This window comes from Empedobacter sp. GD03739 (assembly GCF_029843245.1).
In the GTDB taxonomy this organism is placed as follows: Bacteria; Bacteroidota; Bacteroidia; order Flavobacteriales; family Weeksellaceae; genus Empedobacter; species Empedobacter falsenii_B.
The window spans coordinates 1-57,671 of sequence record NZ_JAOCHX010000002.1 but is presented as its reverse complement, the minus strand read 5'-3'; the positions used below and the strand labels follow the sequence as shown (position 1 = coordinate 57,671).

The window sequence follows — 57,671 nt, the reverse complement described above, 5'->3', positions numbered from 1 at the left end:
TGCGATTGATCAGGAACCAATAAAACTTGTAATCCATTTGGTAGTTTGTATTCCTTAATTCCTTCTACTTGCGTCACAAAAGTTGCGCTTCCAGATTTCGTTTGAGCCATTAAGTAAGGTGAATTTGCAAAGGCAAAAACCAGACAAATACTCAGTAAAGTTTTTTTCATGTATTTATTTTTATAGTTATTAATTGGATGATACAATTCTATAATCTATTCGTTAGACGCAAATTGTATGGTGTAAGTTACAAATCTTTTGTTAAATTTGTGATGCAACAAACAAAAGAAATGGAAACAAAAGAGGTAAATAAAATTACTTTCGAAGAGTTTAAAAGTCAAATCATTAATGATTACAAGACGGCTTTTATGTCTCGCGAAGTAAGTCTTTTAGGGAGAAGAGAAGTACTTACTGGGAAAGCAAAATTTGGAATTTTTGGTGATGGAAAAGAATTACCACAAATTGCAATGGCAAAAGTATTCAAAAATGGAGATTTCCGTTCTGGATACTACCGCGATCAAACATTTATGTTCGCAATTGGTCAATTAACTGTTGAACAATTTTTTGCACAATTATATGCTTTAACAGATTTAGAGAAAGAACCTTCATCTGGAGGTCGTCAAATGACATCTCACTTCGGAACACGTTCTTTAAATGAAGACGGTTCTTGGAAAAAATTAACAGAACAAAAAAATTCGAGTGCAGATATTTCGCCAACAGCTGGTCAAATGCCACGTTTGTTAGGTTTAGCACAAGCTTCAAAATATTTTAGAAATGTTCCTCAATCAGACGAAGATCAACAATTTTCTGTAAACGGAAATGAAATTGCTTTCGGAACAATTGGAGATGCAAGTACTTCTGAAGGACATTTTTGGGAAACGATAAATGCAGGAGGAGTTTTGCAAGTGCCAATGGTGGTTTCTATTTGGGACGATGGTTACGGAATTTCTGTACCAGCTAAATTTCAACGTACAAAATCGAATCTTTCTGAATTGTTATCAGGTTTCGGAAGAACGGAAGAAGAAAGAGGTTACGAAATTATTACAGTAAAAGCGTGGGATTATCCTGCTTTGATTGAAGCGTATACACGTGCAGAAAGATTTGCGCGAGAGCATCACATTCCGTGTATTGTACACGTGCAAGAATGTACGCAACCGCAAGGTCACTCGACTTCTGGTTCGCACGAGCGTTATAAATCAGAGGAGCGTTTGACTTGGGAAAAAGAATTTGACGGAATCACAAAATTCCGTGAATATATTTTAGCATTTGCAGATCATTCAGAAGCAATTATTTCTGCGGAAGAGTTGGATCAATTAGAAGCTGATGTTAAAGCTGAAGTAAAAGCTTCTCAAAAACAATGTTGGGACGATTATTTGAATCCAATTTTGGATTTGAAAAATGAAGCATTAGAATTATTAACGAAAATTGCTTCAGAAAGTGCAAACGGTGCTTTTATCAACATTGAAATTAGTAATCTAAAATCAAAGAAAAGTCCTTTCAAACGTGATGTTTATGGAGCTGTTCGTAAAGTAATTCGTTTAATACGTTCAGAAAATTTAGTTACAAAAGCTGAATTAATTTCTTGGTTAGATGCCAAAATGAAGCGCGAAGAAGAAATCTATTCGACTAAATTAGTTTCAGGAACGGCAACTCAAGTACCACAAGTAAAACCTGAGTTTGGAGAAAATCCAGCGTTAGAAGATGGTCGTGTAATTGTTCGTGATAACTTTGATAAAATTTTCGAAAAATATCCAAAGGCATTAGTTTTTGGTGAAGATGCTGGAAATATTGGTGATGTAAACCAAGGTTTAGAAGGTCTTCAAGCAAAATATGGTATCGATCGTATTTCGGATACAGGTATTCGCGAAGCAACAATTCTTGGTCAAGGAATTGGATTAGCGATGCGTGGTTTACGTCCAATTGCAGAAATTCAATATTTAGATTATATACTTTATTGTTTACAAGGAATTTCTGATGATTTGGCAACTGTGCTTTATCGTTCGAATGGAGGTCAAAAAGCGCCTGTGATTATCAGAACGCGTGGTCACCGTTTAGAAGGTGTTTGGCATTCAGGTTCGCCAATGGGAGGAATTTTGAATTTGGTTCGTGGCGTGAATGTTTTAGTTCCACGTGATTTAACAAAAGCCGCAGGTTTTTACAATACATTGATGCAAGCAGATGAGCCTGCAATTGTTGTAGAAAGTTTGAATGGTTATCGTTTGAAAGAACCTGCACCAACTAATATTGGAGAATTTACAACGCCAATAGGTGAAGTAGAAATTACAAAAGAAGGAAAAGATGTAACGTTGTTAACTTACGGTTCTACTTGGAGAATTGTGATGGATGCTGCGAAAGAATTGGAGCAACTAGGTATTTCTGTTGAAGTAATTGATGCACAATCTTTATTGCCTTTCGATATCAATGCAGATGTTGCAAAAAGTTTGAACAAAACGAATCGTTTAGTTATTGTTGACGAAGATGTTCCAGGTGGAGCAAGTGCATTCTTGTTACAAGAAATTATCGAGAAACAAGGTGGATATTTTACATTAGATAGCGCACCATTGACGATTACAGCGAAAGCTCACCGTCCTGCGTATGCGACTGATGGAGATTATTTTTCAAAACCTTCTGTTGATGATATTACAGAACAAGTTTATGAATTGATGCGCGAAGCGAAACCAAACGAGTTTCCTGCTTTGTACTAAAAAATAAATTTTAGAGTTATATAAGCGTATGTCTTTTTCAAAAAGGCATGCGTTTTTTTTGTATTTTTAACAATCAAAATTATAATGAAAATGAAATTCTATTCGATTATACTTTGTCTATTGACTTCAATTCTTTTTGGGCAATTTCAAGATGTAATTCCTCCAAAGAATATCAAGACGGTTCAAGTTTTTAATCCGCAAACAAACGATAATACACCCGTTGTCAAGTTAGGTTCTAGCGAAAGATTAATTTTTCTTTTTGATGATATCAGTGCAGGTTATAAGCGTTATCAATATTCTATTGAACACAGAAATGCAGATTGGTCAGAATCGAATATTTTTCAAACCGAATTTTTAAATGGTGTTAATGCTGATTATGCGCGAACATATAAGAATTCATTCAATACGTATCAAAAATATACCAATTATCAAATTCAATTTCCGAATGATCAAATGAATGTAAAATTACCTGGAAATTATGTGTTAAAAGTGTATTTAGAAAATGATTCAAACCCAATTTTCACGAAACGTTTTGCCGTTTATCAACCAATTGCGGATGTTGGTGTGATGGTTTCTCGTTACAATAATCCAACCGTAAAAGAATTGAATCAGCGTTTGCAAGTTCAAGTTTCAAGTGGAACACAAAATTTAACTGAAGTTCCTGATGGCGCAAGATTATTTTTGATGAAAAATAACAATTGGAACGAAGGTTATTTTATCAATCGACCATCTTTTTCTCGTCCAAATCAATTAACATATAATGATACCAATATTTTGTTTGACGGTGGTGCCGAATACAATTGGTTTGATAACAAAAATTTAGAAGTTCCGAGTTTAACAACAGAAAAAACATTCAGAAAAGATAGTGTTTATCACACTGTTTTGCGTGCAGATATTCCGAAATATAATCTACCTTATGATGATTATCCAGACATTAATGGTAATTTTTATATCCGAAATAACCGTTATGGAAACGAATATGCAGCAAATTCTGAAGCAGATTATTCGTGGGTTTATTTTGCGTTAGACGCTTTCGAAGATCAAAATGGATTATACGTTCCGTATGTTGTAGGTGCTTTTAATAATTGGGAAATTGATGAAAATTCGAAATTAGAAAAAGACGATGCAGGATTTTGGGTAACCGAATTATTCTTGAAACAAGGTTATTACAATTATCAATATGTCGTAAAAAATACCAAAACAGGCAAAATCGATCCAAGTTATGTGAGCGGAAGTTTTTGGCAAACCGAAAATCAATATCAAGCATTGTTTTACTATCGCCCTTGGGGACAACGATACGATGTGTTAATGGGATATGGAACTGGAAATTCGAGGAGATAAATCATTCAGTTTTTTATCAATCATGACTTTCAATTTCCAACCAATAAAATTTAAGTATTCTTGGCGCGATTATCAACAGCGTGTTTTAGATGAATTAGAATTTCATTTAAAAGATGCGCATCTTAATATTGTAGCACCGCCTGGCTCTGGAAAAACGGTTTTGGGATTGGAAGTAATGCTTCGAATTAATGAGCCTACGCTTATTTTAGCGCCAACTTTAGCGATTCGTAATCAATGGAAAGATCGATTTATTGAGCTTTTTCTTGATAATCAGGAAGTCGATTGGATTTCGATGGATATTCATCAACCAAAATTTCTTACCATTTCTACTTATCAAGGATTACATGCTTCGATGGTAAAAGACGAACAATCTTTGATTCAATTATTAAAAGAAAATAACGTCAAAACTTTGATTGTAGATGAAGCGCATCATCTAAAAAATGAATGGTGGAAAAGTCTCAATAAAATCAAAAGTGAATTATCACCAAAGATTGTGGCGTTAACTGCTACGCCGCCTTTTGATGTTGCGAAAGAAGAATGGAATCGTTATCTCACTTTTTGTGGTCCGATTGATTGCGAAATATCTATTCCAGAATTAGTCAAACAAAAAGATTTGTGTCCGCATCAAGATTTGTTGTTGTGTTCATTTCCCATAAATTTTGAGAGTGAAATTATTTCCAAAAACCTTGAAGAAGTAGAAGCTTTTTTCCAAGAGGTTAAAGAAAATACAGCTTTGTATGAATTTGTTTTGATGTTAGATTTTATCAAAACGCCTGCAAGTTGTTTCGACGAAATTTATGCAGATTTTGATGCCTATGCGTCTTTTGTGATTTATCTGAAATCGTTTGATACGCCATTGGATTTTCAGCATTTGGATTTATTAGAAAACGAAACGATAGATTTTCCGCCTTTCAATTATTATTGGGCAGAATGTATGTTCAATTATTTGTTGTTTAAAGATGAAGAATTTTATTTGGAACACGAGAAATTTTTGAAACCATTTTTAACGAATTTAAAACGAATCGGAGCAATCGATCAGATAAAAGTTACTTTACATTATAATCAAAAAGTTAAAAATTCGCTGATAAATAGTGTAAAAAAGATTGATAGTATTGCAGAAATTGTAAAATCAGAATACCAACATTTGGGCGATAAGTTGCACATGGTAATTTTGACCGATTATATTCGAAAAGAATTTTATTCGGATAATTTACAGAATGAACCAAGTAAAATAAAGTTAGGCGTTTTTCCAATTTTCGAAAAACTTCGAAATCTAAATTCAGAAATAATTCCACATCTTGCGATTATTACAGGTTCGATGGTAATCGTTTCGAAAACAATTCTTCCAAAAATAATTTATCAGTTCAAAGATAGAGCAGAAGCGATTCAGTTTAAATCGGTGATGTTCGATGATAATTTTTTCGAAGTTGTTACGGAAGATAATTCAAGAGGAAATTTATTGGCTGTTTTAACAAAATTATTTAACAAAGGTGTTATCAAAATAATTGTCGGAACTCGCGCTTATTTGGGCGAAGGTTGGGATGCGCCGAGTATCAATAGTTTGATTTTAGCGAGTAATGTAGGTTCTTTTGTAACATCAAATCAGATGCGTGGGCGTGCGATTCGTGTGAATTCTGAAGAACCAAATAAAGTGAGTAACGTTTGGCATTTGGTTACGTTGGATTTGTTTGCGCAAAATGGAGGTGGAGATTTGGATAAAATGAGACAACGATTTGAGGCTTTTGTTGGGATTTCGCAAAAAGAAAACACGATTTCGAATGGTATTTCTCGTCTGAATCTTCCTGAACAATTTACAGAGGAATCTATTGAAAATTACAATCAGCAAACGATAGAATGGAGTAAAAATGATGTTCAAATTAGAGATTCTTGGACAAATTCTATTGCCGAAGGAACAAAGATTGATAATGAATTAAAGTATTTTTATGACGGAGAAAAAGAATATGATTTCTCAAAACATTTGTATTATTCGAAGTCGATAAAAAGTTTAACAACAAGTTTACTTCTTTCATTCATCTCTTTTATCGTTTTCTTTTTCGAAGAAAGTATTCGAACACTTTTATTTTCGATGTCGAAAAAAAGCTTTCTTTCAACCATAATTTTTCTCTCAACGGTCGGAATTGTGTATTTCGGAGTTAATTTTTACAAAAACATCAAACTTTATATTCAATATAGAGATATCACCAAAGATTTTCAGAAAATAGCTGTTGCGTTATTCAATACTTTGCAACATTTTAATTTATTGTCTAATGAATTGCGAGAAACAAATATTTTGACAACTGTAGATAAATCGGGAAATATTTCGTGTAGTTTATTGTCGGCAACAACTTATGATAAGGCGACTTTTTTACATTCGCTCGAAAATATTTTAAATCCAATTGATAATCCACGTTATTTTATCGAACGAAAAAGTGTGCTGATGAATCTTTTCAAACAAAGAGATTATCATTCGGTTCCCGAAATTATTGGTCAACACAAGAAAAAGGCTGAATATTTTCATCAACAATGGTTGCAACTTGTAGGCGATGCAGAATTGCATTACACAAGAAGTTATTATGGACGAAAAAAGTTGATCAAAGCAAAAATAAAATCGTTAAGTTTTCAATTAAAGCAACCAATTGAACATATCAAAAAGTGGAAATAATCTAACTTCTCAAAATCTTTTCCATCGTTTTTCCTTTGGCTAATTCATCGATTAATTTGTCTAAATATCGAATTTTTTGCATCAATGGATTTTCAATTTCTTCCACACGATAGCCGCAAATTACACCTTTTATTTTAGTTGCATTTGGATTAAAATTTGGTGCATTTTCAAAAAAATAATGAAAGTTAGTTTTCTTCGTTAAAATTTCTTCCAAATCTTTTTCAGTATAACCCGTCAACCAAAAAATAATTTCGTCAACTTCCGTTTTTGTTCGGTTTTTCTTTTCTGCTTTCGTGATATAATGTGGATAAACGCTCGCAAAAGACATTTCGATTACACGCTGAAAATTTTTATCATTCATTTTTTAAGAATATTATAGAGGATAAATTTCGACAATTAATTTGATAAAATCTCACTATTTTCATCGATTGTGATTTATAGATTTTGAGTTAAATTTGAGTATGAAATTTTTATTTAGATTTTTAACACTGTTTACGATAATTAGTTTGGTTGGATGTACTTCTGAAACCAAAAAATCACCAATTGATTTTTATTATTGGCGAAGTAATTATTCGGTGAATGAAACAGAGAAAAAAGCGGTTGATTCACTAAAAGTGGAAAATATTTATGTTCGTTTTTTTGATGTGGATAAAAAGTTGAATAAAATTTCTCCAGTTGGAATTATTCAGAATTTTGATGCAACGAAGCTCAATGTCAATTATATTCCGACGGTTTTTATTACCAATCAAACTTTTCTGAATACATCAAAAGATCAAGTCAAAATTTTAGCAAAAGATGTCTATAATTTTTTGAGTGAAACGGCTGAAAGAGGAAATCTGAAAAACTTCAATGAAATTCAGATTGATTGTGATTGGACAAAATCTACGCGAGAAAATTATTTTATGTTTTTGTCGGAATTGAAACATATTTCGGGCAAAAAACTTTCGGCAACTTTGCGTTTGCATCAAGTTAAATTTAAAGATCAAGAAGGTGTTCCGCCTCTGGATAAAATGGTTTTGATGTGTTATGCAACCGAAAATCCAACCGATAAATCCGAAAATAATTCGATTTTAGACTTGAAAATAGCAAAAGATTATTTGAAGAATTTAAACGATTATCCAATCAAATTAGATGTTGCTTTACCAATTTATTCATGGGCAATTTTGACAAATCATCAAGGAAGAATAAAATTAATCAATTCCTTTTCGGAGCAAGATTTGTTAGGAAAACCTGTAAAGAAAATCAGAAATGGTTTTTATGAAGTGGAAGATGATTTTTTTGTTCGAAATTTTTACGTGAGCAAAGGTTTTACAATAAAAGTTGAAACGATTTCTCCCGAATTATTAGTTGAAACAAAATCATTTATCGATACAAAATTATCTTACAATTATCGCTTGATTTATTATCATTTAGACTCAAAATTTTTAAAAACAATACCAACACAATTATGAAAAAAATAGTACTTACTTTATGTTTAACTTTTGGTTTGACCAAAGCATTTGCATGTGCTGATGGAGGAGGAGAAGATTATTATTACTACAATCTTTTTTCGCAAACATTAAGTGAAGCGCCACAATATCAGCCATTTTTGATGACGTTGGATAATCCATATTATACGATGGATGCAAATCAAAAGAATGAAAATATTTTGGATTGGCAAAAAACGTTGGGAATTAGCTATCAGCAAGCATTTGAGTTAGTTTTTAAAGCATCGAAACAAGAAATTGATTTGATGGTAAAGAATGGAAAATCGTCCAATACGAACTATAATTTTGCGACAACAGATTGGGTAAAAAAGAATAAGCAAAGTTTACTTTACTTGTCGTATGCCAAGTATTTAGAGCCTTATATGGCTTTTTATTATATCGATAATGGTGAATGGTCGTATGTAGATCGTCCAGAAAAAAATGTCAATAATCTAAATTATAAGAAAGTTCTTGATGTTCTAAAGAAAAGTTGGAATGCAGAAACGGACAAAGAATTAAAAGTTCGTTATGGTTATCAATTGGTGCGTTTTGCGCATTATTTCCACGAATATAAAGACGCTATCAATTATTTTAATATGTATGTGGCGTCGCAAGGACTCAAAAATTCGATGTATTATTATGCGTTAGATCAAAAAGGTGGAGCGGAGCGTGCACTTGGAAATTATATTCAAGCGAATTATGACTTTTTCGAAGTTTTTTCTCATTCGAATGATCGAAAAATGAGTGCTTATCAATCGATGCGCGTGACAGAAGATTTGAATTATGAGAAAATGTTAGCCAATGCCAAAACGATTCAAGAAAAAAATGATTTGTATTTATTGATTGGTTACAATGATTTTTCGAATCCGTTAGCTCCTGCCAAAAAAATTATTGCGAATGATGTAAATGCTCCACAAGCGAGAATCTTATTTGCACGTTCTATTAATTTAATTGAACGCGAATATTTGCAACAAAATCCTGAAGATTATTATTGGAATTCTTCTCAAGAACGAAAAAAATATACAGATTTATATTTGCCTGTAAAAACAAATGGCAATTATTACAGTAACCCCGAAGATTCAAAAGATGAAGTTCAGATCAATGAATTGATTGCTCTGGCAAAATCACAAGTGATAAAAGCTGACGACAAAGAATATTGGAATTTATCGGTGGCATATTTGAATTTATTGAACAAAAATTTTGCGGAAACAAAGGATTATTTAGCAAAAGTAAATTCAACTTCGAAAGAATTTCAACAACAGAAAAAAGTGATTGAAATTTTATTAGAAATTTTCGAACAAAAGAAAATTACAGATAGTTTTGAAAATCAACTGATGCAAAAATATGCGTCGATTTTGAATTATGAATATCCAAAATTACCAGAAGATGTCTATGGTTATTCGGATGAAGATGATCAAAAAATGAACTTGAAAAATGTGATTTTAGATGTTTTAGCAAATCGATATTTTTTGCAAGGTGACAAAGGAAAAGCATTTTTGATTCATAATGAAATTACACAATTAGGTTCAAATCCAGATTGGACGATTATCAATGATTTAGATAAATTGGATAAAAAATCGAATAAAACAGCTTTCGAAAAATATTTGATTAATGCAAAAGTAAAATCGAGTTCATGGGATTGGAGAACAGAAAAATCAAAAGAAATTCAGTTTAAATTATCAGATTATTTAGCCGATTTCAAAGGAACATTGTATTTAGGCGAAATGAAATTTGATTTGGCGAAAAAAGAATTTGAGAAGATTGATCAAAAATATCACACGTCAGAAAGTGCTTATTTTGTTTATGATTACGATTATACAACAGAAAAAGAAAGCAAAACTTGGGTAGAAAATCAGTTTGATGGTTATCATAATATTCCGAATAAAATCTTTGGATATAATAAGATTGAATGTTTTAATTGTGACGAAAATCAAGTGATCGCAACTCCTTATTTGAATGAATTTAAATTTATCAAACCAAAAATGTCAAAATTAGAATTGACAAATGCGATGATTGAATTGAATAAAATAGCAAAGAAGAATACCGAAGAAGCTGCAAAAGCGAATTATTTGTTGGGGAATTTCTTTTACAATACGACGACTTTAGGCTATTATCGTTATTTGTTGACATTTGATCGAAACAATGATAATGGACCAAAATTTAATAATTATGGTGATCAATATGAAGCGACAAGCAACTTCTTTTACAAAAGTTTCGGTTGGGGTGGAAACTACGTAGATAATTTTACGCCGTCAGAAAATTATTTGAAAAAAGCTTTTGATTCGACAAAAGACAAAGAAATGAAAGCGCAAATTTTATTTGCATTGTCTAAGAATGAACAAGGAAGATTTTATAATGCAAAAGATCCTGTGTTGAAACGTTTGTACGAAAATCAATATGACAACGAAGATAAAATTTTAGCGTTTAAAGTGGCAAATTATCGTTCTAATTTTAAAAATTTGAAACAATATTCGGACACGAAAACATATCAAGAAATAAAATCAAATTGTAAATATTTCGATTATTACACAAATAACTTTTAATAATTAAAACGCTTCTAATTTTAGGAGCGTTTTTTGTAATGTGATTTTTGACTAAAATAGATTATTATGAAATGTTTTGTAACTCAAGAACCAATTAATCGCTACGAAGCTGTAAAAGGAAAAGAAATTCAGCAAGAGATTTTTAAATTGATTGAGCAAGATTATCCAGCAATTACCGAAGAAGATTATGTTTCGATAAAAATATTGAACAAATATCGTCGTCAATTTTTTGCAAATTTGATTTCGCAAGAAAAAGGTGAAATGGAAAAATTGGATCAAGATGTAGTGGAAGCGATTCGTGATAATTCTATTCTTTCCGAGAATATAAAAGAAAATTCATCAAAGCCATTGACAACAGGCGATAGAATCGCAGATAAAGTAGCATCTTTTGGTGGAAGTTGGACATTTATTATTTCTTTTTTTATTTTCTTATTGGCTTGGATGTTTCTTAATTTTTGGATGTTGCACAACAAAGGTTTTGATCCCTATCCATTTATTTTACTCAATTTGATTTTGTCTTGTTTAGCAGCAATACAAGCACCAATTATTATGATGAGTCAAAATCGTCAAGAAGATAAAGATCGTGATAGAGCCGAACATGATTATAAGATTAACTTGAAAGCTGAATTGGAAATAAAATTATTAAGTGAAAAAATAGATCATTTATTGGTTCATCAGAATAAAAAATTATTAGAAATACAGGAAATGCAGATTCAATATTTAGAAAATATCGAAAATCAAATTCTTCATACAAAAGATAAAAAAGAAAATAAAAAGGAAGAATAATGGATAATTTTATGTCTAAAGTGATAAAAGACTTAATTATCTGAACTGAAACATTTCCATTTATTTTTCTTAAATTTGAACTTTGAAAAGTATAAACAAACAAAATAATCAAAATGTCAAAATCATTTGCTCAAATTCCTCACGCTGTTAACGAAGAGGTGAAATCATATGCTCCTGGTACGCCAGAGCGTGCGCAATTATTAGACGCATACAAAAAAATGTTTAACGAGGTAACAGAAGTTCCTCAATACATTGGTTCTGAAGAAATTTTTTCAGGAAATAAAAAAGAAATTCGTCCTCCACATGATCACCAAAAAGTTGTTGGTTATTTCCACGAAGGTACGCAAGCAGATGTTGTAAAAGCTATTGATACAGCTTTGGCAGCGAAAGAAGCTTGGGTTGCAATGCCTTGGGAAGATAGAGCGGCAATTTTCTTGAAAGCTGCAGATTTGATTGCTGGTCCTTATCGTGCAAAAATAAATGCTGCAACAATGATTGGTCAATCTAAAAATGCAATGCAAGCAGAAATTGATTCAGCTTGTGAATTAATTGACTTTTTACGTTTCAATGTACAATACATGACAGAAATTTATGCAGATCAACCAATTTCTTCTCCAGGAATTTGGAATCGTGTAGATTATCGTCCATTAGAAGGATTTACTTTCGCAATTACTCCATTCAACTTTACTGCAATCGCTGGTAATTTACCATCTTGTATGGCTTTGATGGGGAATGTTGTAGTTTGGAAACCTTCTGATAAACAAACTTTAGCCGCTAAAGTAACAATGGAAGTGTTCAAAAAAGCTGGTTTACCAGATGGTGTAATCAACATGATCTTAACTGATGGAGCAGAAACTGCAAAAACAGTTTTAGAACATAAAGATTTTGCAGGTTTACACTTCACAGGTTCTACAAAAGTTTTCAATACTTTATGGAAACAAATTGGAGATAACATCAACAATTACAGAACTTATCCACGTATCGTAGGAGAAACAGGAGGAAAAGATTTCGTAATGGTTCACAAATCAGCTTGTCCAACAGAAGTTGCTGTAGGTTTAGTTCGTGGAGCGTTTGAATACCAAGGACAAAAATGTTCTGCTGCTTCTCGTGCTTATATTCCATCTAACTTATGGAGCGAAGTTGAGAAACAAATGAAAGAAATGTTAGCAACTGTTACATTAGGATCTCCAGAGGATTTCTCTAATTTCATGACAGCGGTTATCGATAAAAACTCTTTCGAAAAATCTAAAGCATATATCGATCGTGCACAAGCATCTTCTGAAGCTGAAGTTGTAATAGGTGGTACTTATGATGATTCAGTTGGATATTTTGTTCAACCAACAGTTATCAAAGCAACGAACCCTAAATATGAATCAATGGTAGAAGAAATCTTCGGGCCTGTATTATCAGTTTATGTTTATGATGAAAATGAATTTGAAGCAACTTTAAAATTAGTTGACGAAACTTCTGCTTACGCATTAACAGGATCAATCTTCGCGAAAGATCGTGCTGCTGTAGAATTAGCTGCTAAAGCATTGAAAAATGCTTGTGGAAATTTCTACATCAACGATAAACCAACAGGTGCAGTTGTAGGTCAACAACCATTTGGTGGAGCGCGTGCTTCTGGTACAAATGATAAAGCAGGTTCTGCAATGAACTTGTTACGTTGGACTTCTGTTCAAACAATCAAAGAAACATTTGTTCCTGCAAAAGATTACAAATACCCATTCTTAGAAAAATAATATTTTCGAGATATAAAATTAGAATAAGCCTTACATTTGTAGGGCTTATTTTTTTGGTATGAATGATAATTCGGAAAAAGCAATCAAAGCTTCAATTTTTAGTATTGTAGGAAACGCTTCTTTGGCTGGAATTAAGTTTTTGGCTGGTTATTTTGGGAATTCTTACGCACTTATTGCAGATGCAATCGAGTCTTCGGCAGATGTTTTTTCTTCTATATTTGTTTTCTTTGGACTAAAGTATTCTGCAAAACCTGCAGATGAAAATCATCCTTACGGGCACGGAAAAGCAGAAGCGTTAATCACATTTTTAGTGGTTACTTTCCTTATTGTTTCTGCGATTATCATTGCAAAAGAAAGTATTAACAATATTATTACACCACATCATCAGCCCAAACCATTTACCTTATTAGTTCTTGGAGGAATTATTTTATTCAAAGAATTATCGTTTCAGTATGTAATGCGAAAAAGTGTTGAAACCAATAGTTCTTCTCTAAAAGCAGATGCTTGGCATCATCGTTCGGACGCAATTACATCGTTAATGGCGTTTATCGGAATTTCGATTTCATTGGTAATGGGACCAGGTTGGGAGGCAGCAGATGATGTTGCAGCACTTTTTGCATCAAGTTTTATTTTATATAATGCGTACAAAATCCTTCGACCTGCGTTGGGAGAAATTATGGATGAACAATTGTACGAAAATGAAATTGAACAAATCAGAGAAATCGCTTCGCATGTTCCTGGTGTTATGGCGACTGAAAAATGTAATGTGCGTAAGAACGGAATGAATTATTATGTGGATTTACATGCAATAGTCGATGGAACGATTTCGGTAGTGGAAGGACATAAAATTAGTCATGATCTGAAAGATGCTGTACAAGCCAAAATGCCACAAGTAAAAGACGTTTTAGTGCATATAGAACCTACGTTTGTTTCGGTTCGAGAATATTTTCGAACAAATCACATCGAAGATAAAAGAGTGGAGGAGTAAAAATAAATTATATTAAATCAAAAAGAGAAGCAATTGCTTCTCTTTTTGATCTTTTAGTTGGTTAATAAAAAATCATAATATATATAAAAGGTCGATTTTAGAATAGTTTGAAACCAATACCAGTACTGATTAACCAAGGATTAAGATCTACATCTGCTGGTACATAAACTTGTTTGTCTAAAGCTGCACCAACTGTAACGTCAGTATTCAAGTACAATTTTTTAACATCTACGTTCCAGTATAATTTATCATTGATTTTGTAATCAAATCCTAATTGAAATCCGAAACCTACATTGTTTTTGTAATCTACACTAGTTACGGCTGCGTTTCTCCCTTTTCCTTGCCCTTGATCATAGAAGATTGTATAATTAATTCCAGCACCAACATAAGGTTTTAGGTTTTTGGTTGGATACAAATGATATTGTACATTAAGAGTTGGAGGTAACAGCATTACTCGTCCCAAATCTAAATTTCCTAATGCAGTATTTACCGCTACAACTTCGTGTTTAGATGTTCCTAAGATTAATTCGGCCGCGATATTTTTTGTAATATAATAGGTAAAGTCAATTTCTGGAATAAGATTGTTTGTAACCGCTACATTTCCACCTATTGCTTCTATTTTAGCATCTTCCATAGGAACTACACCAGTTGCTCTTACACGCATATGTAATTCACTAGCCTCTTGTCCAAATGAAATTGCTGATGCAAAGATTGCTCCTAATATTAATAGTCCTTTTTTCATAATGTTTATTTTATTTTTCGAAACAAAACTCGGATTAATTCATCCGAATTAAAATGTCAAATATCATTTCCGAAAATGACTTTAAACATTTGTTTTTTTTAAGGATATTATTAACTTAAACACGCTGATAGTCAATTATTTTTAATGAGTAAAAATAATCGTAAAAGAAAAACTTTTCACTTAATAGAAATTTATTACTTTTGGAGGAAAGTCATAAAAAAACAAAAAAACTCAAAAAAATGGATTTCTTAGAAAATGAAAATTTATCATTAATCGCGCAATCGGCAAGAGATTTTGCAAAACAATACATTCAACCGAATATAATGGAGTGGGATGAAGCTCAAACTTTTCCAGTTGAAGTATTCAAAGAACTTGGAAAAATGGGATTCATGGGAATCGTTGTTCCAGAAGAATACGGAGGAAGTGGTTTGTCTTATGACGAATATGTATCTATTGTAGATGAAATTTCACAAGTTGACCCTTCTATTGGTTTGTCTGTAGCGGCACATAATTCACTTTGTACAAATCATATTTTAGAATTTGGTTCAGAAGAACAAAAACAACGTTGGTTACCAAAATTAGCAACAGCAGAATGGATTGGAGCTTGGGGATTAACAGAGCATAATACAGGTTCTGATGCAGGAGGAATGTCTACAACAGCTGTAAAAGATGGTGACGAATGGGTGATTAATGGAGCGAAAAACTTTATTACGCATGCAATTTCTGGTGATGTTGCGGTTGTGATGACAAGAACTGGAGAGAAAGGAGCAAAAAATAACGCGACAGCTTTTGTAATAGAAAAAGGAACGCCAGGTTTTACATCGGGTAAAAAAGAAAATAAATTAGGAATGCGTGCTTCGGAAACGGCAGAGTTAATCTTCGATAATGTACGTGTTTCGGATGCAAATCGCTTAGGAAATGTTGGTGATGGTTTCAAACAAGCGCTTAAGATTTTAGATGGTGGTCGTATTTCGATTGCAGCTTTATCTTTAGGAATTGCGAAAGGAGCGTACAAAGCTGCGTTGAAATATGCACAAGAACGTCATCAATTTGGAACTGCAATTGCAAATTTCCAAGCAATTAATTTCAAATTGGCTGAAATGATTACAGAAATCGAAGCTTCAGAATTATTAATTCGTAAAGCGTCTTATTTAAAAAATCATAAAAAACCAATGACGACAGAAGGTGCAATGGCAAAATATTATGCATCGGAAGCGTGTGTTAAAATCTCGAACGAAGCAGTTCAAATATTTGGTGGATACGGATATACAAAAGATTTTCCAGTAGAGAAATTCTACCGTGATTCTAAGCTTTGTACAATCGGTGAAGGAACAACGGAGATCCAAAAATTAGTGATTGGAAGAAATATTTTGAAAGATTAATACAAAACGATTTGTTTAATTACTAAAGAGTTGTATATTTGCCATCTCAAAAAGAAATAGATAAAATTATGTTGATTATACCAGTAAAAGACGGAGAGTCAATCGAAAGAGCTCTAAAAAAATACAAAAGAAAATTTGATAAAACAGGTGTTGTACGTCAGTTAAGAGCACGTCAACAATTTACAAAACCTTCTGTTACAAATAGAATTAAGATGAGTAGAGCAATCTACAAACAAGCCTTAATCGAAAAGGAGGAAGCATAAATTGCCGTTTTAAACGATATAAAGAAATTAATTTCTGTTGACCTATTTATTAAAGTTGTAACTTTGATGAATAGGTTTTTTTATGGAATTTATTCAACTATTCTTAGATTATTTAGCGCTCGAGAAAAACTATTCTACGCTAACAATTACTAGCTACAAAAGAGATTTGGACGATTTTGTTGAGTTCTATCAACAAGAAGAAAATTCGTCAGAAATACAACTTGCAACAAAAAATCATATTCGTGCATTTGTGATGCATTTATCAGAATTAGAAAAGTCTGAGAAAACAGTTAATCGCAAATTAAGCGCTTTACGAACGTTTTATAAATATTTGGTCAAAGAAAATCATCTTTCCATTAATCCAATCGAGCAAATTCATTCACTTAAACAAAATAAACAAGTTTTAGTACCTTTTACAGAAGCAGAATTGAATGATTTGTTGAATAATGATGAATTTTTCCCTGACACATTCGAAGGTTTACGTGATCGATTAATGATTGATGTAATGTATCAAACAGGAATTCGACGTGCCGAATTAATTGGTTTGAAAGAAAATGATATCGATCCGAATACACTTTCTATAAAAGTTCTTGGAAAAAGAAATAAAGAACGCATAATTCCTATTTCTACCTTTCTGTTAGAGGATTTGGCGAATTATAACACTAGAAAACATAACGAAATTACTTTACAATGTACGAATGTTTTTGTAACAGAAAAAGGAAAACCTTTGTACGATAATCTTGTTTATTCGAAAGTAAAATACTATCTTAGTCTTATAAGTGTAAAACATAAAAAAAGTCCTCATATGTTGAGGCATTCATTTGCGACTCATATGTTAGATTCAGGAGCAGATCTGAATGCAGTAAAAGATATTTTAGGGCATTCAAGTTTGTCATCGACTCAAATTTATACACATGGGAGTATAGAAAATTTAAAAAAAGTGTTTAACAAAGCTCACCCGCGTGAGAACAAAAAAGAGTAATTATGACAATTAACTTTCAAGCAGTAAACTTCAATACTAAACCAGGTTTAGAGGAGTATTTAGAGAAAAAATTAGAAAAATTAGAAACTTTGTCAGACAAAATCATTGCAGCGAATGTTTCTTTTAAGTTAGAGAATACTGCAGAAAAAAATAATAAGACAGTTGATATTAAGTTAGAAGTACCAGGAGATGACATTGTTGTGAGTAAAACAGGACAGTCTTTTGAGGAATGTATTGATTTGGCGGTAGATACATTAAAAAAATTAATTATCAGAAAAAAAGAAAAAATTAGCGAAAGATAAAAAATAACGAATTGACTAAAAAAAGAACCTAAAAATTTGGTTAATTCAAAAAACAACGTAAATTTGCAGTCCGTTAAACAAACATATTTAACGGACTGTTCTTTTAAATAACGATTTTAAAAACAAAAATGCCGATGTAGCTCAGCTGGCTAGAGCAGCTGATTTGTAATCAGCAGGTCGTGGGTTCGAGTCCCTCTATCGGCTCAAAGTTTTTAGAAGAACAAAAAAAAAGTAAGGCGGGGAGATACTCAAGCGGCCAACGAGGACGGACTGTAAATCCGTTGGGTAACCTTCGCAGGTTCGAATCCTGCTCTCCCCACAAACTTAATTTTTAAAATTTTTTGTGGTTTAGGATTTAATCTTTAAATTTGCAAAGCTTTTTAGAAGTGAATGCGGGAATAGCTCAATTGGTAGAGCGTCAGCCTTCCAAGCTGAATGTTGCGGGTTCGAGTCCCGTTTCCCGCTCAAATTCTGGTTCGTCCAGTATAGTTAATCTTTTAAGTAGTTGTTGAAACTCATTTAAACCAAGGTTAACGCGAGTCAAAAATTAATATCTTTATATAAATCAAAAAGTGTATTTTTACACTTGAAAATAATTTAAAGTTATTTTTTTAATTTAAGTATAACAATAGAAATTAATAAAAAGTAAAATGGCAAAGGAAACTTTCAACCGTAATAAGCCGCACTTAAATATTGGTACTATTGGTCACGTTGACCACGGTAAAACAACTTTGACTGCAGCGATTACTAAAGTATTAGCTGATGCTGGTTATTCAGAAGCAAAAGCTTTCGATCAAATCGATAATGCTCCAGAAGAAAAAGAGCGTGGTATTACAATTAATACATCTCACGTAGAGTATGAAACTGCTAACCGTCACTACGCACACGTTGACTGTCCAGGTCACGCGGATTACGTAAAAAACATGGTTACAGGAGCTGCTCAAATGGATGGTGGTATCTTAGTAGTAGCTGCTACTGATGGTCCAATGCCTCAAACTCGTGAGCACATCTTATTATGTCGCCAAGTAAACGTTCCTCGTATCGTTGTTTTCTTAAACAAAGTTGATATGGTTGACGATGCTGAGTTATTAGAGTTAGTAGAAATGGAAGTAAGAGATTTATTATCTTCTTACGAATATGACGGAGATAACACTCCAGTTATCCAAGGATCTGCTTTAGGTGCATTAAACGGTGAGCCTCAATGGGTTGAAACTGTATTAAACTTAATGAACAATGTTGATGAGTGGATTGAGCAACCAGTTCGTGATCAAGATAAACCATTCTTAATGCCAGTAGAGGATGTATTCTCTATTACAGGTCGTGGTACTGTTGCTACAGGACGTATCGAGGCTGGTGTAATTAACTCTGGGGATCCAGTTGACATCGTTGGTATGGGAGAAGAAAAATTAACTTCTACTGTAACAGGTGTTGAAATGTTCCGTAAAATCTTAGATAGAGGTGAAGCTGGTGATAACGTAGGTTTATTATTACGTGGTGTTGATAAAACTGACATCCGTCGTGGTATGGTTATCGCAAAACAAGGATCTGTTAAACCACACAAAAAATTCAAAGCTGAGGTTTATATCTTAACTAAAGAAGAAGGTGGTCGTCACACTCCATTCCATAACCGTTACCGTCCACAGTTCTACGTACGTACAACTGACGTAACAGGGGAAATCAACTTACCAGAAGGAGTTGAGATGGTTTTACCAGGAGATAACTTAACTATTACAGTTGAATTATTACAACCAATCGCATTAAACGAAGGTTTACGTTTCGCAATCCGTGAAGGTGGACGTACAGTTGGTGCTGGTCAGGTAACTGAAATTTTAGACTAATTAGTCAAAATATAATATAGAAGATGTGGTAATCTTCAATGATTACCACTCTTTTTATCTACGGGCATAGTTCAATGGTAGAATAGCGGTCTCCAAAACCGTTGATCAGGGTTCGAATCCTTGTGCCCGTGCTAAATGAAAACGATATGAAAGTCGTACAATATTTTAAAGATTCCTTTGTAGAATTTAAAGATCATGTTACATGGCCATCATTCTCAGATCTACAAAGAGACACAATTATTGTTGCAATAGCTACAGTTTTGTTAGCTATATTTTTATATGCGGTAGATACATTATTCACACAAGTGCTTAACTTTATCTACGGCGCTTTTTAGTTTGTAAAATATCCCGTTTAGTAATTAGAATCATGAGTGAAAAGAAATGGTATGTAATCAAGACTGTAGCTGGACAAGAGCTGAAAGTTAAGGATTATATTGAAAGAGAAATTCAGTACCAAAATTTGAATGATTATGTAGGACAAATTGTTGTTCCTATGGAAAAAGTGATTCAAATCCGTAACGGTAAAAAATATCAAAAGGAAAAAGTACACTTTCCTGGTTACATCATGATAGAAGCCGAACTTGTAGGGGAAATTCCTCACATGGTAAAGAATACATCAGGTGTAATTAGCTTTTTGAGTGCAACGAAAGGAGGTGATCCTGTACCAATGAGACAATCGGAAGTTAACCGAATGTTAGGTAAAGTTGACGAATTAGCAGAAAACGTTGATACAAACTTAGGAATATCTTACATCGTAGGAGAAACTGTAAAAGTAATCGACGGACCATTCAATGGCTTCAACGGAACAGTTGAGAAAATCATTGAAGACAAACGTAAACTTGAAGTGATGGTTTTAATCTTCGGACGTAAAACACCACTAGAGTTAAGTTTTAACCAAGTTGAAAAGATTGCATAATCAATCTATCAACAAATTAAAAGTAGAAATTTAGGCTGCTTCCACATAACGCTTAATTTTAAGAATTAAAAAAATGGCAAAAAAAATTGAAAAAGTTGTAAAACTTCAAGTTAAAGGAGGACAAGCAAATCCTTCGCCACCAGTAGGGCCAGCTTTAGGTGCTGCAGGTGTTAACATCATGGAGTTTTGTAAACAATTTAATGGACGTACACAAGAAAAACAAGGTGCAGTGTTACCAGTTGTTATTACTGTGTATCAAGACAAATCATTCGATTTCGTAATTAAAACTCCACCAGCTGCTATTCAGTTAATGGAAGCTGCGAAATTGAAAAAAGCATCAGGTGTACCAAACCGTCAAAAAGTTGGTACTGTTACTTGGGATCAAGTTAGAGCTATTGCTGAAGACAAATTAGCGGACATGAACTGTTTTACTGTTGAATCTGCTATGAAAATGGTTGCTGGAACTGCACGTTCTATGGGTATAACTGTAAAAGGTGGGCAAGCTCCAGAATAATTAAAACATTTTAGGAAATGGCAAAGTTAACAAAAAGACAAAAAGAAGTATTAGCTAAAGTAGAAAAAAACAAACTTTACTCTATTGATGAAGCATCATCATTAGTAAAGGAAGTTAACTACGCTAAGTTTGATGCTTCTGTAGATATAGCAGTTCGTTTAGGTGTAGATCCTAAGAAAGCTAACCAAATGGTTCGTGGTGTAGTTTCATTACCACACGGAACAGGTAAAGATGTAAAAGTATTAGCATTAGTTACTCCAGACAAAGAAGCAGAAGCTAAAGCAGCAGGTGCAGACTATGTAGGATTAGACGAATACTTACAAAAAATTAAAGAAGGTTGGACAGATGTTGACGTTATCGTTACTATGCCAGCTGTTATGGGTAAATTAGGACCATTAGGACGTGTTTTAGGACCTCGTGGATTAATGCCTAACCCAAAATCAGGTACTGTAACTTTAGAAGTAGGTAAAGCCGTTTCTGAAGTAAAAGCAGGTAAAATCGACTTCAAAGTAGATCGTTACGGAATCATCCACGCTGCAGTTGGTAAAGTATCTTTCGATGCTGATAAAATTAAAGAAAATGCGAATGAGTTAATTCAAACTTTAATTAAATTAAAACCAACAGCTGCTAAAGGAACATATGTAAAAAGCATCACGCTTTCTACAACTCAATCTGTAGGTGTATCAGTAGATCCAAAAAGTGTAAACGCTTAAAATTAGTAGATTATGGCAATGACAAAACAAGATAAAGCAAATATGATAGATGAATTGCAAGCTGTATTAGCAGAAGCAAAAATCATCTACTTAGCAGATATCGACGGATTAAACGCTGTTAATACTACTGAATTAAGAAGAGCTTGCTTCAAAAGCAATGTATCTTTACGCGTAGTAAAAAACACTTTATTAAAGAAAGCTATGGAGCAAATCGAAGACAAAAACTTCGAAGAGCTTTACGGATCTTTAAAAGGAAATACAGCATTAATGACTGCTGAAGTTGGTAATGCACCAGCTAAAGTAATCGATACTTTCAGAAAAAAATCTGAAAAACCTATTTTAAAAGGAGCTTGGATTGAAGATAATACATTCGTAGGTGATGACAAATTACCACAATTAGTAGCATTGAAATCTCGCGAAGAATTAATCGCAGACATCATCATGTTACTTCAATCTCCAATCAAAACTGTTGTTTCTCAATTAGAGAACAAAGAGGCTGCAAAAGCAGAAGAAGGAGCTTCAGAAGAATAAGACACACTCATATCAAATAAAAGTTTAAAAAACAAAAAGCATTAAAATGGCAGATTTAAAAAAATTAGCTGAAGAGTTAGTAAACTTAACAGTTTTAGAAGTTAATGAATTATCTACAATCTTAAAAGATGAGTACGGAATCGAACCAGCTGCTGCTGCTGTAGTTGTTGCTGCAGGTGGAGCAGGTGAAGCTGCTGAAGAGCAATCAGAATTCGACGTAATCTTAAAAGAAGCAGGTGCATCTAAATTAGCAGTTGTTAAATTAGTTAAAGAATTAACTGGAAAAGGATTAAAAGAAGCTAAAGATTTAGTAGATTCAACTCCAGCAACAGTTAAAGAAGCAGTTTCTAAAGACGAAGCTGAAGCTTTAAAGAAACAGCTAGAAGAAGCTGGTGCAGTAGTAGAATTGAAGTAATTTTTATTACTCAAAAATATAGGTTTGGACCTAACACAGGACGTGTTAGGTCTAAACCTTTTTACGCATAAAGTCATTATATAAACCAAAATTCATTCGAAATTGGCCACTAAAGCAACATTAAGCAACTCGACTGAGAAAAAAGAAAGATTGAACTTCTCTTCTGCAAAAGCAGTCGCTCAGTTCCCAGATTTCCTTGACATTCAGATCAAATCGTTTGAAGATTTTTTCCAGTTGGAAACAAGACCTGACCAACGAAAAAATGAAGGTCTTTACCGAACATTTGCTGAGAATTTTCCAATTACGGATACTCGCAATCAGTTTGTTTTAGAATTCTTAGATTATTTCGTAGATCCACCACGTTACACAATTGATGAGTGTATCGAAAGAGGATTAACGTACAGCGTACCATTGAAAGCTCGTCTTAAATTATACTGTACGGACGAAGAACACGAAGATTTCGAAACTGTAGTGCAAGACGTATACTTAGGAACAATTCCTTACATGTCTCCTTCAGGATCATTCATTATTAATGGTGCAGAGCGTGTTATTGTATCTCAATTACACCGTTCTCCTGGGGTATTCTTCGGACAATCTTTCCACGCGAATGGTACAAAATTGTACTCATCTCGTATCATTCCTTTCAAAGGATCTTGGATTGAGTTCGCAACAGACATCAACAGCGTAATGTACGCTTACATCGATCGTAAGAAAAAGTTACCATTAACTACCTTATTACGTGCTATCGGATACGAAAGAGATAAAGATATCTTAGAAATTTTCGACTTAGCAGAAGAAGTAAAAGTTAATAAAGCTAATTTAAAGAAAGTTGTAGGTCGTAAACTTGCTGCACGTGTATTAAATACATGGCACGAGGATTTCGTAGATGAAGATACAGGAGAAGTTGTATCTATCGAGCGTAATGAAATTATCTTAGACCGTGAAACAATCTTAGAGAAAGATCACATCGATCAAATCGTAGATTCTGGTGTTAAGACAATCTTATTACACAAAGAAGATATCAATTCTGCTGATTATGGAATTATCCATAATACTTTACAAAAAGACCCTACTAATACTGAAAAAGAGGCAGTAGAGTATATCTATAGACAATTACGTAACGCTGAGCCACCAGATGAGGAAACAGCAAGAGGAATTATTGACAAATTATTCTTCTCTGATCAACGTTATTCATTAGGCGAAGTAGGTCGTTACAGATTAAATAAAAAATTAGGCTTAAGCATTAGCGAGGATGTACAAGTATTGACTCGTGAAGATATCATTTCGATTATTAAATATTTAATCGAATTAATCAACTCTAAAGCAGAGGTGGATGATATTGACCACTTATCTAACCGTCGTGTAAGAACGGTAGGTGAGCAAATGGCAAGCCAATTCGGAGTAGGTTTAGCTCGTATGGCTAGAACTATTCGCGAAAGAATGAATGTTCGTGACAACGAGGTGTTTACACCAATCGATTTGATTAATGCTAAAACATTATCATCTGTTATCAACTCATTCTTCGGAACGAACCAGTTATCTCAGTTCATGGACCAAACAAATCCATTATCAGAGATTACACACAAACGTCGTTTATCAGCATTAGGACCTGGAGGTTTATCAAGAGAAAGAGCGGGATTCGAGGTACGTGACGTACACCACACTCATTACGGACGTTTATGTCCAATTGAAACTCCTGAGGGACCAAACATTGGTTTGATTTCGTCATTATGTGTATTCGCTAAAGTTAATAACTTAGGGTTCATCGAAACACCGTACAGAAAAGTAGAAGATGGAAAAGTGGACGTCGAATCAGCACCAATCTATTTAACTGCGGAAGAGGAGGAATCAAAAGTAATTGCTCAAGCCAATATCGACATGACAGACGATGGTACTATTGCTACTGAACGTGTAACTGCTCGTGAAGATGGGGATTTCCCTGTTGTAACGCCAGCAGAAGTTGATTTAATCGACGTTGCACCTAACCAGATTGCTTCTATCTCAGCATCATTAATTCCTTTCTTGGAGCATGATGACGCCAACCGTGCGTTAATGGGATCGAACATGATGCGTCAGGCAGTTCCATTATTAAAACCTCAAGCACCAATTGTAGGTACTGGATTAGAAAAACAAGTTGCAAAAGATTCAAGAATCTTAGTAAATGCAGAACGTGAAGGTACAGTAACTTATGTTGATGCTGACATTATAACAATTAAATATGATCGTTCAGAAGACGAAGAATTAGTAAGCTTCGATACTGCTGAGAAAACATATAATTTAACAAAATTCAGAAAGACGAATCAAGGAACTACAATTACGTTGAAACCAATTGTAAAAGTTGGTGATCGTGTAGAGAAAGGACAAGTTTTATCTGAAGGTTATGCAACAGAAGGAGGAGAATTAGCAATTGGTCGTAACATGGTTGTTGCCTTTATGCCTTGGCAGGGGTACAACTTCGAGGATGCTATTGTAATCTCTGAAAAAGCTGTTCGCGAAGACTGGTTTACATCTATCCACATCGATGAGTATTCATTAGATGTACGTGATACAAAATTAGGTATGGAAGAATTAACTTCAGACATTCCTAACGTTTCAGAAGAGGCTACAAAAGACTTAGACGAAAACGGTATGATCCGTATTGGAGCAGAAGTAAAACCTGGTGATATCTTGATTGGTAAGATTACTCCAAAAGGAGAATCTGATCCAACTCCAGAAGAAAAATTATTACGTGCGATCTTTGGTGACAAAGCAGGTGATGTAAAAGATGCTTCTCTTAAAGCCTCTCCATCATTACGTGGTGTTGTTATCGACAAAAAATTATTCTCACGTAGTATTAAGGATAAACGTAAACGTTCTCAAGACAAAGCTATTATTGATAGTGTAGAAGCTGAGTACGACGTTAAATTCAACGAATTAAGAGAGATTTTATTAGAGAAATTATACGTTTTATTAAACGGAAAAACTTCTCAAGGTATTTACAACGACTTGAATGAAGAAGTAATCAAGAAAGGTGTAAAATACACACAAAAAATCTTATCTAATGTTGAAGATTTCTTAAATTTAACTGGAGCAGAATCTCTTTGGACAACAGACGAGGATAAGAACGAATTAGTAAAAGAATTGTTACATAATTACAAAATTAAGTACAATGATTTACAAGGAGCACTTAACCGCGAAAGATTTACAATCTCTGTTGGAGACGAGTTACCTGCAGGTATCGTTAAATTAGCAAAAATCTACATTGCGAAAAAACGTAAACTAAGAGTAGGGGATAAAATGGCAGGACGTCACGGTAACAAAGGTATTGTTGCACGTATCGTTCGCGACGAAGATATGCCTTTCTTAGAAGACGGAACGCCAGTAAATATCGTACTTAATCCACTTGGGGTACCATCTCGTATGAATATCGGTCAGATTTATGAAACGGTATTAGGATGGGCTGGACTTAAAATGGGTCAAAAATTTGCTACACCTATCTTCGATGGTGCTGAAATCGCTGATATCGATCGCATCACAGAAGAAGCAGGTATTCCAAAACACGGTACAACATATTTATATGACGGTAATACTGGAGAACGTTTTGATCAAAAAGCTACTGTAGGGGTGATTTACATGTTGAAATTAGGACACATGGTTGACGACAAAATGCACGCGCGTTCTATCGGACCATACTCATTAATTACTCAACAACCATTAGGAGGTAAAGCACAATTCGGTGGACAACGTTTCGGAGAGATGGAGGTTTGGGCATTAGAAGCATTCGGTGCATCTAATATCTTACGCGAAATCTTAACAGTTAAGTCGGATGACGTAATTGGACGTGCGAAAACTTACGAAGCAATCGTAAAAGGAGAGCCAATGCCAGAACCTGGTATTCCAGAATCATTTAACGTATTGTTACATGAATTACAAGGTCTTGGATTAGACATAAACTTGGAAGAATAATAGGGCAACCTATTATTCTACCTTTTTCGTTATAATAATATAATTGTTAGATACATTTCTATATGTCAACAAAAAATAAAACAAGTCAATTCTCAAAAATCCGTATCGGGTTAGCTTCTCCAGAATCGATTCTTCAAGAATCTAAAGGTGAAGTTTTAAAACCTGAAACGATTAACTATAGAACGCACAAACCAGAGCGTGACGGGTTATTCTGTGAGCGTATCTTTGGACCTGTAAAAGATTACGAATGTGCCTGCGGAAAATATAAAAGAATCCGTTATAAAGGTATCGTTTGTGACCGTTGTGGGGTTGAAGTTACTGAAAAGAAAGTTCGTCGTGAGCGTATTGGACACATCAATCTTGTTGTGCCAATTGCACATATTTGGTATTTCCGTTCATTACCAAACAAAATTGGTTACATCTTAGGATTACCATCTAAGAAATTAGACATGGTAATTTACTATGAAAGATATGTAGTGATTCAACCAGGTATCGCAAAAGGACCAGAAGGTGAAGAATTAAATAGATTAGATTTCTTATCAGAAGAAGAGTATTTAGATATCTTAGAAACTCTTCCAATCGAGAATCAATATCTAGAAGATACAGATCCTAATAAATTCGTTGCGAAAATGGGTGCTGAAGCATTAGAAGACCTATTATCTCGTATCAATTTAGATGAGTTATCTTACGAATTAAGACACAAAGCACACAACGAAACTTCTAAACAACGTCGTACAGAAGCGTTAAAACGTTTACAAGTTGTTGAGTCGTTACGTGAGTCAAATATGCACCACGTAAACCGTCCAGAATGGATGGTAATGCGCGTTATTCCGGTTATTCCACCAGAATTACGTCCGTTAGTTCCATTAGATGGTGGTCGTTTTGCAACATCAGATTTAAATGATTTATATCGTCGTGTAATTATCCGTAACAATCGTTTGAAACGATTAATGGAAATCAAAGCGCCAGAAGTAATCTTACGTAATGAAAAACGTATGTTACAAGAAGCGGTTGATTCATTATTTGATAACACGCGTAAAGCATCTGCTGTAAAAGCTGATGGTAACCGTCCGTTAAAATCATTATCTGATTCATTAAAAGGTAAACAAGGTCGTTTCCGTCAAAACTTATTAGGTAAACGTGTAGATTATTCTGCTCGTTCTGTAATTGTTGTTGGACCAACACTTAAATTACACGAATGTGGTTTACCAAAAGATATGGCAGCTGAATTATACAAACCATTCGTAGTTCGTAAATTAATCGAGCGTGGAATTGTAAAAACAGTTAAATCGGCTAAGAAAATTATCGATAGAAAAGAGCCAGTTGTTTGGGATATTTTAGAAAATGTAATCAAAGGTCATCCAGTTTTATTAAACCGTGCCCCTACGTTACACCGTTTAGGTATCCAAGCATTCCAACCGAAATTAATCGAAGGTAAAGCAATTCGTTTACACCCATTAGTGTGTACTGCCTTCAATGCCGATTTCGATGGTGACCAGATGGCTGTTCACTTACCATTAGGACCAGAAGCTGTTTTAGAAGCACAATTATTAATGTTGGCTTCTCAAAATATTTTGAATCCTGCAAATGGATCTCCAATTACTGTACCTTCTCAGGATATGGTTTTAGGTCTTTACTACATGACGAAAATTCGTCGTACAGACCACCAATTTACAGTAAAAGGTGAAGGATTAACTTTCTATTCAGATGAAGAAGTTCAAATTGCATACAACGAAGGAGCTGTTGACTTAAACGCGCCAATTCGTGTAAAAGGAACAATTCGTGTAGGAGAGGAGTTAGTAGAAAATCAATTAATCGAAACTTCAGTAGGACGTGTGTTATTTAACCAAATCGTTCCGAAACAAGTAGGTTATATTAATGAAGTATTAACGAAAAAATCGTTACGTACAATTATTAATAAAATCATCAAGATTACAGATTTCCCTACAACGGCTGCTTTCTTGGATGATATGAAACAATTAGGATACCGTAATGCCTTCGAGGGTGGTTTATCATTCTCATTAGGAGATATCTTAATCCCAGAACAAAAGAAAGACCTTATCTCAGGTGCGATCAACCAAGTTGAGAACATTAAGATGAACTATAATATGGGTCTTATTACAAATAACGAACGTTACAACCAAGTTATTGATGTTTGGACAACAACAAACGCAACTTTAACTGAAATTGTAATGAAACGTATGACAGAAGATCAACAAGGATTTAACTCTGTATTCATGATGCTTGATTCTGGAGCGCGTGGATCTAAAGAGCAAATTCGTCAGTTATCAGGTATGCGTGGATTGATGGCTAAACCTCAAAAAGCTGGTTCTACTGGTGGGGATATCATCGAAAACCCAATTATCTCTAACTTCCGTGAAGGTCTGTCTATCTTAGAGTACTTTATTTCTTCGCACGGTGCGCGTAAAGGTCTTGCCGATACTGCCTTAAAAACTGCCGATGCTGGATACTTGACTCGTCGTTTAGTTGACGTTGCACAAGACGTTATCGTAATGCACGAAGATTGTGGTACATTAAGAGGTTTAGAAGTATCTGCACTTAAGAAAAAAGAGGAAATCATCGAAAGTTTATCTTCTCGTGTATTAGGTCGTACTTCATTAAATGATATTTACAACCCAGATAATGGTGAATTAATCATTTCTGCTGGTAACATTATTACAGAAGATATTGGTGATGCTTTAGAAGCAGCTGGTATTGAAAATGTAGAAGTTCGTTCTCCATTAACATGTGAAGCGAAAACTGGAATTTGTGCTAAATGTTACGGACGTAACTTAGCTACAGGTAAAGGTGTTCAGAAAGGTGAATCAGTTGGTGTAGTTGCTGCACAATCTATTGGTGAGCCTGGTACACAGTTAACATTACGTACTTTCCATGTTGGGGGTACTGCGGGTAACGTTTCTGAGCAAAATACAATTAATGCTAAAGTTGATGGTACAGTTGAGTTTGATGACTTACGTACTGTTGAATCGACAGATGATGCAGGTAACAAAGTAGATACAGTTGTTTCTCGTTCTACAGAGATGAAAGTAATTGACGATTTAGGAAACGTTCGTCAACAAACTAACATCGCTTATGGTACTATCTTATCTGTTAAAAACGGAGCTAAAGTTCAAAAAGGTCAAGAGATTGCAAGTTGGGACCCTTATAACGGGGTAATCATCGCGGAATCTACTGGTAAAATCGAGTACGAACAATTAGAGCAAGGGGTAACTTTCCAAATTGAAATCGATGAGCAAACAGGATTCCAAGAAAAAGTTATTTCTGAATCACGTAATAAAAAATTAGTTCCAGCGTTAAGAGTTATCACGATTGATGGTGAAGAAAAAACATACAACTTACCAGTAGGTGCACACTTAATGGTAAATGATGGAGAAAAAATTAATGCAGGTAAAATCTTAGTTAAGATTCCTCGTAAGTCAGCTAAATCTGGCGATATTACAGGAGGTTTACCTCGTATTACAGAGTTGTTAGAGGCTCGTAATCCATCTAATCCATCAGTTGTTTGTGAAATGGATGGAGTTGTATCTTTCGGTAAAATAAAACGTGGTAACCGCGAAATCATCGTTGAATCTAAAAATGGTGAAATCCGTCGTTACTTAGTTAAATTATCAGCACAAATCTTAGTTCAAGAAAATGACTTCGTACGTGCAGGTGAGCCTTTATCAGATGGAGCAATTACACCAGAAGATATTTTAAGAATCTTAGGGCCAACAGCGGTTCAAGAATACTTAGTAAACGAGATTCAAGATGTATACCGTTTACAAGGGGTAAAAATTGATGACAAACACTTCGAAATTATCGTACGTCAAATGTTACGTAAAGTTCGTATTGTAGACTCAGGAGATTCAAGATTCTTAGAAGATAGTTTAGAGCACAAAGACGATTTCATGCAAGAAAACGATCGTTTATTTGGAATGAAAGTCGTAGAAGATGCTGGTGATTCTGACACATTAAGTCCAGGACAAATCATCACAGTTCGCGAATTACGTGACGAAAACTCTAAATTAAAACGTGAAGACAAAAACTTAGTGACAGCTCGTGAGGCTTTACCTGCAACAGCAGAAGCCGTTTTACAAGGTATTACAAGAGCATCTTTACAAACTAAATCTTTCATGTCTGCGGCATCGTTCCAGGAAACTACAAAAGTTCTTAACGAAGCAGCTGTAGCTGGTAAAGTAGACGGTTTAGTAGGATTAAAAGAAAACGTTATTGTTGGACACTTAATTCCTGCCGGAACTGGATTAAAAGAGTATCAAAACATCATCGTAGGATCTAACCGTGAATACGAGGAATTAATAAACGCAAAACAAGAATTATAATGTCAGAAAATCAACAAAACGAAGGATTAAACATTGAGTTAAACGAATTAGTAGCTCAAGGTGTTTATGCTACAGGAGCAATCATCAACCACTCACCATCTGAGTTCGTTGTAGATTTCGTTCAATTTTTACCAGGTGCTAGACCATCAGTAAAATCAAGAATTATTTTGTCTCCATTACAAGCAAAACAATTATCTCAATCGTTAGCAGAAAACGTAACTAACTTTGAGAAAAGCTTTGGTGAAATCAAAGAACCTCAAGTAAACAACGGTACTGCAACTTACGAAGCTTAAGAATCATTCTTAATATTTCAAAAAGTCCCTCAATCTTAGATTGGGGGATTTTTTTATGTAATCAAAACTATCAAATCATTAAAAATAATCTTATAAAAGTTAGATCAATTATTAAATTGATAATTATTTATGATATTAATGCGAATAATTTAAAAATAAAAAGCATTAATCTTTTTAACAGTATTTTTTTGAATCGAAAAAATGTTTAGATTTGTATTTAGCAAATAACACAAGAATGTCTGACTATAAATTAATTCTACCTTCTATGGGAGAAGGTGTAATGGAAGCTACTGTAACAAATTGGATCAAGAATATTGGTGATTCGATTAGTGAAGATGAATCGGTTGTAGAAATCGCAACTGATAAAGTAGATTCTGATGTTCCTTCGCCAGTGGCGGGAGTTTTAAAAGAAATCTTAGTTCCGGTAGATGGAATTGCAAAAGTAGGTGAGCCTATCGCAATTTTGTCTGTTGATGGAGTTGTAGAACAAGCTGATTCGGCAGAAGAAGTAGATACAAATAGCGATCAGGAAATTGCTGATGCTGCAAAATCTATAGAGGCTGAAGTTGCAACAATCAAAACTGAAACGGTTATTACTTCGTCTGATGATAAATTTTATTCTCCTTTAGTAAAATCTATTGCGAAAGAAGAAGGTGTTTCTCAGGCTGAGTTAGATCAAATTTCAGGTTCTGGAAAAGACGGACGTGTAACGAAAGATGATATTTTGGATTTCGTTAAAAATAGAGGAAATCAACCAGCGAAAACAGTTGTTACGACTTCTGTTGCTGCACCAGTTGCTCAACCTCAAGCACCGCAAGTGCAATCTGCGCCAATTTCTGTTGGTGAAGGAGATGAAATTATCGAAATGGATAGAATGCGTAAAATTATTGCGCAAAATATGCTACAAGCAAAACAAATTGCTCCTCACGTAACGTCTTTCGTAGAAGTTGATATGACGAATATTGTGTTGTGGAGAGATAAAAATAAAAATGAGTTTCAGAAGAAACATGGTGAGAAAATTACGTTTATGCCAATTTTTATCGAAGCTGTAGCAAAAGCAATTCAAGATTTCCCAATGATTAATGTTTCGGTTGATGGAGATAAAATCATCAAAAAGAAAAATATCAATATTGGAATGGCAGCAGCCTTACCAAGTGGAAATTTAATTGTACCTGTTATAAAAAATGCAGATCAATTTAATTTAGCGGGGTTAGCTTCTCAAGTAAATGATTTAGCAAATCGTTCTCGTAACAATAAGTTGAAACCAGCAGAAATTCAAGGAGGAACGTATACAATTACAAATATTGGTTCTTTCGGAAATACATTAGGAACGCCAATTATTCCTCAACCACAAGTCGCTATTTTGGCTGTTGGTGCAATTGTGAAAAAACCTGCGGTTATCGAAACTCCACAAGGAGATATGATTGCAATTCGTCACAAAATGTACTTATCTCATGCTTACGATCACCGTGTTGTGGATGGCGCTTTAGGAGGTATGTTTGTAAAACGTGTTGCCGAATATCTTGAGGCTTTCGATATGAATACGCCTGTGTAAGAGTAAAATAATACTAGATATAAAAAATCCAACTAATTTTAGTTGGATTTTTTTCGTTTAAATTTATAAGTAAGCATTACACCGCCTTTGTAAAGCAGCCACTCCCCACTTTTATTAAATGATTGCGCAGAATCATATCGTCCGAAATTAGGAGAATCTTCTTTATAATATCCTTTGTAATTTCCTTGAGAGTGTCCTCCACCAACAAAAACATCTAATCCCCAATTTTCGTTAATTTTTACTTGATAACCTATTGTAGCTCCTGTTAAGATTGCTACTCCACGTTGATATTTATCAGTGTTCCAATAATTCCATTTTTGAATATCAAAGAAACCAACTCCAATGTTTGGACCTATATAAAATTTACTAAAAGATTTATCAAAGTAATATCTACCTTCACCAAAAACCATATACATTTGTAAATGATTACCTGCAAATGATTTCCATGGAGAGATAAAACCGTCAGCTTGTAAAGTTATCCTATCTGTGATTGCATGTTCAACACCAAGATTTACCATTGCAAGTGGCATTGTTAACGCATTAACTTTTATTTGTGTTTCTCTTTTTTGAGCAAAGATTGTGGCGGGAAATAACAACCAAATTAATTTATTCATTCGTAATTTTTATCAGTTTACTAGGCTAAGGTAAAAAAAGCAGTTTATTTATATGTTAATTCAAGCTTTTTTATAACTTTACTTAACATTTAAGTACATTATGGCACCAATCATATCAATCCTAATAATATTTTTGATTTTCGGAATTTTTGTTTCGATATTCTTTGTTATTGCGGTATCTGATGCGAAAGTCAGAGAGAAAAATGAACAACATACGCTGAAAAGTTTACCAGATCAGGTAGACCTAAAAGCTGTTGTGCGTTACAATATTGGTCGTCCGCAAGGAAGATTTCTTAAAATGAAATCTTTTCAAGGAAGTGGTGTGTTGTATGCGCAAGGAGAACAATTAATCTTCAAAGATATTTTGGGTAATGAAGATCATATTTTTGATCTAAAAACATGTAAATTATCTTGGGTTGAGAACAAGATAAATGGGATTACAAATGCTTTTAAAGTTGCCGATCACGAAGCGATTATCTTCTTTTATACTGATAAAGGAGTCTTTATTTTTAATGCGATTGAAGAAAATGCCTCGACTTCAGATTTATATATTCGTTTGAAAGAATTGCGTAAAAGCATTAGAACTAAAAAAGCTGAGTCGGCAAGTGAATAGTTAATCCTGCTCGGAAACCGCTCATATCTTTAAAATCTTTATTTTCTCTAAACTCGAAAGAATAACCAGCATTTAACTCTACAATGCTCAAAACTGCGATACCAGCTTTTGGAGTAATTGTCCACGGAGAAACTTCAGTACGGATAACATAAAAAGCGGAGTTAAAGTTAGAGCTATATGGATCACCAGTATTGTTGCGAAAATTGAACATATATCCAGCTCCAACTTCTGGAATTACACGAAATTTGTCTTTCATATAACCCAAATTAGCATTGGCGCTAAACGTCAAAATATTGTTATTATCTTGTACTAAGAACAAATCTGTTCCAACTTTTCCGTAATTTCCGTTCCAATATTCATAACCAAGATTAATTGTAAAATAATCGGTTAAATTTTGTTGTGCTTTCGCTTGAAAACTAATGATAAAAACAAAGATTGCGATGAACTTTTTCATGTGATAAAATTAATGAATTATTTAGCTTTCTCCCAAAAAATAAATTTTCATCATCATTAATGATTTTTTATTTCAAATTGAAAGGTATATTTACTCCAATTGAAAATTGAAAACCTTTGATAGGTTTAAAACTATCTTTTTCATTAATCTTAAAACCATATCCAAAACCAAAATCTACAAAAGAAGCTAATGAAATACCAGCTTTTGGAGTAATTGTATAAGGTGTAAATTCACTTTCTACAAATGGAAAAATATACATCAACTGGCTCGCGGCAACATATCCTGTAATGCCAACTTCAGGAATTACGTGAAAATTATCTCGCATATATCCCATATTAGCATTTGCGTATAATTTAAAATCAACCATATTATCACCTAAGCCGAAAAGAAAAAATAAACCTGCTTTACCAAAGTTTCCAGATTGATTAGAGTTGCTTAAGGTTGGTCCCCATAGAACTTCTTTTGGATAAGAAAAAGAACTAAACAAAAGAAAGAGTGAAAGAATAATTATTTTTAATAAACATGGGATAGTTTTTCGTTAAACAATTTTAATGTAAAGATAAATAGCTACAACTTATCTTGTTGTAGCTATTTATAATGATTTATTAAAATTTAAAATCGACTCAAAATTTTAATCCATCGTGAATCCTTTTGTATAGATTCGTCCGTAATAATCTGCAAATTTAATTGACACGCGACCTTTATAATTTTTTAAGATTTTTTCGATATCGTCTTGTGAACTTACATTTTTATCATTGATTGATAAGATGATAAATTCTTCTTGAACACCTGCTGCCGCTAATTTTCCTGCATTATCTAGATGTTTTACCATGACACCATAATTAATTCCGAAACTATCTTTTTGACGTTCTGTTAATGGCTCAAATTCTGCACCAAGAACTTCAGTTGGCGTTAAGTCAGATTTGCTTCTCACTTTAGTGCTTCCTTTAGCATCTTTCAATGTGATGTTGTATGTTTTCTCAGAGTTTCCACGTCTTACAGTAAGTGCAACATTGTCACCAGGACGTTTGCTACCTACGATGAATGATAACGACGAGAAAGATGTAATTGGTTTTCCATCTACAGCTGTAATGATGTCTCCTTCTTCGATTCCAGAATCAATTGCAGATCCTTTAGCAACCAATTCAGTTACCATTACTCCATTATCGGTTTTAATGTTCTTTTTGAACTGTTTGTTATATTGTTTTACAGCATCTTCATTCGATAAATCAAAACCTTTGATACCTAAATATCCACGTTGTACAATTCCGTACGATTTAATATCCTCAACAACTTTTTTTACCAAGTTTGCAGGAACAGCAAATCCGTAACCAGAATAAGCTCCTGTTGGCGAAGAAATAGCTGTATTGATACCAATTAAATCTCCGTTTGCATTCACCAAAGCACCACCAGAGTTTCCTGGATTAATCGCTGCATCGGTTTGAATAAACGACTCGATTGGTGATTCAGAATTTTTACCTAAAATATTAATGCTACGACCTTTTGCCGAAACAATACCTGCTGTAACAGTAGATGTCAATCCAAATGGATTACCAACTGCTAACACCCAATCTCCAACATTAATCGCATCAGAATCGACAAATTTTGTGAATGGTAAACCTTTTTCGCTAATTTTCAATAAGGCAATATCTGTACTTGGATCAGTACCAACTAATTCGGCAATATAACTTTTTTGATTATTCAAAGTCACTTCAATTTTAGAAGCACCTTGTATCACGTGATTATTTGTAACAATGTAACCATCTTGTGAAATAATTACACCAGAACCCATTCCAGATGGTTGATCTTGATCTGGTTGCTGTTGTCTTCCTCTTTGTTGTTGTTCTGGTTGCCCGAAAAAGAAATCAAAAGGATCAAAGAATTGCTGTTGTTGTTGCTGTCTTTGATTCGAATAATTTTTGATACTCACAACTGTATGTACAGCTTTATTAGATGCTTGCACAAAGTTTGGCGCATCGTAATTGTAATTTCCTTTATAATCTACAAATTCAAAGTCTCCATTTTTCTGATTACTTGCATTTGTAATAAATGGATTACTTCCATTTTCGTTCATCAAATAAAAACCTCCCATAGTTGTCATAGAGCTCACTAATCCAACTAATAAGTATCCTGTATATTTTTTCATCTTTAATTATATAAGTTTTTAATGTTTTTAGATTAAATCAAATTTAAGACCAAAATTTTAACATTTCAAACCGTTTAACGCATGTTAACACTATATTATAAATCTTTTATAACATTAGTTAAGAGTGACAAAAATGTCTTTACTTTGTTTAAAATTTAAGAAGTTGAAATTAAAATTTTATAAATACCAAGGAGCTGGGAATGATTTTGTCATGATTGATGATCGAGAAAAAACGTTTCCAATCTCTACAGAATTGATTAATAGGCTATGTGATCGTAATTTTGGGATAGGAGCTGATGGTTTGATTTTGTTACAAAATGATGAAAATTCAGACTTCAGAATGGTGTATTTCAATTCGGATGGAAACGAAAGTACAATGTGCGGAAACGGAGGACGTTGTATTATTCGATTTGCAAATGATTTGGATGTGGCTAATGACAAAATGACATTTAATGCGATTGATGGTTTGCATCATGGTATCGTAGATCAAGAAGTTATTCGTTTACAGATGATTGATGTAAATGAAGTAGAAGATCACGACAAATATTTATTTATGAACACAGGTTCGCCGCATCACGTAGAATTTGTGGAAAATGTAAAAGATGTTAATGTTTATAAAAAAGGAAAAGCGATTCGCAATGGAGCGCCCTATTTTGAGAAAGGTTCTAATGTAAATTTTGTTGAAGTAATGCCAGATAAAAGTCTTACGATACGTACATATGAACGTGGAGTTGAGGACGAAACCTTGGCTTGCGGAACAGGAATTACAGCTGCTGCGATTTCTGCTTATGTTAAAAATTTGGTAGACAAAAAAGATATCAAAGTAAAAGCAATGGGAGCAGATTTATCTGTAAATTTTGAAGAAAATAATCATAACTTTGTCAATGTTTGGTTAAATGGACCAGCAGTAAAAGTTTTTGAAGGTGAAATTGAAATTTAATTCAATCCAATGAAAAAATTAAATTTAGTATTAATATTAATCTGTTCATTCGCATTTGTAGGATGTACATTTATAGACGGTTTCAAAGGAAATGCAACCAAAGATGGTTATATCTATATCTCTCGTGGAGCTAAATTTGAGCAAGTTTTAGATTCTTTAAAACCATTTTTGAAGGATGAAAAATTGTTCAAACAATATGCAGAAGATGCAGATTATCCAGCAACGATAAAATCTGGAAAATATAAAATCTCAAGCTCAGATTCTAACCGCGATATTATTGATCGTTTGCAAGGAGGAGAGCAAGAAGAAGTGAAGCTTCGTATCAAAAATGAACCGACAATTTATCATTTAGCAGGATCAGTTTCCAAGCAAATTGATATGGATTCTATCGAAGTTTTGACAGCTATTCGCGATTTTGTGAAAGAAAAAAACGATACAACGTTAAACGACGAAACAGTTAAACAATATTTTATTCCAGAAACGTATTTCGTGTATTGGGGATTAACACCAGAAAAGTTTGTGGACAAAATGGTGGCGCAACACGACAAAGTGTGGAATGCAGATCGTTTGGCAAAAGCAAAAGCGCTCAACATGACACCTTTACAAGTGACAACTTTGGCGTCTATTGTTCAGTTGGAATCGTCTGATAATATGGATGAACAACAAAAAGTTGCACGTGCATATATGAATCGTTTGGCGAAAGATATGCGTTTAGAGGCCGATCCAACTTCTATTTATGCGTACAAAATGGAAAATGGTTGGGATCAAAAAGTGCAACGTGTGTACAAAAAATGGACGTGGTCTTCGAATGCGTACAACACATATCGTAACAAAGGTTTACCACCAGCGCCAATTTGTTTACCAAATTTAGGAGCAATTGATGCGGTTTTATCACCAGCAAATCACGATTTTATTTTCTTTGTTGCAGATCCTAAAAAACCAGGTTACCACATTTATACCAATGATTATCAGGAACATTTGAAAAATGCTGAGAATTATAGAAATTGGTTAAAAGAGAATAATATCAAATAGTTGTATCTTTAGCTAAACCAATTTTAGCTATGTTACAATCAAATTATACAAAAAGAGAATTCCTAAAACTACTTGGTACAGGTAGTTTAGGGATTTTTTTTATGTCTTTTTATTCGTTTGATGATTTTTTGGATGATGATTTAATAATCTTGACAAAAGATGATGAAAAGTATAATCAATACAGAAAATCATTCAACAAAAGAATTGAGAAGTTTCCGAAAATTATAGCAGTTTGTAAATCCGAAACTGGAATAAAAAAAGCAATTGTATTAGCAAACGAGAAGAAACTAAAAATTGCCATTCGAAGTGGAGGACATAGTTTTGAAGGTTTTTCGAATGTTGATAACGGATTGTTGATTCATCTTGGACTGATGAACAAAATTACGTGGTTGCAAGAGAATAAAGTAAAATTACAACCAGCTTGTTTGTTGCAAGAAATTTATGCGAATTTTTTACCTAAGAAAAGAATTATTCCAGCTGGATCATGTGGAACTGTGGCTATTGGTGGTTTGACTTTGGGCGGTGGTTATGGTTTTTTTAGTCGGAAGTATGGTTTGACCTGTGATAATCTGCTTCGTGTAAAAATGATCGATTACAAAGGAAATACAATCGACTCTGATAAAGATCCCGATTTACTTTGGGCGTGTAAAGGCGGCGGAAATGGAAATTTTGGCGTTGTAACGGAATTACATTTCAAAACTTATCCAGTCCCACAATCTTTCAGCGGATATCGTATGAAGTTTACAAATCTAACATCAGATAAATTTGTCAAATTAATTCGACTTTGGTTCCAAGCAACGGAAAAATTACCTAAAGAAGCTTTTTCTGCTTTTGTGTTGAATGGAAAGTTTTTGACCATTTTATTTACCAATTTTGCAGTAAATCAAACAGATTTTGAGAAAATATTTTCGAGTTTAATTCCATTATCGAATGATTATAAACCGATGAAAAATAGAAATCTGGCTGCTGCGCTCAAAAATTATTATGGCGTAACAGAGCCGATTTATTTCAAAAATTCTTCTGCTGGTTTGTACACAGGAATTGAAGATATTGAGAAAGGTTTGGAAGATATTTTTGCAAAAGTTGTCGCTTCTAAAGGAATGATTTATCAGATAAATACTTTGGGTGGAAAAATCAATGAAGTCAAAGCTTCAGATTCTGCTTATCCACATCGCGATATTAATTATTTGAGCGAGTTACAAGCGTATTGGGATTTGCCTTCGCAAGAAGAAAAGTTGACAAAATCATTTGAAGAAATACAACAATTATTAAGAAATATTGGGAATATAAAACAATACCGAAATTACCCGGATATTAATTTTCCTGATGCAAATAATGCTTATTTCGGAAATAATTTGGCTCGATTGCAGCAATTAAAAAAGAAATATGATCCAAATAATTTGTTTGATTATCCACAAGTGATTAAATAGTAAAAGCCCTTCTATAGAAGGGCTTTTACTATTTAATTCATTTATTTTAGAACTTATATCGTAAACTCACGATAAAATATCTTCCCAAAACATTTTTAGTTGTAGTCGATATGTAGTTATCATTAAATCCATTCGAAACAATTACGTTGTTTCCTAATAGATTTCCTCCTGTAAGAGTTAAATAAGTTTTCTTCGCAATGTTATATCGTGCAGAAGCATTCCACTCTTTTGCTGTGTTTATTTCTACTCCATCACGGTATTGTAAACGATAAGAGAAATCGGTCTGAACTAATAATTTACTTGTAGCGGACCAAGCAGCTTCCCCATATGGACGCCAGTTCGTAAATTTCTGTTCAGATAATGATTGATATTTACTTAGGTTTAAATTAACCCCAGCCTTTAATTCAAATTTCTTTTTGAATGTAAATGAGTTCTCTAAATTATATGTTTGATTAAAACTTTTATTGTTAACATCCTTCAAATCATCATTTTTAACAACTCCATTTTCATATTCAATATTTCGTGTAATGGTATAATAATTAGAAGTAGAAATATTACCTGTTAATCGTGCATTGTACCATTTAGCAAAACGCTTCCCAATCATGAAATATCCTGAATAAGTTTCTTGGTTATTACCAGAATTAATTAAGGTATTGAATTGATAGTTATTTACAATTGTATCGTTTCCAGAGATGATAAAATCACGGTTTAAAACAGATTGCGTTTGTATACTTTTTTCTTGTAATGTATAACTCAAATTCGCAAAAATATTAAAGAATGTGAATGAGTTAAAATGACTAAAATTAAGACTTGCTGTATGTGTCAAAGCTTGTCTTAAATTTCTATTTCCGTAGAAAATAGATTGGTAACTTTGAATGGTGTACGAATCATTAAAATCTTTTGTGTACGGATAGCTATAGCTTTGTGAATAACTTGCGCGAACACTTGTTGCATTGTTGAACTTGTATTGCAAATTCAGGTGAGGTAAAAATTTCGTTTCCGAACGATTTAATTTTTCACCATCTTGGTATTTCGATTTCTCATTAAAGAACGAAACTCCAGCTCCCGCATCTACTTGAAAGTTTCCTAGTTTCTTTGTCAAAGTTACATCAGCAAAGGTCTCGTTGTAATCTAAATCTGTATTAGTGATTAATGAATTATCATTCATTAATTTCTGAAAATCATAGATTTTATTTTCAAAATCTTGCGTACTAAAATTTGTTCCAACCTTAATTTTAAGGTTAGATGTATTTGTCAACAAGTGATTGTAGATTCCGTATAATTGAACAGTGTTCAAAACAAAATTTTGATCTTGATTGATATTATATTGATTATTTACTTGAGATAAATTCTTGAACAAATTAAAAGACGAGAACGGATTTGCTGTTGATAAAACATTGTAATCTGGCGTATCTTTTTGATATTGATGACGGAAATATAAACCAACATTATCATCGCGTCCAACTTTACGGATGTAAGATAAAGTTTGTGATAAAGAGTAATTCTTTTGTTCAGAATTTACATTTCTAAAGCTATTTTTTTGATCGTTATAATAGCTATCAACCAATTGCTCGTTTTCGCTATCCAAATAATTAAAGTTTAAGCGATATTTAATTTGTCCTTTATCATTCGGATTATAATCTAAACGCAAACGCGACATTCCCATCAAAATATTGCTCTTATTTTGTTCCTGATCGACGGTTGTATAAGGCGTTTCGATGTTATTATAATAACGTTCTGATTTAGAATTGTAACGAATATTATTGGTATTAAGTAAACCAAAACCAGAGATTTTTAATTTCTTATTTGGTTCAACACCAAAATGCACAGCACCATTATAGGTATTCATACTCGGCGCATCATTTTTTGTCATCAAGTTTAGATTGTTCGAATTTCCTCTTAATGAATAAATACTTCCTTCAGAATTAAATTCAGAATATCCACCAAAGAAGCTCATATAATCATCTTGATCAAAAACTTGTTTCCCGAATGTATTAAAATCATTGATTAAAGTTCCGTCCGTTTTTTCTGAGAAATAGAAAATTTTAGCTTGCGCATCTGTATGTTTGTCCGCATCTCCACCTAACGTCACATTACCAAAAGCAAGACGCTTCATATCATCTTTTAGTTCGATGTTTAACGAGAATTGTTCGTCATCTTCTTGTAAGGAAGAAGCAAAAGGATTTGATTTGAACTTCGTGTTTAATTGAATTTTAGAAACCGCATCCGAAGGTAAATTTTTGTTCAATAATTTTTCGTTACCACCCAAAACTTCACGTCCACCAACTGTTACTTGCGACATAGGTTTACCTTTGTACATTACCTTTCCATTTTGAACTTCAATTCCAGGTAATTTTTTAAGGATATCTTCTAATGTTTCCTCATTTCCAACTTTGAAAGAATCTGCATCAAACTCAATTGTATCACCTTTTACTTTGATTGCTTGTTGAGCTTTTACAATTGTTTCTTTTAAGGAAATTTCTTTTCCTTGTTTAAGCTTTATTTTTTTGTTGACATTTTCAGTCAAATCAACATTCTCAACATATGTTTCGTAACCAGCTTGCTCAATTTCGATGTCATATTTTTGTCCACAAGGCAATTTGAATTCAAATTCACCCATATTGCTTGTAAAAACAAAACCTTTGCCTTCGTTTTTACTATCAAAAATAGAGACAGAAGCGTCTGTAACAGGAATTCCAGCATCATTTGCAACAGATCCTTTTAATTTACATTCTTGCGCAAACGAGATTTGAGCTGCAGAAGTAAATAAAATTAGATAGAGTAATTTCTTCATATGTATTTTTTAGTTGATGACTCAAAATAGAGTTTTTTGTAAAACACATCTGTTTATGTGTTAGAAACAGATGTGTTTTATATTTTGTTTAATGAATTATTGGGTATCTACACCGCTATTCATCATTTCTTTCATCTTTTTTTGCATATCTTCTACAATTTTCATGAATTGATTATGCGTTACAGTTTCACCTTTTGTAGGAATGCTAACTTTTAATTCTTTATCCGAAAGTTTTAATTCTTTTAAAGTGAAAATCATTGTTGTTCCTTGGTAATCAAATTGAGCTTTTACAATTAAACCAGGTAAGCCAGCTAAAGAAGTTGGTCCATCTTTTATTGGAATTTCTGGAGCAAACCAAGCCGTTACAGGAATAGAATCCATCATAACACCTTCTGCTTTTGTTGCTTTATATCCAGCAATATCAGTTTTCTCACGAGAAATTTTCCATTTGTAATCAGGAATTTGGTCTTTAATCAAATATTGTTTTGCCCCCATATCAACTTCTTTGTAATACAAATTTGGAGTTACTGTAAAGTCTTTATAAGTTGGTTTATTATCGAATGATGCCATTTGTTGAGCAATCATTCCTCCTTGAGATTGAGCATTTCCTACTTTTTGTTCTAATACAAAAGTTGATTGTTTTGAATTACTTTTTAAGAAATAGTTCATGAAAACACCAGCATCAATTTCAGCTTTCAACATTGGACCAACTTGTGAGCGATATTGTTGAGGAACTTGTGCCATTGTTTTGTCATAATCCAATTTCATTTCGCAAACATAAGTTGCATCGATATTTTGTGTTTTATTGTCTTGTGCGATAGAAACTGTAGTTGTGATAATTCCTAAGGCAAATGTTAAGATTGCTTTCTTCATAATTGTTGTATTTGTCTAATTAGTCTGCTTTTGTAGATTAATGTTACAGATGTTTTTTGAATTTATTCTAAAAAATAAAATGTCATTCAAAAAGTTAAGGATTTTCAAATGACATTTTTATCTAGCGATTTATTGATAATATTATAATAAATACGTCGAGACATTTCCTCCTTTTTTGATAAAATCTTCTTTCAATTCATCAAAAAGTTCTTGGTTAATAGCCTTTGTTGTTCCTTCTAAAATATATGTTGTATATCCCAATGCTAAAGCATCTTTTGCTGTGTAATATACACAATAATCTGCTGCTAAGCCGCAAATGTATACACTCGTTATATTATGATCTTTTAAGAATCCATTTAGCCCTGTTGGATTCTTTTTATTCACATCAAAAAAAGCACTATACGAATCAACTTCTGGATTCATACCTTTTCGGATGATTGCACTTATTTTATTTTGCTTGATATCTTTGTGTATTTCTGCTCCTTTAGTGCCTTGTACACAATGATCTGGCCACAAAACTTGACGATTTCCACCTAATTCGATTACATCAAAAGGTTGTTTATCTGTGTGTTGCGAAGCAAAACTTTTGTGATTTGCCGGATGCCAATCTTGTGTTGCCACAACAACATCATACTTTTCTTGCAATTTATTTATGCGTTCGATAATTTTATCTCCATCATTCACAGCCAACGAACCTCCTGGTAAAAAATCGTACTGCATATCTACGATGATTAAAGCTTTCATAGTATTTTATTTCTTAAGATTAATTTAGAATTAAATATAAGTTTTATAATATGAAATTGAACCAATTTTTATGAAAATTAATCGAATTTTAAGAAACCTTAATCTCGTTTATTTACGCCAGAATTTCTCATTTCTTCGAAACGTGAGCGTTGTTCTTGCATCAATTTATCAAATTCTGTTTGCGAAATAGCACCTTTATCTTTTGGTTTTTCGATTGGTTTTGTATTTGTTGATGTTTTGATATCTGTCAAAGAAATAAATTTAGAGCCTTTAAACATGCCTCTGTTAATCTCTGTTTGTACTTCTGCAATTAAACCTGGTAATCCCCAATAATTTTCTGGACCAGTTTTATATTTCAAAGTTGGAATGTACCAAACTGTTGTCTGAACGCTATCAATAATAGCAGTTGCTTTTTTGGCTTCGTTTCCTAAAATTGTTTTTGTTTCGCGCGTTAATTTCCAATCAAAATTTTGCAAAGAATCTTTTATAACATAGCTTTTTCCCATCATGTTTTGTTCCTTTAAGAGCAAATGGTTTGTACTATTTTTATAAATATTATCTCCATTCATCGACATCATTCGCATTCCGCCTCTCATTCCTCTAGAACCTTGACTTTGATCGTTTGATATTTTTTCAACCATTTTATACAACGATTCATCACCCAAAATAGTCAACTTAGCTTCTTGCGGCTCTTGAATATTTTTCTTGAATTGCTCTTGCATTTCTTTTGGCATCGTACGTCCATTACCGCCACTAGGAGGTTGAAATGTAAAATCGTCTGGTAAAATGATACGTGTTGTGTACGAAACTTCTACTTTTTCTTGTTGCGCAAAGGCTGAAAAACTAAATAGTAAAACAAAAATTGAAATTATTTTTTTCATTTTAAATGTGCTTATAGTTCTTAGACAAGAAATTGTATGAAATGTTTAACGATTGATAAAAAATATTTTCTTTAATCCTTACTCACACCTTCAGACCTCATTTCTTTGAAACGTTCCATCTGTTTTTTAGCCAACTCTTCGAATTCCTTTTCTGTAATTACATTTTTTTCCTTAGGTTTTTCAATTGGCTTCATGTCCGGGACTTCTTTCACTTCAGTTGCTCTAATTGTTGTGTTGCCAAATGATTTTTTTTCTGATTTCGAATTATTAATAATTTCTAATTCCAAAATTAAACCAGGTAAACCATTGTAAATTCCAGGTCCATCTTTTATGGCTATACTCGGCGCATACCAAGCAACTAAAGATTTTGTACTATCAATAATTGCAGTTGCTTTTTTGACATCAAAACCAATTAATTTTTTAGTTTCACGCGTTAATTGCCATTTGTATTCGGTTAATTTATCTTTTATTAAATACGATTTATCCATCAAATTAGCGCTTTTCGAATATTCCTTTTTTGATAGATCTTTTACAATTCCATTTCCTCCACCAGAAAAACTCACAGACATAGAAAAGCCTCCATTACCTTGACCATTGCTAATTTTTTCAATTTTTTTATACGTAGATAAATTATCATTAATTATTAGTTTAAAATCTTTAGGTTCCGACAGGCTCTTATACATATTGTCATAAAAGTCTTTTGGTAAATTAACTGAACCAGAAGTTTCAACTTTCATGTTTTTCTTTAACTCATCTACATTAATATCAGTAGTTTCTTGATAATTCACTTCAAGTTTTTGTGCAAAAGAAGTTGTTAGAAAAGAACATAATGTAAAGATTGTCAATATTTTTTTCATTGTAGTTTGATTTGTTCTACAATGATAGTAAAAGATTTTATTTCTACAATAATAAACTTAAAAAATTATAGAAATTTTAAGAAATAATTTAATATTTGAAGATAGATTATTTTAAATCCTTAAAGTACTGACGTTTTTGTATGAAATACTGAAATGGCAATAATTCTTTATCTGAATAATTTTTTATTTGATTTTGTTGACGCTTTTTATACATTTTTATAAAACCAAAATAAAAATGCATATGTGATAAGAAAACAGCCCAAACATGTGGAAGTCCTTGTTTGGGTAAAAAGGCAACAGCAGCAATTCCATCCATTGAAAGACGTGTGAAAAGCATCGGAAAAAGTTTGTTTGCAGGTAGATTTTTAAGCATCATCCACAAACTATTTCGGTAATTTAGATACCATTTTTTTGGATTGGATTTATCCAAAGTTGCACCGCCCAAATGATAAACAGTTGATTCTCCACAATAATAAATTTTTCGCCCAGCATTGTTTAATCGCCAACACAAATCGATTTCTTCCATATGTGCAAAGAATTCTTCGTCAAAACCATTTTGTTCAAAGAAATCTTTTTTTCGGATGAATAAACTTGCACCCGTAGCCCAAAAAATTTGTGTGGTGTCGTTGTATTGTCCATTGTCTTTTTCTAAAGTTGAAAAAACACGTCCTCGACAAAATGGATAACCAAATTTATCAATAAAACCTCCTCCTGCACCGGCATATTCAAAATACTCTTTGTTTTTGTAGTCTAATATTTTGGGTTGAATAGCCGCAATATCAGAATTATTATCGAATAACTTTTCAATTGGTTCTATCCAATTCTCAGTTACTTCGACATCCGAATTTAATAAACAGAAATATTCTACATCAATTTGTTTTAAACCTTCGTTATAGCCTTGTGCAAAACCATAATTTCCTTTGTTCTGAATGATTTTGACAGAAGGAAACTGAGTTGTCAACAATTCGATAGAGTTGTCAGTCGACGCATTATCAATTACATAAATTGTTGCGTTTTTAGAATTGTTAATAACCGAAGGTAAAAATTGAGGCAATAATTTTTCGCCATTCCAATTTAGGATTGCAATTGCTGTTTTCATGAATATTTAAAATTACAAATCGGCATATTTCCAACGTTTGTGGCTCCAAAGCCAATTATCTGGATGTTGTTGAATGGTTTGTTCTAAATGATGAAAAAATTGATGAACAATTTCATTTTCTTCAAATTTTTCTTGTTGAGGTTGTAGTCGAATAAAAGTTGTGTGATAATGACCGCGTTTTATCTTTTCGGTTTGACAAAAGACAACAGCCATATCTTTGCGGCGTGCAATTTTATCAAAACCATTAAAAACGGGAGTTCTCTGATTGAGAAAATCAATAAAATAATGAACAGCCGATTGTTTTGGACTTTGATCTGCGACAAATAAATAGGCTAATTCTCCATCATTTGGAGCTTTCATCATAAAACGCAACACATCTTTCATGTCCAATGCTTTTGTTCCGAAACGCCCACGCATAGCGTTGATTTTATCGTTCCAAAAAGGATTTCTAATTTTATGGTAGACAGCTGCACTTTCTTTTGTTGGTAAATGTTTTACCGTTCCAATAAACCATTCCCAATTGAAAATATGCCCACACATCATCATGACATCTCGTTTTTCATTTTTTATTTCATTAAAAATGTCGAGATTAGAATATGTAAATCGTTTGTCCAATTCTTCTTGAGAAATAGAAAAACTTTTTAAGGTTTCAACCAAATAATCACAAAAATTAGCATAGAATTTCTTGTGAATAGTTTTGATTTCTTCCTGAGATTTTTCGGGAAAAGAGTTTTCTAAATTTGTTCTAATGACACGTCTTCTATAACCAATAACTGTGTATAGCAGAAAGAACAGAAAATCCGAGAATTTGTATAAAACCGAAAGAGGTAAACGTGAAATTTGATAAATTATGAAATAAAAAATGCTATTCATTTGACAAACAAATAAGCGACAAATTTACGAATTAAATTTGTTCGTTGCTTGCCAAATTGCATCTTTCGGAACTGGAGCTACAATTGTCATTTCTTCTTTTTTGACAGGATGTTCAAATGTAATGCGATGAGCGTGCAAACAAATGCTTCCGTCAGGATTAGAACGTTTAGCGCCGTATTTCAAATCGCCTTTGATAGGAGAACCAACAGAAGAAAGTTGCGCGCGAATTTGATGTGAACGACCTGTAAATAACTTCACTTCGACACAATGAAAAGAATCTAAAGCGCCTAAATAAGTGTATTCTAAAATTGCTTTTTTTGCATCAGCAGTAGGTTTAGAATAAACTGTTGTTTTATTATTTTTAGGATTTTTCTTTAGATAATGTTCTAAACGTTCAAAATCTTTTGGCGGTTTGCTTTGTACAATAGCACGGTAAACTTTGTCAATATTTCGTTTCTGAAACATTTCGTTCATTCGTGTTAAAGCTTTCGAAGTTTTAGCAAAAATCAACACACCAGAAGTTGGACGATCCAAGCGATGCACCAACCCTAAGAAAACATTTCCAGGTTTGTTATCGCGTTCTTTTATATAGTCCTTTAGACTATCGATAAGTGGAATGTCGCCTGTTTCGTCTCCTTGTGCTAATTCACCCGCTTTTTTGTTAATAATTAACAAATGATTATCTTCGAATAAAATTTCTGGATTCATGTTATTGAGAATAAGGTTTAGACTTAGAGAAAGTCAACCTAATTAATTAGAATTTATTTAATTTTTAATGCTTTTTTGAGTTTATTAATCTCAAAAATTGTAGCATTTAATTCTTCAAGAAGAAGATTTATTGTGTTTTCGTTAAAATATCCAACTTTCTGTCCATAATACAAATGAGATTTTGTTTCGAAAGCCGAACCTTTTGCGATTTCATAATATTTAACTTTATCATTAATACTAGATTTGCCAAAACCTTCAGCAATATTTGCTGAAATACTTTCTGCAGAACGTCTTATTTGTGATGTTAACCCATAATCTTCTGTTCGAGGTAAATTTGAACTTAACTCAAAAACTTGAACAGCGATATTCATTGCTTTTATCCAAATTGGCATTTCTGTGAAATCGTGATAAGGCATGTGGTAAGTTTAAGGTTTAGACTAAGATTAAGTTTAGAAAGAGGTTAAGATTGAGTTTTGTCTTTTCCTCAATCTCAACCTTAACCTTAATTTCTAATATTGTTCATTCGCATTTGGAAAGTCGCCCGATTTTACATCAGCAACATATTGTCCAATTGCTTGGTGAATTTGATCTTCTAAGTTTAAATATTTACGAACAAATTTTGGTTTGAATTCGTTGTTTAATCCCAACATATCATGTACAACTAAAACTTGTCCGTCGCAACCAGCTCCTGCTCCAATTCCAATTGTAGGGATATTAACAGAGGCTGTTACTTTAGCAGCTAAATCAGCTGGAATTTTTTCCATTACTAATGAAAAACATCCTAATTCTTCTAATAATTTAGCATCGCTAATTAATTTTTCTGCTTCCGCATCTTCTTTTGCACGTACTTTATACGAACCAAATTGGTAAATAGATTGTGGCGTAAGACCTAAGTGTCCCATAACAGGAATACCAGCATTTACGATACGACGAATAGATTCTTCGATTTCTTTCCCTCCTTCTAATTTGATTGCATGTGCACCAGATTCTTTCATGATTCGAACTGAAGATTCTAAAGCTTTTTGTGGGTCAGATTGATAAGTACCAAAAGGTAAATCAACTACAACTAAAGCGCGTTTTGCTCCACGAACGACACATTGTGCATGGTATATCATTTGATCCAAAGTAATTGGCAAAGTAGTTTCGTGACCAGCCATTACATTAGCCGCAGAATCACCAACTAAAATAACTTCAGTTCCAGCCGCATCTACAAGCGAAGCGATTGTAAAATCGTAAGCCGTTAACATCGAAATTTTTTCTCCGGTAAATTTCATGTTACGCACAGTTTCGGTAGTGATACGTTTGATTTCTTTATTTACAGACATTACGTTTATATTTTTAACTTTTGTAAAGTTAATTTGAATATTAAAACAGAACTAATTTTGACTGATATTTTTTCCAGTTTGACAAATGAAGAACTAGATAATCGGTTCGTTGAAAATGAAATAACAATTTTTACAGTTTTATAAACGTAAATAAGCTTGTCTATTTGCTCATTTTTAGTAAATTGGTATTCGAATTGAGAGAATTTCACTAAATTTGTTCTCTTAAACTAATTTTAAATAACCATAAATGAAAATAGCAATAGTGGGAACAGGCTACGTTGGCTTGTCTAACGCAATTTTATTAGCTCAGCATAATGAGGTAGTGGCGTTAGATGTTGTTCCAGAAAAGATTGCAATGCTCAATGCAAAAAAATCTCCAATTGAAGATAAAGAAATTATAGATTTTTTGCTGAATAAAGAACTTAATTTTCTTGCGACTTTAGACAAAGAAACTGCCTATGCAAAGGCAGAATATGTGATTGTAGCAACGCCTACAGATTACGATCCAAAAACAAATTATTTTAATACATCAAGCGTAGAATCGGTTATAAAGGATGTTAAACAATTTAATCCGAATGCTGTAGTTATTATAAAATCGACAGTTCCAGTTGGTTTTGTTGAAGATTTAAAATCACGATTAGACTATCAAAATATTATTTTTTCTCCTGAATTTTTGCGAGAAGGAAAAGCTTTATACGACAATTTGTATCCATCAAGAATTATTATTGGTGAACAAAGTGAAAGAGCAGAAGTTTTTGCGAATTTGTTAAAAGAAGGAGCAATTAAGGAAGATATTCCGACGTTGTTTACACATTCAACTGAAGCAGAGGCAATCAAATTATTTTCGAATACCTATTTAGCATTGCGTGTCGCTTATTTTAATGAGTTAGATAGTTATGCGCAAACATTCAATTTAGATAGTAAACAAATTATCGAAGGGGTTGGTTTGGATCCTCGTATCGGTTCGCATTACAACAATCCATCGTTTGGTTATGGTGGTTATTGTTTGCCAAAAGATACGAAGCAATTATTGGCTAATTATGATGCAGTTCCGAATAATATTATTCAAGCAATTGTTGATGCAAACAGAACGCGAAAAGATTTTATTGCAGATTCTATCATCGCTAAAAATCCTAAGAAAGTTGGTGTTTATCGCTTGATTATGAAATCAGGTTCAGATAATTTTAGAGCATCTGCGATTCAAGGAGTAATGAAACGAATCAAAGCAAAAGGAATTGAAGTGGTGGTTTATGAACCAGTTCTGAAAGAAGATTCTTTCTTTGGATCGAAAGTGATGAATGATTTTGAAGCTTTTAAACAAGAATGTGATGTGATTATCTCGAATCGAAATGCACCTGAATTAGCTGATGTGAAAGAGAAAGTTTATACGCGCGATTTGTTTGGAAACGATTAAAAATAACAACTAAAATACTATGAAAACTATTTTAATTACAGGTGGGGCTGGATTTATCGGATCTCACGTTGTAAGAGAATTTGTCTTGAAATATCCTGAAACGAAGATTATCAACCTTGATGCGTTGACATATGCAGGAAATTTAGAGAATTTGAAAGATATCGAAAGTAAATCAAATTACGAATTCGTAAAAGCTGATATTACGGATGCAAAACATATTTTAGAGGTTTTTGAAAAGCATCAACCAGATGGTGTTATTCATTTAGCTGCCGAATCTCACGTGGATCGTTCAATTACAAATCCGTTAGATTTTGTGATGACAAATGTGATTGGTACAGTGAATTTGTTGAATGCTGCAAAAGCGATTTGGAACAATAATTTCGAAGGAAAGCGTTTTCATCATGTTTCGACAGATGAGGTTTTTGGAGCTTTAGGAGATGAAGGGTTTTTTACAGAAGAAACGTCTTATGATCCGCATTCACCATATTCGGCATCAAAAGCATCTTCGGATCATTTTGTAAGAGCATATCATGATACGTACGGTTTACCAATTGTGATGACGAATTGCTCAAACAATTACGGACCAAATCATTTCCCAGAAAAATTAATTCCGTTATGTATTCATAATATTCTGAATGGAAATCCACTTCCAATTTATGGAGATGGAAAATATACGCGCGATTGGTTATTTGTGATCGATCATGCCAAAGCGATTGATTTAGTTTTCCATGAAGGGAAAAATGGAGGTTCTTACAATGTAGGAGGTTTCAACGAATGGAAAAACATCGATTTGGTGAAAGAATTGTGCAAGCAAATGGATGAAAAATTAGGGAAAGAAGCAGGAACTTCTGAACAATTAATCACCTTTGTTAAAGATCGTCCAGGTCACGATTTACGTTATGCAATTGATGCAACAAAAATCAACGAAGAATTAGGCTGGAAACCAAGTGTGACGTTTGAGCAAGGTTTGAGTCTAACTATCGATTGGTTTTTATCAAACAAAGAATGGTTAGATAATGTAACGTCTGGTGATTACCAAAATTATTACGAAAAACAATATAATTAAATAGTTTTAGGTTCTGAAAAAAGAACCTAAAATTTTAAACAACCTAAATTTATTTATTTTATGAGTTTAAACTCAGAAACAAGTCAAAGTTGGTCTAACGTAATTACTTCAAAAAATAGTTTATTTTCTTTAAATTTAAAAGAAGTTTGGCGTTACCGAGATTTGGTTTATATGTTAGTGAAGCGTGATTTTATTACGTCTTTCAAACAAACTATTTTAGGGCCTATTTGGTTTTTTATCAATCCGATTCTTACAACAGTAATGTTTGTTATTATTTTTGGAAGAGTGGCAGGTTTATCAACTGATGGGACTCCAATGTTTGCTTTTTATTTAGCAGGAAATATATTGTGGAATTATTTTTCTTCTTGTCTTACAGGAACAGCTTCAGTATTTAGAGGGAATGCTTCTATTTTTGGAAAAGTCTACTTTCCTCGTTTGGTCATGCCGCTTTCTGTTGTAACGTCTAACTTAATGCGATTCGGTGTTCAGTTCACATTATTTATTATAGTTGTGTTGTATTATTATTTTACTGGAGCATCTATTGAACCAAATATGTGGTTATTAGCAACACCATTTTTAATTATTTTAATGGCTGCATTTGCACTAGGAACAGGAATGATTTTATCATCTTTGACAACGAAATATCAAGATGTGAATATGTTATTAGGTTTTGGAGTTTCATTGGCAATGTACGCGACACCAGTAATTATGCCTTTATCATCTTTTCCTGATAAATACAGATGGTTGGTAGAACTAAATCCTCTAACGGGAATATTTGAATGTTTCAAATATGGATTTTTAGGTAAAGGAGATTTTACAATTGGCTTATTAGGTTATTCAACGTTGGTGATTTGTGTTCTTCTAGTAATAGGAACATTGATTTTCAATAAAGTTGAAAAATCATTTATGGATACTGTTTAATTTTTAAGAATTTAATTATGTCAAAAAATATAGTTTTAGATGTTGAAAATGTTTCGAAGCAGTATCGTTTAGGTGAAGTTGGAACAGGAACATTGCAACATGATATTAAACGATGGTGGGCGAATATAAGAGGAAAAGAAGATCCTTATCTTAAAATTGGCGAAACCAACGATAGAACACAGAAAGGAGATTCGGATTATGTATGGGCTTTAAAAGATATTAATTTTCAAGTAGAGCAAGGACAGGCTGTAGGGATTATTGGTCGTAATGGAGCAGGTAAATCAACCTTATTGAAATTACTTTCTCGTGTAACCAAACCAACTACGGGTTCTATCAAATACAAAGGTCGTATCGCTTCGTTGTTAGAAGTGGGTACTGGCTTTCACCCAGAAATGACGGGTCGTGAAAATATTTATTTGAACGGTGCTATTCTTGGAATGACACGAAAAGAAATCACCCGCAAATTTGATGAAATTGTAGATTTCGCAGGTGTAGAACGTTATATTGACACTCCTGTTAAACGTTATTCATCAGGAATGTATGTTCGTTTAGCATTTGCTGTTGCAGCACATTTAGAGTCTGAAATTCTGATAGTTGATGAGGTGCTTGCCGTTGGTGATGCCGAGTTTCAAAAGAAATGTTTAGGAAAAATGGGTGATGTAACCAAAGGAGAAGGTAGAACAGTTCTTTTTGTTAGTCATAATATTTCTTCAGTAAAGCAGTTATGTAATTATGGTATTTATATGAAAAATGGATTAATTTCTCAAACAGGTGAAATTGAAGAAATAATAAATATTTATTTAAGTGATTTTAACAACAAGAACTCTGTTTTTAAAACAAAAGTTCAGAGAAATGAATTAATTTATTTTAAAGAAGTTAAGATTCTTAATGAATTAAATATACCAACAGCTATTTTTGATTACGATGATAAAATAATAATTGAAGTTAATATTGAAAATTTATCTATTATAACTGATAGTAAATTATTTATTACAGTAAATGATTTATTTGAAAATAGAATTTTTTCTTCAGAAACTAATATTATAAAAGATAAAGATAGATATGTGCTAGAAATTGAATCTAAATTTTTAGCTGTAGGAAACTATAATTTAACATTATTTATTCATATACCAAAATTAAAAAGATATGATGAAATTAACAATGTATGTCATTTTGAAGTAATTGATACAAAATCACCTTTTTTAATACATGGTAGTTATAATCATGGAATTGTATATAATAAATCTAATTGGAAATAATGAAATTAAAATTTATAAAATCAAATCAAATAGTTATTAATAATGCAGAACTATTTAAAATACATTTAGCAGAAAAATATCTGGAAAATGAATTTTATAAGAATACGGAATTTTTAACAAATTCAGAATTATCCAAATTATATAAAAGAACCGATATAATTAATTTTATTTTATCTCAATTTGATCAACCTACGACTTATTTAGAAATAGGTGTAAGAAGAAGAGAAGATAATTTTAATTTAATTAATTCTGATATTAAATACAGTGTAGACCCTGGATTTGAAGATGAATTAAATGATGTTGATTTTAAAGTAACAAGTGATATTTTTTTTGATGGATTGGATAATAATACTTTTTTAGATAAAAATATAAGATTTGATGTAATATTTATAGATGGATTACATTTGGCTGAACAAGTTGAAAAAGATATTTATAATTCATTAAGATATCTAAAAGATGATGGGTTTATAATAATGCACGATTGTAATCCACCAACTGAGTTTCACGCTTCTGAAAATTATGATTTTAAATTATCACCATCAAAAGGATTTTGGAATGGAACAACCTGGAAAAGTTTTTTTAAAAATAGATTAAGAAATGATATCTCTTCATGTTGTATTGATACTGATTGGGGAGTTGGAATTATTTCAAAAACAAAAAAAATGGGAGAACCTACAAATGTTTATAATCCTTTTTTTGAATATAAAATTTTTGAAAAATTTAGAAAAGAAAGTTTAAACCTTATTTCTTTTGAAGATTTTAAAAAAATGTTTAATTCAAAAAGTTGAGCTTAAATATTGAAATAGTTTTGGGATGAGTAATAAAAATTAAGGTGTTTATTTAGATTTTATTAAAAAGGTTTATGAAAAAACAAATAATAATAATTCCGATCTATAAAATTCAATTAACAGCTGAAGAGGTTATTTCATTAAAGCAATGTTTTAAAATACTAGGGAATCATACAATTAAATTTGTAGCGCCTGTGGGTTTGAATACCTCATCTTACGAAAGTATCTTACAGAAAAGTATTGAGGTAGAATATTTTGATGCAATATTTTTCGAAAATATCTCAGGTTATAATAAGTTAATGCTATCTTTAGATTTTTATAGACGTTTCGAATCTTTTGCTTATATGTTAGTTTACCAGCTAGATTGTTACGTATTTAGAGATGAACTTGCATTTTGGTGTAATAAAGGATTTGACTATATAGGTGCTCCGTGGTTAGAGAAATCTTACTACATAAAAACTCGAAGCGAAAAATTAAAGTTTTTAATTAGAAGGTTTTTCAATTTGAAAATGAATAAGTATTTCAATAAAGATATTTTAGTATATCAAGTAGGAAACGGAGGATTTTCATTGAGAAAAATTAATAAATTTATTTATACTCTTCAACATACTAATCCTAAAATAATTAATAAATTCAAAGAAAGTAATGATCCAATGGCATTATTTAATGAAGATGTCTTTTGGAGTTTTGAAGCAAAGAATATAAAAAAACCAAAATATAAAACAGCATGTAAGTTTGCTTTAGATCTTGGAGCTGATATTGGACTAAGACTAAATAATGGTGAATTACCTTTTGGATGCCATGCTTGGAATAAAAAGTATTATTATTGGAATAAATATATTAAAAATGAAAGTTCTAATCACTTCACAATATAACTCCCAAAACACTTATGTTAAAGATATTGTTGATGAGCTAAATAATGATGTTGAAATAGTAACAGAAGCGCAAAATTTTTGGACATCTAATATCCGATTTGATATTATTCATATTCAGTGGCCAGAAGAATTGTTTTCTTGGAGAAGAATTGAAGAAAGTGATTTACATGTATTAGAAAGTAGATTAAGTTATCACAAACAGAACGGAAGCAAATTAGTAGTTACCTTACATAATGCTTTACCACATCGGCGACATGCATTAGATCAGAAATTATATGAACTGGTATACAATGTTGCTGATGCTATTGTTAATTTAGGCGAGTTTAGCACGCGTTTATATCCGCATAAAAGAAACGTAATTATTCAGCACCCTAATTACGCGAAATACTATAATGTGAAACCTAAAGAAACAAATAGAAATATATTCTTAAGTTTTGGTGCAATCAGGAAGAAAGAAGAAGAGCAATTGATTGTAGATGCTTTTATTAAAGCAGCTATCAAGAATTCTCAATTAATTGTTTGTAATTCTATTATAGGTAAAAATCCATACACTCATCTTAAAAAAGACATTTTGAAGATGTATGCCTATAATTTTAGGTTAAAAAAATATACGCAAAAAAACATTGTTTTTATTCCGAAATATTTGTCAGATCAAGAGGTGGAAACTTATTTTAATCAAGCTAAAGTTATCATTAGTCCTCGAATTGACAATCTCAATTCTGGTGTAATCTATATGGGTTATACGTTTGGTAAAGTTGTCGTAGGTGCGGCAAAAGGGAATATGAAAGAAGTTTTGGAGCAAAATAACAATCCGACTTATCAACCCAATGATTTTAACTCTGTAGTGGAAGCCTTGCGACAAGCTCTTGTAAATAAAGAAAGTGCCAAGTTAAATGAAGATTATTCGTTAACCTTTTGCAACCCCAAACAAATTGCACAACAGCATTTAGATTTATACACGAGTATTTTAAAGCTAAGCTAAACTATAACCTAAGTAGGTA

At 32.8% G+C, this 57,671-nt stretch carries 51 protein-coding genes and 4 tRNA genes (1 of these 55 running past the window's edge); 38 read left to right on the top strand and 17 right to left on the bottom strand.

Annotated elements, in window-relative coordinates; genetic code table 11:
• On the bottom strand, positions 1-170 hold the 5' portion of the coding sequence (locus tag N5E64_RS01140) for a pitrilysin family protein (RefSeq protein ID WP_280035330.1). 2,572 nt of this gene lie to the left of the window's left edge; 170 of the gene's 2,742 nt are visible here — the first part of the coding sequence; its start codon is at positions 168-170; its stop codon lies beyond the left edge, outside the window.
• Between the two features lie 120 nt (positions 171-290).
• On the opposite strand from N5E64_RS01140, the gene N5E64_RS01135 reads away from it, so the two are divergent.
• The 3 genes from N5E64_RS01135 (at position 291) to N5E64_RS01125 (ending at position 6,708) form a co-directional block, all read left to right on the top strand.
• Complete coding sequence (locus N5E64_RS01135) at positions 291-2,705, top strand: thiamine pyrophosphate-dependent enzyme (protein WP_280035328.1); 2,415 nt, start codon at positions 291-293, stop codon at positions 2,703-2,705.
• A gap of 84 nt (positions 2,706-2,789) precedes the next feature.
• Positions 2,790-4,046, top strand: a complete 1,257-nt coding sequence (locus tag N5E64_RS01130; RefSeq protein WP_221853987.1) for a type IX secretion system plug protein domain-containing protein — start codon at positions 2,790-2,792, stop codon at positions 4,044-4,046.
• Between the two features lie 22 nt (positions 4,047-4,068).
• Positions 4,069-6,708 carry a DEAD/DEAH box helicase family protein gene (locus N5E64_RS01125; protein WP_280035326.1) on the top strand — a complete coding sequence of 880 codons (2,640 nt, stop codon included), beginning with the start codon at positions 4,069-4,071 and terminating at the stop codon, positions 6,706-6,708.
• A gap of 1 nt (position 6,709) precedes the next feature.
• On the opposite strand, the gene N5E64_RS01120 is transcribed toward N5E64_RS01125, so the two are convergent.
• A complete protein-coding gene (locus tag N5E64_RS01120; RefSeq protein WP_280035324.1) occupies positions 6,710-7,069 on the bottom strand; it encodes a DUF2200 domain-containing protein in 360 nt (119 codons plus the stop codon).
• 100 nt (positions 7,070-7,169) lie between these two features.
• Here N5E64_RS01120 and N5E64_RS01115 point away from each other — a divergent pair, with 100 nt between their 5' ends.
• The 5 genes from N5E64_RS01115 to N5E64_RS01095 all read left to right on the top strand — a co-directional run bounded on the left by N5E64_RS01115 (position 7,170) and on the right by N5E64_RS01095 (position 14,233).
• Entirely contained in the window at positions 7,170-8,159 is a 990-nt protein-coding gene (locus tag N5E64_RS01115; RefSeq protein WP_280035323.1) for a hypothetical protein, read from the top strand.
• Positions 8,156-10,717 carry a hypothetical protein gene (locus N5E64_RS01110; RefSeq protein WP_280035322.1) on the top strand — a complete coding sequence of 854 codons (2,562 nt, stop codon included), beginning with the start codon at positions 8,156-8,158 and terminating at the stop codon, positions 10,715-10,717. Before N5E64_RS01115 ends, N5E64_RS01110 begins: the two co-directional genes overlap by 4 nt.
• 66 nt (positions 10,718-10,783) lie before the next feature.
• Complete coding sequence (locus N5E64_RS01105; protein WP_280035321.1) at positions 10,784-11,503, top strand: DUF1003 domain-containing protein; 720 nt, start codon at positions 10,784-10,786, stop codon at positions 11,501-11,503.
• 113 nt (positions 11,504-11,616) lie between these two features.
• The gene (gene pruA / locus N5E64_RS01100; RefSeq protein WP_280035320.1) at positions 11,617-13,245 is read left to right on the top strand and encodes an L-glutamate gamma-semialdehyde dehydrogenase; all 1,629 of its coding nucleotides are present in this window, start codon (positions 11,617-11,619) and stop codon (positions 13,243-13,245) included.
• 58 nt (positions 13,246-13,303) lie between these two features.
• Positions 13,304-14,233, top strand: coding sequence for a cation diffusion facilitator family transporter (locus N5E64_RS01095; protein WP_125349438.1), 930 nt, complete (start codon positions 13,304-13,306; stop codon positions 14,231-14,233).
• 97 nt (positions 14,234-14,330) lie between these two features.
• Here the strand turns inward: N5E64_RS01095 and N5E64_RS01090 are convergent, their stop codons facing one another.
• Positions 14,331-14,975: an OmpW family protein gene (locus N5E64_RS01090; protein WP_125349437.1), complete on the bottom strand. Its 645-nt coding sequence runs from the start codon at positions 14,973-14,975 to the stop codon at positions 14,331-14,333.
• Between the two features lie 239 nt (positions 14,976-15,214).
• Here N5E64_RS01090 and N5E64_RS01085 point away from each other — a divergent pair, with 239 nt between their 5' ends.
• The 19 genes from N5E64_RS01085 (at position 15,215) to N5E64_RS00995 (ending at position 32,964) form a co-directional block, all read left to right on the top strand.
• A complete protein-coding gene (locus N5E64_RS01085) occupies positions 15,215-16,357 on the top strand; it encodes an acyl-CoA dehydrogenase family protein (protein ID WP_280035316.1) in 1,143 nt (380 codons plus the stop codon).
• A 68-nt stretch (positions 16,358-16,425) separates the two neighbouring features.
• On the top strand, positions 16,426-16,620 hold the full coding sequence (rpsU, locus tag N5E64_RS01080) for a 30S ribosomal protein S21 (protein ID WP_038331168.1): 195 nt from the start codon (positions 16,426-16,428) through the stop codon (positions 16,618-16,620).
• An 82-nt stretch (positions 16,621-16,702) separates the two neighbouring features.
• A complete protein-coding gene (locus N5E64_RS01075) occupies positions 16,703-17,602 on the top strand; it encodes a tyrosine-type recombinase/integrase (protein ID WP_125349436.1) in 900 nt (299 codons plus the stop codon).
• A gap of 2 nt (positions 17,603-17,604) precedes the next feature.
• A complete protein-coding gene (hpf, locus tag N5E64_RS01070; RefSeq protein WP_038331066.1) occupies positions 17,605-17,904 on the top strand; it encodes a ribosome hibernation-promoting factor, HPF/YfiA family in 300 nt (99 codons plus the stop codon).
• Between the two features lie 130 nt (positions 17,905-18,034).
• A tRNA-Thr gene (locus N5E64_RS01065) sits at positions 18,035-18,108 on the top strand.
• 34 nt (positions 18,109-18,142) lie between these two features.
• Positions 18,143-18,223 (top strand) — tRNA-Tyr (locus tag N5E64_RS01060).
• 73 nt (positions 18,224-18,296) lie between these two features.
• Positions 18,297-18,369 (top strand) — tRNA-Gly (locus N5E64_RS01055).
• A 185-nt stretch (positions 18,370-18,554) separates the two neighbouring features.
• Positions 18,555-19,742 (top strand): elongation factor Tu, encoded by a 1,188-nt coding sequence (gene tuf / locus N5E64_RS01050; protein ID WP_038331067.1) that lies wholly within the window; start codon positions 18,555-18,557, stop codon positions 19,740-19,742.
• Positions 19,743-19,802: 60 nt separating this feature from the next.
• Positions 19,803-19,873, top strand: a tRNA-Trp gene (locus tag N5E64_RS01045).
• 15 nt (positions 19,874-19,888) lie between these two features.
• Positions 19,889-20,077 (top strand): preprotein translocase subunit SecE, encoded by a 189-nt coding sequence (gene secE, locus N5E64_RS01040; RefSeq protein ID WP_038331172.1) that lies wholly within the window; start codon positions 19,889-19,891, stop codon positions 20,075-20,077.
• Positions 20,078-20,109: 32 nt separating this feature from the next.
• Positions 20,110-20,658: a transcription termination/antitermination protein NusG gene (gene nusG / locus N5E64_RS01035; protein WP_219033762.1), complete on the top strand. Its 549-nt coding sequence runs from the start codon at positions 20,110-20,112 to the stop codon at positions 20,656-20,658.
• A 73-nt stretch (positions 20,659-20,731) separates the two neighbouring features.
• The gene (gene rplK, locus N5E64_RS01030) at positions 20,732-21,172 is read left to right on the top strand and encodes a 50S ribosomal protein L11 (protein WP_038331069.1); all 441 of its coding nucleotides are present in this window, start codon (positions 20,732-20,734) and stop codon (positions 21,170-21,172) included.
• A 17-nt stretch (positions 21,173-21,189) separates the two neighbouring features.
• On the top strand, positions 21,190-21,885 hold the full coding sequence (rplA, locus tag N5E64_RS01025; protein ID WP_038331070.1) for a 50S ribosomal protein L1: 696 nt from the start codon (positions 21,190-21,192) through the stop codon (positions 21,883-21,885).
• An 18-nt stretch (positions 21,886-21,903) separates the two neighbouring features.
• Positions 21,904-22,416, top strand: coding sequence for a 50S ribosomal protein L10 (gene rplJ, locus N5E64_RS01020; RefSeq protein WP_125349460.1), 513 nt, complete (start codon positions 21,904-21,906; stop codon positions 22,414-22,416).
• A 46-nt stretch (positions 22,417-22,462) separates the two neighbouring features.
• Positions 22,463-22,831 (top strand): 50S ribosomal protein L7/L12, encoded by a 369-nt coding sequence (gene rplL, locus N5E64_RS01015; protein WP_019974307.1) that lies wholly within the window; start codon positions 22,463-22,465, stop codon positions 22,829-22,831.
• Positions 22,832-22,933: 102 nt separating this feature from the next.
• Positions 22,934-26,776 carry a DNA-directed RNA polymerase subunit beta gene (rpoB, locus tag N5E64_RS01010; protein WP_125349434.1) on the top strand — a complete coding sequence of 1,281 codons (3,843 nt, stop codon included), beginning with the start codon at positions 22,934-22,936 and terminating at the stop codon, positions 26,774-26,776.
• Positions 26,777-26,838: 62 nt separating this feature from the next.
• The gene (gene rpoC / locus N5E64_RS01005) at positions 26,839-31,116 is read left to right on the top strand and encodes a DNA-directed RNA polymerase subunit beta' (RefSeq protein WP_125349433.1); all 4,278 of its coding nucleotides are present in this window, start codon (positions 26,839-26,841) and stop codon (positions 31,114-31,116) included.
• Entirely contained in the window at positions 31,116-31,409 is a 294-nt protein-coding gene (locus N5E64_RS01000) for a DUF3467 domain-containing protein (protein WP_038331074.1), read from the top strand. Before rpoC ends, N5E64_RS01000 begins: the two co-directional genes overlap by 1 nt.
• Positions 31,410-31,644: 235 nt before the next feature.
• On the top strand, positions 31,645-32,964 hold the full coding sequence (locus N5E64_RS00995; RefSeq protein ID WP_280035301.1) for a dihydrolipoamide acetyltransferase family protein: 1,320 nt from the start codon (positions 31,645-31,647) through the stop codon (positions 32,962-32,964).
• Positions 32,965-33,002: 38 nt separating this feature from the next.
• Here N5E64_RS00995 and N5E64_RS00990 read toward each other — a convergent pair whose 3' ends face one another.
• Positions 33,003-33,578 (bottom strand): DUF3575 domain-containing protein, encoded by a 576-nt coding sequence (locus N5E64_RS00990; RefSeq protein WP_114998862.1) that lies wholly within the window; start codon positions 33,576-33,578, stop codon positions 33,003-33,005.
• 100 nt (positions 33,579-33,678) lie between these two features.
• Between N5E64_RS00990 and N5E64_RS00985 the strand changes: the two genes are divergently transcribed.
• The gene (locus N5E64_RS00985; RefSeq protein ID WP_219033758.1) at positions 33,679-34,191 is read left to right on the top strand and encodes a hypothetical protein; all 513 of its coding nucleotides are present in this window, start codon (positions 33,679-33,681) and stop codon (positions 34,189-34,191) included.
• Here N5E64_RS00985 and N5E64_RS00980 read toward each other — a convergent pair.
• The 3 genes from N5E64_RS00980 to N5E64_RS00970 all read right to left on the bottom strand — a co-directional run bounded on the left by N5E64_RS00980 (position 34,163) and on the right by N5E64_RS00970 (position 36,791).
• Positions 34,163-34,645 carry a hypothetical protein gene (locus N5E64_RS00980; protein ID WP_219033757.1) on the bottom strand — a complete coding sequence of 161 codons (483 nt, stop codon included), beginning with the start codon at positions 34,643-34,645 and terminating at the stop codon, positions 34,163-34,165. The genes N5E64_RS00985 and N5E64_RS00980 overlap by 29 nt on opposite strands.
• A 67-nt stretch (positions 34,646-34,712) precedes the next feature.
• A complete protein-coding gene (locus tag N5E64_RS00975) occupies positions 34,713-35,132 on the bottom strand; it encodes a hypothetical protein (protein WP_219033756.1) in 420 nt (139 codons plus the stop codon).
• A gap of 144 nt (positions 35,133-35,276) precedes the next feature.
• Positions 35,277-36,791: a Do family serine endopeptidase gene (locus N5E64_RS00970; protein ID WP_125349428.1), complete on the bottom strand. Its 1,515-nt coding sequence runs from the start codon at positions 36,789-36,791 to the stop codon at positions 35,277-35,279.
• 163 nt (positions 36,792-36,954) lie between these two features.
• Here N5E64_RS00970 and dapF point away from each other — a divergent pair, with 163 nt between their 5' ends.
• Genes dapF through N5E64_RS00955 form a run of 3 tightly spaced genes read left to right on the top strand, consistent with a single transcriptional unit; the run spans position 36,955 to position 40,193 of the window.
• A complete protein-coding gene (dapF, locus tag N5E64_RS00965; protein WP_280035299.1) occupies positions 36,955-37,731 on the top strand; it encodes a diaminopimelate epimerase in 777 nt (258 codons plus the stop codon).
• 9 nt (positions 37,732-37,740) lie between these two features.
• Entirely contained in the window at positions 37,741-38,763 is a 1,023-nt protein-coding gene (gene mltG / locus N5E64_RS00960; RefSeq protein ID WP_114998867.1) for an endolytic transglycosylase MltG, read from the top strand.
• Between the two features lie 29 nt (positions 38,764-38,792).
• The gene (locus tag N5E64_RS00955; protein WP_280035295.1) at positions 38,793-40,193 is read left to right on the top strand and encodes an FAD-binding oxidoreductase; all 1,401 of its coding nucleotides are present in this window, start codon (positions 38,793-38,795) and stop codon (positions 40,191-40,193) included.
• A 46-nt stretch (positions 40,194-40,239) separates the two neighbouring features.
• Here the strand turns inward: N5E64_RS00955 and N5E64_RS00950 are convergent, their stop codons facing one another.
• The 10 genes from N5E64_RS00950 to panB all read right to left on the bottom strand — a co-directional run bounded on the left by N5E64_RS00950 (position 40,240) and on the right by panB (position 50,347).
• Positions 40,240-42,987 carry a TonB-dependent receptor gene (locus tag N5E64_RS00950; RefSeq protein WP_114998873.1) on the bottom strand — a complete coding sequence of 916 codons (2,748 nt, stop codon included), beginning with the start codon at positions 42,985-42,987 and terminating at the stop codon, positions 40,240-40,242.
• A 96-nt stretch (positions 42,988-43,083) separates the two neighbouring features.
• Positions 43,084-43,860 carry a GLPGLI family protein gene (locus N5E64_RS00945; RefSeq protein ID WP_280035293.1) on the bottom strand — a complete coding sequence of 259 codons (777 nt, stop codon included), beginning with the start codon at positions 43,858-43,860 and terminating at the stop codon, positions 43,084-43,086.
• A 141-nt stretch (positions 43,861-44,001) separates the two neighbouring features.
• Positions 44,002-44,604, bottom strand: coding sequence for a bifunctional nicotinamidase/pyrazinamidase (pncA, locus tag N5E64_RS00940; RefSeq protein WP_280035291.1), 603 nt, complete (start codon positions 44,602-44,604; stop codon positions 44,002-44,004).
• 98 nt (positions 44,605-44,702) lie between these two features.
• Entirely contained in the window at positions 44,703-45,485 is a 783-nt protein-coding gene (locus N5E64_RS00935) for a GLPGLI family protein (RefSeq protein WP_280035288.1), read from the bottom strand.
• A 71-nt stretch (positions 45,486-45,556) separates the two neighbouring features.
• Positions 45,557-46,342, bottom strand: a complete 786-nt coding sequence (locus N5E64_RS00930; protein ID WP_125349422.1) for a GLPGLI family protein — start codon at positions 46,340-46,342, stop codon at positions 45,557-45,559.
• A gap of 106 nt (positions 46,343-46,448) precedes the next feature.
• On the bottom strand, positions 46,449-47,441 hold the full coding sequence (locus N5E64_RS00925; RefSeq protein WP_280035286.1) for a glycosyltransferase family 2 protein: 993 nt from the start codon (positions 47,439-47,441) through the stop codon (positions 46,449-46,451).
• Between the two features lie 12 nt (positions 47,442-47,453).
• Entirely contained in the window at positions 47,454-48,314 is an 861-nt protein-coding gene (locus tag N5E64_RS00920) for a lipid A biosynthesis acyltransferase (protein WP_280035283.1), read from the bottom strand.
• A gap of 24 nt (positions 48,315-48,338) precedes the next feature.
• The gene (locus tag N5E64_RS00915; RefSeq protein WP_114998884.1) at positions 48,339-49,022 is read right to left on the bottom strand and encodes an RluA family pseudouridine synthase; all 684 of its coding nucleotides are present in this window, start codon (positions 49,020-49,022) and stop codon (positions 48,339-48,341) included.
• Between the two features lie 53 nt (positions 49,023-49,075).
• The gene (locus tag N5E64_RS00910) at positions 49,076-49,438 is read right to left on the bottom strand and encodes a four helix bundle protein (protein WP_180905832.1); all 363 of its coding nucleotides are present in this window, start codon (positions 49,436-49,438) and stop codon (positions 49,076-49,078) included.
• A gap of 93 nt (positions 49,439-49,531) precedes the next feature.
• Positions 49,532-50,347 (bottom strand): 3-methyl-2-oxobutanoate hydroxymethyltransferase, encoded by an 816-nt coding sequence (gene panB / locus N5E64_RS00905; RefSeq protein ID WP_125349417.1) that lies wholly within the window; start codon positions 50,345-50,347, stop codon positions 49,532-49,534.
• Positions 50,348-50,594: 247 nt separating this feature from the next.
• Here panB and N5E64_RS00900 point away from each other — a divergent pair, with 247 nt between their 5' ends.
• The 7 genes from N5E64_RS00900 to N5E64_RS00870 all read left to right on the top strand — a co-directional run bounded on the left by N5E64_RS00900 (position 50,595) and on the right by N5E64_RS00870 (position 57,652).
• Positions 50,595-51,761: a nucleotide sugar dehydrogenase gene (locus N5E64_RS00900; RefSeq protein WP_280035275.1), complete on the top strand. Its 1,167-nt coding sequence runs from the start codon at positions 50,595-50,597 to the stop codon at positions 51,759-51,761.
• Between the two features lie 19 nt (positions 51,762-51,780).
• Positions 51,781-52,827: a dTDP-glucose 4,6-dehydratase gene (gene rfbB, locus N5E64_RS00895; RefSeq protein ID WP_219033746.1), complete on the top strand. Its 1,047-nt coding sequence runs from the start codon at positions 51,781-51,783 to the stop codon at positions 52,825-52,827.
• Between the two features lie 60 nt (positions 52,828-52,887).
• Positions 52,888-53,748, top strand: coding sequence for an ABC transporter permease (locus tag N5E64_RS00890; RefSeq protein WP_280035269.1), 861 nt, complete (start codon positions 52,888-52,890; stop codon positions 53,746-53,748).
• Positions 53,749-53,765: 17 nt separating this feature from the next.
• Positions 53,766-55,007 (top strand): ABC transporter ATP-binding protein, encoded by a 1,242-nt coding sequence (locus N5E64_RS00885; protein WP_280035267.1) that lies wholly within the window; start codon positions 53,766-53,768, stop codon positions 55,005-55,007.
• Complete coding sequence (locus N5E64_RS00880; protein WP_280035265.1) at positions 55,007-55,795, top strand: class I SAM-dependent methyltransferase; 789 nt, start codon at positions 55,007-55,009, stop codon at positions 55,793-55,795. The genes N5E64_RS00885 and N5E64_RS00880 overlap by 1 nt, the downstream gene beginning before the upstream one ends.
• Positions 55,796-55,869: 74 nt before the next feature.
• Positions 55,870-56,670 carry a DUF5672 family protein gene (locus tag N5E64_RS00875; protein ID WP_280035262.1) on the top strand — a complete coding sequence of 267 codons (801 nt, stop codon included), beginning with the start codon at positions 55,870-55,872 and terminating at the stop codon, positions 56,668-56,670.
• On the top strand, positions 56,642-57,652 hold the full coding sequence (locus N5E64_RS00870) for a glycosyltransferase (protein WP_280035259.1): 1,011 nt from the start codon (positions 56,642-56,644) through the stop codon (positions 57,650-57,652). The genes N5E64_RS00875 and N5E64_RS00870 overlap by 29 nt, the downstream gene beginning before the upstream one ends.
• The last annotated feature ends 19 nt before the right edge of the window (positions 57,653-57,671 follow it).

Excerpts from the sequence above, each read along its gene's own strand:
- N5E64_RS01135 (WP_280035328.1), top strand. The coding sequence starts at position 291 with ATGGAAACAAAAGAGGTAAATAAAATTACTTTCGAAGAGTTTAAAAGT.
- N5E64_RS01130 (WP_221853987.1), top strand. The coding sequence starts at position 2,790 with ATGAAAATGAAATTCTATTCGATTATACTTTGTCTATTGACTTCAATT.
- N5E64_RS01125 (WP_280035326.1), top strand. The coding sequence starts at position 4,069 with ATGACTTTCAATTTCCAACCAATAAAATTTAAGTATTCTTGGCGCGAT.
- N5E64_RS01120 (WP_280035324.1), bottom strand. The coding sequence starts at position 7,069 with ATGAATGATAAAAATTTTCAGCGTGTAATCGAAATGTCTTTTGCGAGC.
- N5E64_RS01115 (WP_280035323.1), top strand. The coding sequence starts at position 7,170 with ATGAAATTTTTATTTAGATTTTTAACACTGTTTACGATAATTAGTTTG.
- N5E64_RS01110 (WP_280035322.1), top strand. The coding sequence starts at position 8,156 with ATGAAAAAAATAGTACTTACTTTATGTTTAACTTTTGGTTTGACCAAA.
- N5E64_RS01105 (WP_280035321.1), top strand. The coding sequence starts at position 10,784 with ATGAAATGTTTTGTAACTCAAGAACCAATTAATCGCTACGAAGCTGTA.
- pruA (WP_280035320.1), top strand. The coding sequence starts at position 11,617 with ATGTCAAAATCATTTGCTCAAATTCCTCACGCTGTTAACGAAGAGGTG.
- N5E64_RS01095 (WP_125349438.1), top strand. The coding sequence starts at position 13,304 with ATGAATGATAATTCGGAAAAAGCAATCAAAGCTTCAATTTTTAGTATT.
- N5E64_RS01090 (WP_125349437.1), bottom strand. The coding sequence starts at position 14,975 with ATGAAAAAAGGACTATTAATATTAGGAGCAATCTTTGCATCAGCAATT.
- N5E64_RS01085 (WP_280035316.1), top strand. The coding sequence starts at position 15,215 with ATGGATTTCTTAGAAAATGAAAATTTATCATTAATCGCGCAATCGGCA.
- rpsU (WP_038331168.1), top strand. The coding sequence starts at position 16,426 with ATGTTGATTATACCAGTAAAAGACGGAGAGTCAATCGAAAGAGCTCTA.
- N5E64_RS01075 (WP_125349436.1), top strand. The coding sequence starts at position 16,703 with ATGGAATTTATTCAACTATTCTTAGATTATTTAGCGCTCGAGAAAAAC.
- hpf (WP_038331066.1), top strand. The coding sequence starts at position 17,605 with ATGACAATTAACTTTCAAGCAGTAAACTTCAATACTAAACCAGGTTTA.
- tuf (WP_038331067.1), top strand. The coding sequence starts at position 18,555 with ATGGCAAAGGAAACTTTCAACCGTAATAAGCCGCACTTAAATATTGGT.
- secE (WP_038331172.1), top strand. The coding sequence starts at position 19,889 with ATGAAAGTCGTACAATATTTTAAAGATTCCTTTGTAGAATTTAAAGAT.
- nusG (WP_219033762.1), top strand. The coding sequence starts at position 20,110 with ATGAGTGAAAAGAAATGGTATGTAATCAAGACTGTAGCTGGACAAGAG.
- rplK (WP_038331069.1), top strand. The coding sequence starts at position 20,732 with ATGGCAAAAAAAATTGAAAAAGTTGTAAAACTTCAAGTTAAAGGAGGA.
- rplA (WP_038331070.1), top strand. The coding sequence starts at position 21,190 with ATGGCAAAGTTAACAAAAAGACAAAAAGAAGTATTAGCTAAAGTAGAA.
- rplJ (WP_125349460.1), top strand. The coding sequence starts at position 21,904 with ATGACAAAACAAGATAAAGCAAATATGATAGATGAATTGCAAGCTGTA.
- rplL (WP_019974307.1), top strand. The coding sequence starts at position 22,463 with ATGGCAGATTTAAAAAAATTAGCTGAAGAGTTAGTAAACTTAACAGTT.
- rpoC (WP_125349433.1), top strand. The coding sequence starts at position 26,839 with ATGTCAACAAAAAATAAAACAAGTCAATTCTCAAAAATCCGTATCGGG.
- N5E64_RS01000 (WP_038331074.1), top strand. The coding sequence starts at position 31,116 with ATGTCAGAAAATCAACAAAACGAAGGATTAAACATTGAGTTAAACGAA.
- N5E64_RS00995 (WP_280035301.1), top strand. The coding sequence starts at position 31,645 with ATGTCTGACTATAAATTAATTCTACCTTCTATGGGAGAAGGTGTAATG.
- N5E64_RS00990 (WP_114998862.1), bottom strand. The coding sequence starts at position 33,578 with ATGAATAAATTAATTTGGTTGTTATTTCCCGCCACAATCTTTGCTCAA.
- N5E64_RS00985 (WP_219033758.1), top strand. The coding sequence starts at position 33,679 with ATGGCACCAATCATATCAATCCTAATAATATTTTTGATTTTCGGAATT.
- N5E64_RS00980 (WP_219033757.1), bottom strand. The coding sequence starts at position 34,645 with ATGAAAAAGTTCATCGCAATCTTTGTTTTTATCATTAGTTTTCAAGCG.
- N5E64_RS00970 (WP_125349428.1), bottom strand. The coding sequence starts at position 36,791 with ATGAAAAAATATACAGGATACTTATTAGTTGGATTAGTGAGCTCTATG.
- mltG (WP_114998867.1), top strand. The coding sequence starts at position 37,741 with ATGAAAAAATTAAATTTAGTATTAATATTAATCTGTTCATTCGCATTT.
- N5E64_RS00955 (WP_280035295.1), top strand. The coding sequence starts at position 38,793 with ATGTTACAATCAAATTATACAAAAAGAGAATTCCTAAAACTACTTGGT.
- N5E64_RS00950 (WP_114998873.1), bottom strand. The coding sequence starts at position 42,987 with ATGAAGAAATTACTCTATCTAATTTTATTTACTTCTGCAGCTCAAATC.
- N5E64_RS00945 (WP_280035293.1), bottom strand. The coding sequence starts at position 43,860 with ATGAAGAAAGCAATCTTAACATTTGCCTTAGGAATTATCACAACTACA.
- pncA (WP_280035291.1), bottom strand. The coding sequence starts at position 44,604 with ATGAAAGCTTTAATCATCGTAGATATGCAGTACGATTTTTTACCAGGA.
- N5E64_RS00935 (WP_280035288.1), bottom strand. The coding sequence starts at position 45,485 with ATGAAAAAAATAATTTCAATTTTTGTTTTACTATTTAGTTTTTCAGCC.
- N5E64_RS00930 (WP_125349422.1), bottom strand. The coding sequence starts at position 46,342 with ATGAAAAAAATATTGACAATCTTTACATTATGTTCTTTTCTAACAACT.
- N5E64_RS00925 (WP_280035286.1), bottom strand. The coding sequence starts at position 47,441 with ATGAAAACAGCAATTGCAATCCTAAATTGGAATGGCGAAAAATTATTG.
- N5E64_RS00920 (WP_280035283.1), bottom strand. The coding sequence starts at position 48,314 with ATGAATAGCATTTTTTATTTCATAATTTATCAAATTTCACGTTTACCT.
- N5E64_RS00915 (WP_114998884.1), bottom strand. The coding sequence starts at position 49,022 with ATGAATCCAGAAATTTTATTCGAAGATAATCATTTGTTAATTATTAAC.
- N5E64_RS00910 (WP_180905832.1), bottom strand. The coding sequence starts at position 49,438 with ATGCCTTATCACGATTTCACAGAAATGCCAATTTGGATAAAAGCAATG.
- panB (WP_125349417.1), bottom strand. The coding sequence starts at position 50,347 with ATGTCTGTAAATAAAGAAATCAAACGTATCACTACCGAAACTGTGCGT.
- N5E64_RS00900 (WP_280035275.1), top strand. The coding sequence starts at position 50,595 with ATGAAAATAGCAATAGTGGGAACAGGCTACGTTGGCTTGTCTAACGCA.
- rfbB (WP_219033746.1), top strand. The coding sequence starts at position 51,781 with ATGAAAACTATTTTAATTACAGGTGGGGCTGGATTTATCGGATCTCAC.
- N5E64_RS00890 (WP_280035269.1), top strand. The coding sequence starts at position 52,888 with ATGAGTTTAAACTCAGAAACAAGTCAAAGTTGGTCTAACGTAATTACT.
- N5E64_RS00885 (WP_280035267.1), top strand. The coding sequence starts at position 53,766 with ATGTCAAAAAATATAGTTTTAGATGTTGAAAATGTTTCGAAGCAGTAT.
- N5E64_RS00880 (WP_280035265.1), top strand. The coding sequence starts at position 55,007 with ATGAAATTAAAATTTATAAAATCAAATCAAATAGTTATTAATAATGCA.
- N5E64_RS00875 (WP_280035262.1), top strand. The coding sequence starts at position 55,870 with ATGAAAAAACAAATAATAATAATTCCGATCTATAAAATTCAATTAACA.
- N5E64_RS00870 (WP_280035259.1), top strand. The coding sequence starts at position 56,642 with ATGAAAGTTCTAATCACTTCACAATATAACTCCCAAAACACTTATGTT.